Below are 57,671 nucleotides of genomic sequence, written 5' to 3' on the forward strand. Positions count from 1 at the left end.
CGTGCTGCGCTTGCCTGTGCTGTTGACGCGACGTTTATTGGGCGTGTTTAAAAGTCAGTAATGACTAAGTTAAATCATACCGCCATTGATTGAGATAATCTGCCCCGTGATATAAGCGGATTGAGTGGAAGCAAGAAAGCTAACCAGATCAGCCACTTCAGTCGGCGTGCCAGCGCGTTTCATGGGCACCATATTGGCGATAGTCTGCGCATCAAATACGGACTCACTCATAGCCGTATCAATAATTCCCGGGGCTACGGCATTAACAGTGATGCCCCTGCTGGCAACTTCCTGCGATAGCGATTTAGTGGCTGCATTCAACGCTCCCTTTGCAGCAGAATAATTAGTCTGGCCACGATTGCCAGTGATACTGGCGATGGAGGATATATTGATGATACGTCCCCAGCGACTGCGTATCATCGGCATCATCAGCGGCTGGGTGACGTTGAAAAATCCATTTACAGATACGTCGATGACGCGATGCCACTGATCTGGGCGCATACCGGGGAATACCGCATCATCATGAATGCCGGCATTGTTGACTAGAATCTGGATAGGCTCATCTTCCACCAGCGGGCCAAGTATAGCGCTCACAGCGGCGCTATCGGTGACATCAAATTGCAACGCCTCGGCACTGCCACCAGCCGCACAGATTTCTGCAACCAACTGCTGCGCCACTGCTATACCCTGGTTAGCGTGGATATAGACATGGCAGCCATCGGCGGCAAGGCGACGGCTAATGGCAGCACCTATGCCGCCGCTACCACCTGTGACTAAAGCTCTTTTCATGTGTTTTTTCCTAAGTTAACTGCCAATGCATCCGCATTCAATACCACGGCGGCGCGCCCTTCCAGCAAAAGTTTGTCGTCAGCGCGAACATTAAACTGATACAGAATATTGTTTTCGCTACTCATAATGCAACTGGCAGTTATCAGCAAATCCGCCTGAATGTCATCCAGTCGCGTCACTGCCATCGTTACTCCGCGCACACTGACCAGATAGCCCACACGCGGCCTAGCGATATTCTCAGGAGCCAGTAAGGCACCATGCACCGCCATGGCCTGTGCGGCGTATTCAATGCCGCAGGCGATTCCTAGCTGGCCGTGAGCGCGCAAAGGATTATCAATAGCATGATGACTGCTGGCGCGGCATACAATTTTTTCTTGATCCCAGGTTTCTACTTTGTCTAGCAGGCACATGCTACCTTGATGCGGAATATGGGCTGCAATCCATTTATGGTCTAGATGAGCATGATTCAGTCGGGCGTCATGAAACTCCTTATCTAGCATGGGCTGACCTCTATAGCCAAGCGTGTGTTATCAAGATAATCCAGCACCACTCGACGGTTTTTCTGCTGGGCGATTGCCTGCAACAAGGGTAAACCGCGCGCGACAGGAATCGCTATGCGCAAGCTTTCCAGTGCTGCATCCTGAAATTTGCAGGCATCGTCATGAGTGATGCTGACCTTGATCTGGGCGATGGTTTGCGGATTTTGTTGTGGTGCGAGTACCAGTGCGATACCAAGATTATCGGGGATAGATCGCAGGCTGAACATAGGTTCCGGGTACGGCGTATCACTCGCCATTAAAATGCAACGGCTACCCTCAACCACCACTTGTGTCATTGCATCCAGTAACCCTGCCCCAAAGCTGGCGTCAAAGGCACATAGTACCGACGAGCTAGCCATGGCGCCAGTGGCAATGCTCCAGTAACCAGCCGCCGCATTATGCACGGAATTATGAAAACGCGTAGGAGAAATTTGCCTGTCATCTGATGCCAGCATTTCACAGATAGTATGGCAATTAAGTCCATCACCGTTAGAAAACGAAAATACGCTGGGCAAACTTGCCGCCTCCAAGCCAGCGGCCGCAATCGCCTCCAGCGAGGTTGCCAGCGTCAGCTTGACAATATCACTGGCGCGTCTTCGTTCTGCCGCTGGTAACAACTCTGGGGTGGGTATCACGGTTTTTAATGATAAGTAAGGCTGCTCGCCAGTCAGTATCTCAAGCGTACTGGGCCAGTTAGTGAGCCCTGGACCTAATATGCCAATACCTTCGATATAGGCAGTCAGTTGGATTGTCATTGATTTGATTCCCCATCTGGTTGCTGACCAACTTGAGCCAAGCCAAAAATTAAACTGCAATTGGTGCCGCCGAATCCAAAAGAATTACTCATCACGCGTGCAAGCGCTTGGCTGCGATTTTCCAGTTGATAATTCAGTTCGAGTAGCGGGTCTACCTCATGCGTATTTAGGCCGCCCGGTATAAATCCATGTTGCAGAGCAAGTGCGCAAATCACCGTTTCAACCGCGCCTGCAGCACCCAAAGTATGGCCTGTGGCACCCTTGGTGGAACTGCACAGGATGTCGTGACCAAACACAGCTGTGACGCCTTTAGCCTCTGCTGCATCATTGCTTGGCGTGGCCGTACCGTGCAGGTTAATGTAATCAATATCGGTCGGGGCTAGACCAGCGCTATGCAGCGCCTCTTGCATCGCTATGCGCGCGCCTAGCCCCTCCGGATGGGGTGATGACATGTGATAGGCATCGCTGGACTCGCCGATGCCCAGCAACAGTACTGCACGTGTATTATCATTTGCGGATGGACGCTCAAGCAGTGCAAATGCTGCGGCCTCACCAATCGAGATGCCATCGCGCTCAACATCACAGGGGCGACAGGCTTGCGTAGAAAGCAAGCCTAGTGAAGCGAAACCGTAAAGCGTAGTCAGGCATAAGGTATCCACCCCACCGACTACTGCTGCATCTATCAATCCAGCTTCTATCATGCGTCGTGCCACACTAAATACCTTGGCGCTGGAGGAACATGCTGACGACACCACAACGGCAGGGCCGCTGAGAGCGAAATATTGACGTGTAAAATCTGTAACCGAGTAGGTGTTCTGCGTCTTGCTATAGTTTAAACCTGCAGGCAATGCGCCAGTCACTGGGTCACGCTCCCGGAAGGCTAGCTCGGTTTCCAGTATTCCCGAGGTGCTGGTGCCCAGGAAAACACCAACACGTTCGCGCCCATACCTTTCTGCCGCAGTATTGACGGCATCGGCAAAGCCATCCTGTTCCAACCCCAACTGCGCCAGACGATTGTTGCGGCAATTATAGTCAGCCATGCCGGCAGCCATTTTCACATCATCCACGCCTTCAACCTCACCAATAAAGGTTGGCAGGTTTACCGTTTCGAAGTCACAGGGCTTGAGCGCTTGCCGGCCGTGACGCAAGGCATCCAAGGTCTGTTGCAGGCCACGCCCGAGGCAGCTTGTGGCAGTGAAATGTGAAAGTAATAGCGGTTTCAAGGAAAAATTCTAGGCTTTCTGTGCATGATAATGATTTGGGCGCTATCTTTTATATATAGCCGCAAGTTAAATTATATATTGTAATCCGTATTCATAACGCTGCTTCCTGTAAGGTGACCAAATGCAGATTTGCCTTATTGGCAGCATCCAGCAAAGACGGCAGAACCTCTACAATAATAGGGATATTTTCTTTCGTAAGTGCAGCATTACCATCGTGCAGCAATAAAATAGCGCCGGGGCTTAGCCTGGATAATAGTTTGTTTTTGACTTTTTCTGCATCTTTCTCCTGGGTATCAAAACCGCGTACTGTCCAGCTGGTGAGGCGCAAGCCTAAATGACTCAGCACTGGTTGCAAAAACGGATTACGCAAACCAGCCGGGGCACGGAAAAACTTAGGGTAAATACCCGTGATGCTGAAAATAGTCTCCTGTGCGGCCTGAATCTCACGCGCAAAACCACCCATGCCTAGAAGTGAAAAGTAATGCCTATGATGTTGGCTATGGTTCTCTATCGAGTGACCACGACGTACAATTTCACGGCATAGCTCAGGGTGCTGCTGTACCCTGTCGCCTATACAAAAGAAAGTGGCTTTAGCATGAAAACGGTCTAGTAAATCCAGTACTTGCGGCGTCACCATGGGATCGGGGCCGTCATCTATGGTCAAAGCAATTTCATTGCGGTCGGCGGCAGCTGTTGGTAACCGTGTCCAGTTTGGACCCAGCCAGTTGCTACGTGGCCATAGGCCGACAGCTGAAATCAGCAGATGAGTGCTAATTAGTACAGCCAGCGCCCATGGCCAAAGGTCGGGTGCAACAATTAGACTGATTAATACCAGTACATGCAACATAACGGATAGCTTGATAAATAAAGTAGGACGCCAATGCGCTTGCTTGATGTCAGTCATGGCTGTTTTTACCGAATCGTTTATCAAGAAAGTGATGCCATAACTGCTGCCACACTGGCCAGACATGATCGCCGGGGATTTTATCGACGCGGGTTGCGGGCAATATCTGCGCTATCATCAAATGACTTTCCGCAAAGCGGTCATCCTCGCCGTAGCTTAAATGTACTTCAATCGGGCTCACTTCAGTCTCCGCAGCGTTAACATGCGTTTTAAGCCAATGCCAATTAAGACGCTCAATATCTTCATCGGGAATAGCATCCGGTGCCCATGCCTGAAGGCCGCCGGCGTAAGCTATTTCGCCCGTGGTCATGCGGTTGCCGGGATACGGAGCTAACAATAACAGCCCTGCCAGCTGCTCAGGATAACTGCCGGCATAGGCCATTGCCACGTAACCGCCAATTGAAATACCGGCGAGCCAGATGTTTTGATAGCCTGCCGCAATCGCGGGTTGTATCAGGGAACTATAAATTTCTGACAATGCACTTTGATCGGCGATATGGCTGAATGACAATTCCGCCATGATTAAATCGATGCCTAGCTGACGCTGGCGTACCGCCTGCACGAAGCCTTCTTTAATGAAGTCTTCCGGCTGCTGATAAGCGCCCGGCAGCAATATCACCAATGTATCGGCATATTGCCCAGGCTTTGCCAAATCAGTGAGATGGCGCATCAGGCTTTTCTCTCATAGTTAAAACTGCTACGTGCAAACACAGCTGAAAAAATCAGCGCGAGGATGACGCCTGGCGCCACAGTAACTCCCATGGCCTGCAATACCGGTACGCTAGAAAACGCCAACAAGCCAAATCCCAGTACCGTCGCCACATTGGCAAGTAACAGTGATGCATAAGTACGCGGCGGTATTTTTGGATTGCTCCCGTTATTATTCTGCGGCTGATTAAAGAATAGTGCGTAATTAGAACCGATGGCTACAATCAGCAGCAGGCCGATCAAATGCAAAATAATCAGTTGCTGCCCGAATAAAGCCAGCCCTGCCGTTACCGTCAGCACTGCTGCTGCCAACGGAGCAATGACCGCGATAACGCGTGTAGGCGAGCGCAACACATACAGTAGCAATATAACTATCGCCAGCAAGCCGGCCAGCGATAACATGATGGCTTCAGTCATGTAAGAGGAATACAAGCGGTTAGATTCGCTTTTCATATCCACAAATATTGCGTTGGGTACCTGCGCCTGATTCAAGACCGCTCGCACCTGGGCAGCATCGATATTGCCATTTTCAGGTGCAGTCAAAGGTATCAGTGCGCTCCAGCGCGATCCTTGCTGTAATAACATGGCGTCCACCGCCATCGCCATTGAGGTGTGTTCCAGATCGCTACGCTGTAGCAAGGGTTGGTTGCGGGCAGCTTCCACATCAATCAGGAATGGCGCAAATATATGAGCACGCACCGGCAAATCCCTGATGGCATTCTCCACCCTGGGCTTTAGTTCGGCGGCAGTTGGCAAACTGGCTTGCCGCGCACGCTGGGTGGCATGGCTGGGCAGGTAATGACTGGCACTGTCGAACGCGGTAAGCACACCCTTCTCGACCAATATCTGCAATGCTGCTGATACTTTTTCCGTAGCTACCAGCACCGCTTCCTGAGCGTCGCCGGATACGACGACCACATAACGTACATCAGGCGCACCCATGCCGGCGCGCAGCCTTGCATCTAGCGCCTGATCAGCAGCGGATACCGGGCTCAAGGCGGCAAGTTCATTGTTCCATAAGTGATCTTGATGCTGGTAAACAACCGCGCTGGATGCTAGCAGCAGCGCAACGGCTGGCCAGCGTAAACGTGGCGCCAACGCAGCATAGTGCGACAAGGTTAATCCGGTGTTAGTCACGTCACGTATTTGAAAGTTGGCTGGTAACAGATGCGGTAATACATAACGCGTCATGGCTGCCGCCGCGACCAGCCCTGCCATTGAGTAAAGTCCCAGTTGCGCCAAGCCGGGAAAGCCTGATAGCAGCAGTGAGGCAAAGCCGAATACAGATGTCAGCACGCCTAGCCTTACTGTCGGCCAAACACGCACAAGCCATGTTTTGCGACTTTGCTCGTTTTTGCCATCAGCTGAATGATCAGATTGCATGAATAGATAGATAGAATAATCCACCGCTTCACCTATCAGTGCGGTGCCAAAGCCCAGCGTAATGCCATGCACCACGCCAAAGCCCATACTAACAGAGGCAATACCCGCCAAGATGCCGGTAGCCACTGGCAGAAATCCTAACAGCAATGCACTTAGCGAGCGGTAAACTGCGAGCAGTAATAATGCAATTAGCAGCGTGCTGACGACAAAAATCAGGCGCACCTGACTTTTAATTGTGTCGCGCGACGCCACCGAAAATACGCCGGGGCCAGTCATGAGCAATTTGGTTTGGCTAGCCCTGTACATGGTTTCATTATCAAAAGCGGCTTGTATGGCCTGCATCGCCAGCTTTTGCGCATCGGTGTCGGAGCCTAAAGCTCGCGTTTGAATCAGCAACAACGCGGTTTTGCCATCGCGTGATGCCCATGCTCCATCGATCAATTGTGGGCGATTACCAGAATTCATTTGATCCAGCAATTGCAGCATTTCACCCGTTGCATCGTGCGGCAACAGTGACTTGAACAGCAAGCCGGCTGGTGAAGCCAGCTGATCTATGCTGTCGTTGATGGCAGTGTGTAGTCCATCTACACTGAAATGCGCTGGCGTAACCGCAGGGCTTAGCAGGTATCGATTATTAAACAGATAACTTTGGTCACGCTCGCTGGTAATCGGCTCACCATTATTGACGCTGACAAATGCCAGGTTAGTGCGCAACGTTTGGGCGATAGCTTTAGAAACTTCGGCATGTGTGGTTTGATCTGCACCCTCTATGCCCACAAGTATCAAGCGCGATGCTAGACCATCTTTAAGCTGATCCATCAATAATTGCTGTTCAACCGTGGGCGTGCGTGGCAGAAAAGCAGACAAATCGGCAGTAAAGTGGCTGCGGCTGATAATAGCCAGACAAGTTAAAACTAGCAGTAGCCAGACGGCAATGGCAGCGCGGCTGCGTTGTAATGCAGATAAATTCACGAGTTGGCAGGCTTCCGTAGTATCAGGGAGACACCCTTTATGGCACTGGCAATGGCGTAATAGTCATCAACGAACTATCACCATCGGCCTGTTTAATCTCTATGGTTCGCAGCACATTGCCTGAACCTGCAATATTTATCTTAGTGACCACTTTTTTCATTTTATCTTCTATTGGCAGCAAGACGAGGCCCCAGCTTTGTTCATCGCCATCCAAACTTAATTTATACGTACGTTCGAGCGATTTGCGGTCTCCTGCCAGCGTGCCTCGTATACTGTCTATAAACGCGGCTATCTCCGGGTAACTTTGCAATGACAATGCTCGCTTTTTACCGCGCTGCTCTAGAGTCAAGATGTCCTTATCCAGCAACATACTCTCGGTTTTGGGCTTCAATGTGCGTTTTTCTAGACGGTCTGGTGCGCTATAAAATAGTTCACCAGATGACTCCACAGGCTTGTCGAGGATAGCGATAGATTTTATCTCGACAAAGCTGGCATGTCCGGATCGTATAGCTGACAGCGATTGCATCAGTTGGTCTATATTCCAGGCAGAGTCATTCAAGCTACGCTCTGCATGGCTGATGGGTGACACCAGCAGCATACTAAGCAGTAACAGGTTTGGTATTGCAAAGCGTAAAAACTTGGCATGGATAGCTTCTGATTTATTCATCTTGGTTTTAATCATACTGGTTTTAATCATATGGTCTTATTCACCTTTTTCATTCAAGGATGCAGGCACTGATTGCCAGTAATCAAAAAAATTAAACCAGTTATACGGTGCAAGACGAGTATAGCGGTTCAGCAGCTCAGTGTAGCGTGCGATAGCGATTTCCACGGCCTGGTCGCGCTGACCTCTGGGGGTGTCAGAGAAGTCAGCCAGCGTCTCAAAATGTATCTGGTAACGGTTATCTCCCATATACAGCCCGACCATAAATACCACAGGGCGTCGCAACAATGCAGCCATGCGAAACGGCCCGGTTGGCAATGCAGCGGTTGCACCTAACAAATTAACCTGTGCCATAGGTTCATTACCCAGAGTGCGGTCTGACAGCATGCCGACCAGCATGCCATCCTCCAGCCGCTCCTGCACTTGCAGCATGGAATCAATCCGCCCCAACGGGATAATATCCATCGAAGCTTCTGGATTTATTGCGGCCAGCATGCTGTTGATTTTTTGCGCGTTGTCTTCATGCATCACCATGGCAACGCGCACACTTGGAAGCTGTCGTCCAATCGCGCGCATGACCTCGAAGCTACCAAGATGCGCGCCCATTAACAGCACACCTTTGCCTGCGTCTATCAACGGATGGATGTTTTCCTTACCGTGTATCTCTATATCAAACAAATCATAACGGCGGTTGATAAGATAAATACGGTCATGTATGGTGGATGCGAAACAGAAAAAATGCCGATACAGATCCAGCCATGTAGCCGGCCTTCCCAATACACGCGGCAGATAACCAAGCGAGGCGCGACGGCTATCGGGAGCAAATAATACAAAATAGAGTGCAATTAAGTGCAGTACTAAGCGGGCAATCCTCCGACCCAGTCGCAGCGATATCCAGCTCATTATGCGCAACATCAGCATATTGCTGCGCTCCTGAGTTTTTAGCCAGGGTGCGGATTTTTTGTCAGTACTTTCTATAGGCCCTGTCATGAAATCCTGTTGCTTGGGGCAAAGCTTCCTGTAACGATTTGGCGGCTGCCCTCCAGCACTTCAAACTTGATTGAGCCATTCGCCAGTTGCTCGTGCACAATAATGACAGACTCACCGGGCTTTAACGGGCTCAGAAATTTGACTGAGCTGATTTGCCATGCCGTTACAGTTAAGCCGCTGTCGGCGACTATGACATGAATAACCTCATCCAGCAGCACTACTCCAGGCACGATGGGCGCGTTTGGGAAATGCCCAGCGAATGCCGGATGATCTGCAGCTATGGAGAGTGATGTCTGTTTATTCATGTGATATTTTTCAGGTCAGCCTTGCCAATATCCTGACCAATCTGTCCTGCAATAAGCTTTTGCAGTGCATCGCGCGGCAACTTACCTGTACTGTTACGTGGCAGTGACTCTACAAACAGCAATGGTCTTGGTAGAAAAACTGGGTCTATGCGTAGGCGCAAAGCTGCCAATAAAGTTGAAGCCGTCAGGCCGGGAGCAACCACGCAGGCGCTTAGGCGTGTAACATGGTCATGTGAAACTTCATCTGGCATAAAAAATGCGCCATCGATAACCCCGTCAACCGAATTCAAATGATGATTCAGGTTGTCCAGTGAGCTGCGTTTGCCCGCGATATTAACCAGGTCCTGTGTGCGGCCATGTAACAGAAAGTGCTCATGGCCAACAGTTTCTATGATGTCATTGAGAGGTACCGGAGTTTCTACATGTCCTCCTTCAGCCCAAATGCGTTCTCCATGCTGCATCAAGCGTACATCAGGCAACAATTGCCATTCCACTGCTTGTGTCGTGCGTCGTGTCGCTATCTGCCCGGTTTCGGTACTGCCGTATATTTCCAGCAGAGGTACTTTGCAGTTTGCTTCAACCTTATGTGCCAGTGGCGTAGATAAGGGTGCGGTCGCTGAGAGTACCAGAGCCAATTCTGGCAACTTAAGTTCGGCTTCTAGTAACAATCGCAAATGTAATGGAGTCGATACCAGGATACGTGGTGAAGGCACCGTTTCCAGAGCACTGCAAATATCTGCAGGGTAAAATGGTTGTGCACTACTCAAAGCATGGCCGCTTTGCAGTGGCAGCAATACGGTTGATTCGAATCCATACATATGCTGCGGCGGTATGGTACCAACTATGCTGTAGTGTCCGCCATTCATCAGCCCTAAACGCTCTGCCTGAGCTTGTACATTCTGCACCAAGGGGCCCCAGCTTTTTGAATGCGGGATAGGTGCACCAGTAGAGCCTGAGGTAAATACAACTGCCACCAACTGTTGCGCGTCAATCTGCGGTATCGTCACGTTCGCAGCATTGCACTCTAGCGAGTGTTCGGGCATCGCCGCCGGGTATCGCAGCCGCGGTAAGGCAATATCACAATCACCATTGTCATGCAGGCAAAATACATCGGCAGAAAAAGCCTGTAATTGCCGCACCATTTCTGGCGTATGCGTGGGCGGTAGCAGACTAATCTTGTTACTGATAATGGCAGCAGCCAAGCCAACAGTAAAGTGATACCGGTCGCGGCATATGTTCAGCATATGCCTGCCGGCCGGTAATAAAGTAGCAAGGCATTCAGCGTCTGCAAGGAATTTTTCAACAGAAATAGCCATGCCCTTACGCCATGCGACTGTTTCACTGAGGGAAGTATGAGTGACTAGTGGCAGAGTTCGCATGCAGAGTTAAAACTAGACTAGGGTTTAATGTAAAAAATTAGGTTTAATGTAAAAACTTGGGCTTATTGCGTGCGTGCAGAATTATTTAGATAGGCACGCACCGCATCAAGAATATGACTGGTGGGCAAGTCAGTAAGTACGCGACGACGCACTATAAACTCGACAACAAACATCAGTGCTACAAGCGGCAGCGTAAGAAAATTCACAAAGAACGACCACGTTGCCAGTGGCGCCATAAAAAACAGTACGGTTGAAGCTATAATCATCATGGCGAAAAATACCACCCAAGCTACCGTTACTTTGTGAGCATAACGTTCATGTTCTGCTGGCAGTTCCCCGCCATTGATCATCTCGGCAAAATGCACACACAAGGGCTTTTGGTCTCGTTGCAAAGTCCAGCCAAAAGTCACCAATAAACCCGACATAAGTGTTATATCCAGCATCCAGAATATAAGCCCGGTGTGCTGCCTGACAAGTGACCACGCAAACCACGATACTATACAGAAAATCAGTAATGAACTGATGCCGACTAGACGAGATGTGGTTTTCAATGAGAAAGTAATGACTAGCAAGAACATCGGCAACAACGCCAATATTGCGCCTAGCATGCTTGACTGGCCTGACGTATTGACGTGATGTACCAATACGGCATAAGTCACAATCATCACTACGATGCTTAACCCACGTGCAATCCTCATGGTCTCAAGCATACTTTATCTCCATGTTACTTTGTTTTGTGGATAGCAACATAATCTGTCAAATTGCGCAGGGAGCTAAAAATTCGATGATTATCCTCACTATCTGCTTTGAGTTGCAAGCCGTAACGCTTGGAAATAACAAGGGCAACCTCAAGAATGTCAATTGAGTCAAGACCAAGGCCGTCGCCATAAAGTGGAGCATCCAGGTCAATTTCAGCTGCAGTGGTGTCCAGATTTAAGGAATTTACCATTAGTTCAGCAACTTCAAGCTGCAAGGTCGAATTATTTTCTAACATGATCGTCTTTTGTAAAATGAACTCATTCCGATTGAATGATTATTTGATTTGTCTAATTGCCCATTATAGTGGACTTCCTGGATTTTCGTAGACGAATTTTGGCTTCTGTGAATATCCAATTTGGACATCTTGAATAATATGCTATGAATAGCCATCTACAGCAATCCATACCAATGGAATGGATGACCACTTTCTACTTAAAGCTAAAGTGAGGGTGCGATAGTACGCCTTCCCACTTAATCTCCATGTCACAGCTTATTATTGCCAAAGTTCATTCATTGACATCGACCAATTAAAAACGGGAGCTAAAGCTCCCGTTAATATACCTATAATTAGCACCCCTAATTAAGCTTGATTATTTTTACGACGACGTGACATAAAACCAATTAGACCTAAACCAGCCAACATCATTGCGTAGGTCTCAGGCTCTGGCACTGGCGTAACCCCGTACCAAGCATTACCTTGCGCGCCCTGACCTGCCCCTTGGATACGCAATGCAAAACTACCATATTGACCAGACGTCACTTGACTGAAATCAAATCCATTGGATGTCCAGCTCACTGTTTCACCACTTGACAACACATTACCACCAGAATCAAAACCAAAACCAAAATCAAATGCACCCACAGGCTGATTAGAATTTGTCGTGTTAATGGAAGTAATGCCCCCAGTAACGCCACTGATTGTTGGAATAGAGCCTGGAGTACCAAGGTAGCTAACCGCCAAGTCCGTTGCATTCGCATTTGGACCAAAACCAAATGACACCAAGTTACCTAACGACAAAGTAAACAGGTTTGAAGTGTCATCAATGGTTAACGTTGCAAAGCTTGATGATGGCGTAATACCCGGCCCGTTAAAAGGCGCACCACCAAAATCATAAGTATGAACAGCAGCAGAAGCGGTAGTTGCAAACACTAAACCAACAGCCACTATCAAAATAGATAATTTATTCATGACACTACTCCTTAAAATTTTTTATACATTCATAATATATACTAAGCTGTATTTTTATCAATGGCCCACTTGGGTGGTAGCTACACAGACTGGAATAGTTAGCTTAAATTAGCTGGGTTACACATAGCGTGTATTTAATTCTGCATGCCTTATTGATACACCAGTGCATCGCATGGTGTTTTGCAGTCTTTAAGCCGCGCGACCTCGGCATTTTCGACGATATCCCAAATTCTCCAAGAATATTGGTACTCTATGGATGGAGAGTCAGGCTTACGGTTACCCTCAGCAACCAATATCACAGCAAAGCCATTTTCAGGTTGCAGGCTATGGAGGTCAGCAATCCAGCGATCAAAAAGATGTGATCCTTGAAACTGGTCATTAGTGAGCTTCACTTTAGTTTGCCATCCTTTTACAGTAAGCGTATCCCAGCTTAGCGTGTAAAATTCATCATGGCTTTCTTCGTCTGATTCATGCAGCAAACGAAGCCTATCTCCACCCGAAGGGCCAAAGATTTCTTTAAGGGAAATAAACTCGCGGTTCATAAATAGTTGTGAATAATATTAAAAGTAAAGGTCGATGCCTAATGAGTTGATATTTAAATTTAATGTAGCCTCATACTGAACTGGGCGATTAAATCTACTGAAATGCAGATGTTCGGTTTTTTTCTTACCAACCATCTTTGGATAATACATTGCCCTGACTCCTGTTGACTTAAAGCAGTTTTGCTCTGAGAGATTGTGACAAGCCAAGTTTTTCTTTTCAAAAATAACAATATGGCTATCCTAAAGATTAGGTGATGCTACGTCTATGGCCCATTAGCACTAACAGAGCTGTAGCGGATTAAATATCCTGCCATGAAATTTAAATTCAACCGATTAAATAGCAACCGCTTATAGACAAAGAATTAGCTACAGCGCATTATTGCGCTATGTAATCAACCCATTTAAAACATATTGGAGAATATTATGCCCAATCACACTTATAAACTGATCGAACTAGTAGGGTCTTCAGTCATTGGCACTGATGATGCAATCAAAAATGCGATTGCTAAGGCTTCTCTAACCGTTAAGCACATGAGCTGGTTTGAATTAGTTGAAACTCGTGGGCATATCGTAGATGGCAAGGTTGCCCATTACCAGGTCACGATTAAAGTCGGGTTTAGAATAGAAGACTAGGCTGAATGACTTAATGGCTAGTGGTTGACCGTTAAACACCTGCTTAAAAACACCTTGAACCAAGTCGAAAATTTACAATCAGACATCACTAATATTAGTTAAATTATAAAGGCATGAATGATGAGACTTCATTTCCTAATCAAGGTGACATTCTTTATAGGCATTAGTCAAACTGCATTGGCTGAGCCCTCGCCAGAGCTTATATACAACCTTAAAGGCACCATCGTTAAGGTTCATACAGTGACTAGTACTGGCAGGCAAGGTAGCGGTTCTGGCGTAGTTGTGGCTGAAAACTTAGTTGCAACCAATTGCCATGTTTTGGCTGATTCTGCTGGCAGTAATATTACAGCGATGGGTGAAACCTATTCCCCTGTTGGCGTTAGAGCAGACTGGAAGCATGACGTGTGTATTTTACGTTTTGAATTCTTACCGCTAAAACCTGCAGCATTCGGTGACAGCAATCATCTTACTTATGAAACATCGACTTTTTCGGTAGGCTTTCCTGGCGGCGCCCCTAAGCCACTGACCACAACAGGTAAAATTAAAGCGCTCTATCCCATGGATGATAGTTATGTGATTCGCACTTCGGCTTCATTTCAAATGGGTGCAAGTGGCAGCCCGCTTTTTGATGACCAAGGTAAGTTAATTGGCATGAATACCTTTAAAAGTCCTGGTGCAAATGGTTATTTTTACAATGTGCCCGCCAAATGGATTAAAGCGGCAATGAACTTGCCAGAAACAGATAAAGTAATACAGACTGACACACCGTTTTGGGATGCCACACTGGAAAAACGGCCATATTGGATGCAAGTAGTGTTGCCCATGCAAGCCGGCAAGTGGCAGGATTTATTGACAGTAGCCTCAGCATGGCAACGGGAAGCGCCTAACGACCCGGAAGCGATTTATTATCTTGCACTCGCCCAAAACAACCTGGGGGAAGTGGAACAGGCTAAAACAAAATTTGAGCGAGTATTAGTACTTAACCCCCATCATACTTCAAGCATTTTGGCGCTGGCCCAAATTGCTAAAGTACAAGGTGCGCAAACAGCACTGAAAGATTTTAGCCGGATGCTGAGTGTGCTGGATGAAAGCTCACTTGATCTGCTCAACCCAACAACCAAGTAAATAAAAGATAATGCAGTAGTTTTTACTGCGTTTTGGCAGCCTGAATAACATTTATTACCAACTCATTTAACTGGCCTGCTGGCATAGCACCACTTACTCGACCAAGCTCTTTACCCATCCAAAAATAGGCTAGCGTAGGGATTGATCTGATGTTGTATTTAGCACCCAACAACTGCTCAGTTTCAGTATCTACTTTGGCATAAATCACTTGGTTGGCAAACTTTGCTGCGCTTGCTTTAAATGTAGGTGCAAACATTTTGCAGGGTCCGCACCATGGCGCCCAAAAATCGATAATCACCGGCAAAATACTTTGCGACAGAACCTCATTTATGTTCGTTTGATTCAGCACTATGGGCTCAGTTAACAAGCTTTTACGGCAGGCGCCACAGATTGGATTCTCTCCCACCTTATTGATAGGAAACCGATTTTCTTTTCCGCAATGCGGGCACTTAATTTGCATAATTAGATTTTAATATCTTTTTCGGCAACCAACCAGTAATCCATTGGTGAACGACTGAAGCCATCAGCCTCTGCCCTAAGATATGCTTCACGCTCAATTAATCGATGCAACTCTAATTGATAAGCTACCGGCATTACAGGTGGGGCTACCAGAGTAACATTCTCCTTGTTTTTAGTGTCCATGATGTGCTCTTTCAATTCATTATAAAAAAACCAAATGTTATTGGCAAACACCACAAAAATCCATTCGTGCAGCCACTTATAAGCGCTGGCCCTTATCAATTAGATTGCTATTACTCACTGTGGGGGGGGGGGTGCGTTGTGGTCGCCTAGCTACTTTGCAGGAAGCTGTGGCAGCGCACTGATTGCTGTTATTCGGCAGTATGTTGAGCAACAACAAACACCGCATTGAACGGCTTCGCCGTTCGCGCCTACATCCCCGCCCAGAAGGATGAGGTTTTACGCGTTAATTGATAAACATTTTAGCGGGACTGGATTAAGCCATATACAATGAGAAATATCATGCGCACAGTCAATATGCTTAAAGTCAAGCTCAGCCTTTCACAGTTGAGGGAATCTATTGAGCAAGGTGAAAGAACGTGAAATCATCATTGCAAAACAGGCAGACCAGACGCTAAATTGGTGCATATCGAATCAATAAATACCGAACCATGAATGGGCGTTGCTAGAAGCGCTTTTTATGTTCCGGTTAATATGGATAACTGCAATCACGAGATTGTTCGATTATCTCTTGGGGGGGCACAACTTGAACGGCGATTTCATGATAAAAATACTAATTTCACTAATATAATATGTCCCTTACGCAGAATTACACACGTGCCGATGTCATTCGCTGGCTTGGTAGCCATGAAGTGCAAAAAGGCATGGCTTATCTGAATGCGGTCAGTCATTTAGTAGTGACAGGTGAGGCTATTTCGGCGCAGGTGAAAGGTACTACACGCCAGCCGTATCAAGTCAATATTGATTTTCTTCAAAATACAGATGGAAAGCTGCGCATTGATGCGAACTGCACTTGCCCTGTTGGTTACGAGTGCAAACATACCGCCGCTGTTTTGCTAAAGACACTAGTAAGCAGTCGTGCTGAGCTACGTCATGCTGAACCCACAAAAATCCTAAGCCCACAAGTCAACCCTGCTGTTTTGGAATGGTTGGATAATTTTCGGCGGTCGGTCTCAAGCACTTCTAAGCAGAAAGCATCAACCACGCCAGCCAAGCGCGCCGAGCAACTATTTTATGTGCTCAAACAAAACCTCTACAATAACGAATACGGCATTTCCATCATGAAAGGGCGTGCTGATATTAATGGAAGGCCGCACGCCAGTGCACAAGGCTGGGACAATGTTGAACGCACGATAATACATCCACCTAAATTTGCGGATGAAGAAGACATTGCAGTTTTGCGTTCACTTTGGTCGATGCGCAGCAAAGATCGATACACCGATATTTTTCCTCTCAAAGGTCGCTTAGGAGAAGATGCACTGAAGTCTCTGCTTGCTGCGGGTAAGCTGTTTTTTGCAACGCGGCTAGAGAATCGTTACGAATATGTGATTTCAGGCCGGCTTTTGCAGGGCGAAGAGCGCCTAGGCAGATTAGAGTGGCAGCCTGGTAATAATGGCGAGATTATTCCAAAGGTGCTTGCGACACCCCATGCAACTACCTTTCTGGCCTTGGACGAAGTGTGGTATATCGATGCAAAGACTGAGGAAGTTGGGATACTCAACATCCCTTGCTCAGCAGAAGAAATCACCCGTCTGATGACCCTGCCACCGCTATGTGCCGAGGATGTCGCGGTAGTGGCGAACGTCTTACGTGAACTCGCGCCCAACCTGTCTTTACCGGATAACGTAACTACTTTACGTACCATCACAACCGCGCCTGTACCCACACTTAACCTTGCTACTTCGCCACGCATATGGTCGGCCCAGTTTCGTGGTTATCCTTACGGCAATATTGAAATTGACTATGCCGTCGCAACATTTAACTACGAAGAGTTTAGCTTTCCAGCTGGAAGTACTACCGAGTTTGTTACCACGCCTGATGGCGAAGTGATACTTATCAAACGGCAAGCTAAAGTGGAAGCGAATTTACTTAAATCGCTAGAATTATTTGGTTTACAAAAAATTCCCCCGCATATGCTTTATAGCCTACCGCAAGCTAGATGGTGGTACGCACTGCATAATGAACATGTCTGGGCTGAGTTTATGCAAATCACCATCCCCAAGCTACGTGAAAAAGGTTGGAACATTGTTATTCCACCTAATTTCCGTCATCTAGTATTAGAAATCAGCACTTGGGATGCTGACATCAGTGAAGACGAAAATGGCTGGTTTAGCCTTGATATGGGCATTATGGTTGATGGTAATCGTTTACCACTGGCGCCCTTACTTTACGAACTATTTCAGCGCGAACCGCGCTGGCTGGATATTAAACAACTCCTACAAATAGACGATACTGAAAAAATTACGCTACTACTGCCCGATAGCACGCGCATATCAGCCCCTGCTGAGCGCATTAAAATGCTGGCACTCACCCTAATTGACTTGTTCGATCGTCGTCCTGAGGGTGAATTGCGTTTTTCTAAACTGGATGCGCCTAGACTTGCTGAACTTTCCAATATGGAGCGATGGCAATTCAAAGGTGCAGAAGCGGTTCGCCAACTTGCAGATAAGCTTAAACGTCAAACAGGGATTGAAGCCATTACGCCGCCCATTGGGCTCACCTTGCAACTACGCCCTTACCAACTTGAAGGTCTCGCTTGGCTGCAATATCTGCGCGAGCAAGATCTGGCTGGCATACTTGCTGACGACATGGGGCTAGGTAAAACCGCCCAGGCCTTAGCACATATTCTGCTAGAAAAAGAAGCAGGTCGCCTAAACCGCCCTGCCCTCATCGTGATGCCAACCTCACTCATATTTAACTGGAAGCATGAAGCCGCACGCTTTACACCTGATCTTAAAGTATTATCGCTACATGGCAAAGATCGCGCTGAAAACTTCCCGCATATTCTTGAGTATGATGTGGTGCTCACCACTTATCCGCTGCTATGGCGCGATGAAGAAAGCATTGCTGCACACGAATTCCACTTACTGATTTTAGATGAAGCACAAGTGGTTAAAAATGCTGCCAGTAAATCTGCCCAAACGGTGCGTAAGCTTAACGCTCGCCACCGACTATGCTTAACAGGCACGCCGCTAGAAAATCATTTAGGCGAATTATGGGCACAGTTTGATTTTCTGTTACCTGGTTTTTTAGGCGATAGCAAAACCTTCAGCAAAATATGGCGCACTTCCATAGAAAAACACGGTGACACACAACGCCGCGATTTGCTGGCGCGACGTATCAAGCCCTTTATTTTGCGTAGGCGCAAAGAAGATGTTGCCAAAGAACTGCCACTCAAAACCATTATCGTGCGCAGCGTGGAGCTAGAAGGCGGTCAGCGCGACTTATACGAAGCGGTACGCACCGCCATGAATACACGAGTGCGCGAAGAAATTGCCAGTAAAGGCTTTGCCCGCAGCCATATTGTCATTCTCGATGCCCTACTCAAATTACGCCAAGTCTGTTGCGATCCGCGTTTACTGAAAAACGAAGCTTCCAAGCGCGTTAAAGAGCGCGCCAAGCTGGATATGCTCATGGAAATGCTGCCAGAACTGGTGGACGAAGGTCGTCGCATACTGGTATTTTCACAATTTACTTCTATGCTAGATTTAATAGAAACTGAGTTGGTTCAGCAAAAACTAGGCTACGTGCTACTCACAGGCAATACCCAAGACAGAGAAAGCGTAGTCCGCCGCTTTCAAGCAGGCGAAGTGCCTATCTTCCTCATTAGCTTAAAAGCAGGCGGGGTAGGCTTAAACCTCACCGCCGCCGACACCGTCATTCATTACGACCCGTGGTGGAACCCTGCCGCAGAAAATCAAGCTACTGACCGCGCGCACCGAATCGGGCAGAAGAATAATGTGTTCGTGTATAAGTTAGTGGTTGCGGGCAGTATTGAAGAAAAAATACTCGCCCTGCAAGAGAAAAAAGCAGACCTCGCCGCTGGTGTGCTTTCTGAAGATGCAAATGGCTTGGCTAAGTTTGGTACAGATGACTTGGCGGCTTTGCTTGCGCCATTACCTAGTTAAAAACAACGATTTTAAGTTAATCTCAGACATAATCACGCGACTTTTAACATAAAATCTACGTGAACGGTATCATATCCAAAGGCTATTTTACCCATTTCGGTTTTATCTAACACCCCTGCTTTTAATAGCATTTGCACTGGAATGCACTGAAATTAACACACTGCCTTTATATTACGATGTACACGTCTGGCAATTTCACGTTAGGCTAACGGTTCACTGCCTGTAAGCACCTTTAGTATCGCCATATGGTTAGGAGCCAATACTTTCCACAGCAAATCAAGGCTGGCAAAGCCAATATACGCGCCTTTAGCCAACCGCTCACCATTCCTAGCCGGAAGTGGTCTTTCACTCCCTAGTGAATGCGCCCTACCGGGCGCACAAAAAAAACGGGAGCATCTGCTCCCGTTTTATCTCTATCAAACTAACTAAAAAGTTAGACTCAACCGTTTTTGCGACGACGTGCAACAAAACCCATTAAACCAAGACCAGCAAGCATCATTGCGTAAGTTTCAGGTTCTGGTACTGTTAAAACAGCATGGTTATCAGTTTCAAAGGCATTTCTAGTGGAAATGAATCTCACACTATCAAAGAAATCAACTGGGCTATTTGCTGCAAAGTTCCAAAAACTTCCAACGCTACGATCGCCATTTGCTGCCACGCTTGCAATACCCGCCAATGTAACTCCATTAAATGACTGAACGAGGCTTGCTCCATTATAAAATTCGACGCTATTAAAAGCATCAGGAGAACCACCGTAATAACCAAAGTAACTTGATAACCCAGCAAATGCAACTACGCCTGGTGTTGAAGTGGACGGCCCCACTGAGAAATAATTTGTATTATCGCTTGGCGGCGATGCATAAAAACCATTGTTAGTCCCATTTACAACTCCACCACCCGTATAGCCTGTTGGGTTTATCAATGAAGCGTTAAAGTCTGTCGTTACAGCACCAAGAAAAATTGATTTCTCACCATAGGTTCCAGAAGGGTTGCCATCTCCACCAATTGTAACTGTTAATGCAGCTGATGCTGATGAAGCAGCGAACAATGCCATCACCGCTAAGGCTGTACTCAATTTACTAAATTTATTCATAACAATCTCCTCTGCCCTTACATTAACTTCCCAACTTACTTAAAGGAGATTATCAAGCTATGCAATAAAATTATCAATCACCCATTCGGGTGAAAGAAAACTGCCATACTGTATAACGTAAAACACTATCTAAGTTTATTTAACTCATTTTATCTATATTCCAAATTTATAAAATAATTTTTAGTGTATTGATGCACGGTACCCGACGATAACGCATCCTGAATTGGCCACCACTTGAACTCTACGTGCTGCCCATCCGCAGTTGGTAGCGCAAAATTGCTTGGCACATCAATTCTGTACGCCATAACCACATAATGTGTTGAGATGCCTATATCGCCAGCAAAACAATCCTGATAAAAATGTTCATATGTGCCATAAAAAGTTGGTTTTAGCCCACCGCATAAAATATGTGTTGCTAGATCCAGTTCACTAGTTATGATTCGTGAAAGCGCAGTTTGTATTGGCTCATTCTTGAGTATTCGTCCTCCAGGAACAAACCAAAATCCCTGAGCAGGACGGTTGTTCCGCAAACCCAACAATACTTCATGACCGCCTCTCATCACAATCAGGTCAATTGACACCAGCGGTGTAACGGCAACAATTTTTTTAAAAGTCTGTGTATCAAGCATTGCAGAACATTAGATGCTTCTCGCACTAATTAAAATCAAATAGATGATCAACATGTAAGACTCCTAGCATATGCACACATGAAAAATAAAACCTTCAATTTTTCATAAAGATGTATGTTAATTACTTAGTCCTGAAATTTCTTTATACCAAGTAACTGCGCGGTAATTGCCAATATAAAAATGGAATTGGTAACCAGATAGCGCCTCCATAAGCGTTTGGGATCAGAAGCCAAGCGATGAAACCACTCCAGCCCAGCATTTTGCATCCATAGCGGTGCGCGTTTGGTTGTACCCGCATGGTAATTAAAGGCCGCACCAACACCAATCATCACGGCATTGATTTTGCCACGATGCTGAAACATCCACCGTTCCTGGCGAGGACAACCCAAGCCGATAAATACTACATTAGCTTCGGAAGCATTCAGACGTTCAACAACCTCATCATCTTCTACCGCAGTTAATTCACGAAATGGCGGTGAATACATGCCGACAATCTGCAATTCTGGAAAGGTCGTTCTTAATTTAATCTCAAGAAGTGAAAGTACCGCATCTGTACTGCCATAAAAGAAAACCTTATGGCCTACCTTTTCGGCTTTATCACAATACTTCCACATCAGGTCAGGGCCATTTATCCGTTGTTGTTCAGAAAAGCCCAGTTTGCGCAATGTCCAGGTCACTGGCATACCATCAGAAGTAGCCATATCGGCTTCATTTAAATCATGGCGGTGATCATCTTCTAGCAAGGCAGTTACAACAGAATGGACATTGCAAAGGGTGACATACCTTGATTCTCGGTTTCTTGCCCAATCGCAAATGGTATTAATAGCATCTTCCCAAGATAAAGCATCTATATGACTACCAAGGATATTGGCACCATTCCGAACATTAATTGTCATTGCAAAACTTTATATTATTAGTTAATTGAATAATACTCCAACCTACTAGTATTTACAAAAAAACGATATTATCATTTGCTGCCAGCCCTGAAGCCAATAAAACTTAAAGTTCAGCGCGATTTGCAGTAATAGCCTCTTTATAAATCTCAAACAGCATTGCATAATTGCGTTCAGGGGTGTATCTGGATTCATATTCTGCGCGAGCTGACTTGCCCATTTTTACCATTTCATCAGGATGCGCCTCAGCCCAATTCAATTTTTCAGCTAAATCCTGCGCATTTCCAGATTCAAAAAGCAAACCAGTTCTACCGTCCTCTATAATTTCCGCCAGCGCGCCTATGCGGCTTGCAATCACAGGCAAACCGCAAGCAAATGCTTCCACAATAGTCCTTGGAAAGTTTTCATACCAAATACTTGGCAAAACAAGATAAGAAGATTGTCGCATCTTGGCTAGAATTGTATCCAAAGACTGAAAGCCAAGATAATCAGTGCCGAAAGAAAACTGCGCAAACGACTCAAGCTCTCCTCCACCTATGATCTTAACTGGGTTTATTGGCAGCAATTTAACCGCTTCAGCCAAGACATCTAGCCCTTTTTCCTTTGATAAACGCCCAACAAACAAACCACCCTGTCGCGCTTCCCAATCTGGAGTATTAAGGTTATCAATAAAATTCGGTTTTACACTAAACTTATCTTTAGGCAGTCCACCCGCTATAAATTTGTTTCGGCAAAAATCATTTAATGCAATATAGCGAGTCACTTTGTTGCGATAGCTGCCAAGCCCTCGATGTAATGTAATCATGCCTGCAAGCACTATTGATGCGGCTGTGGAATTACGATAGCACTTATGCACTACACCGCGCCATGGCAAATGCCCGAAACAATCTTCACACACCTGACCATCACGCATGAACAAAGCACTCAAGCATAAAAAGCGAAAATTATGCAAAGTTTGCACTATGGGAATACCAGCTTTTGCCGCTACCCAATAAATAGCGGGGGAAACGAGCGGGAATGTATTGTGCACATGAATCACATCCGGGCGAAACTCGGCAATTCTAACTTCAACATCTTTAGTAGTTTGAGTTGACCACAATGTCTGCCCAGCCACAGCTAACATAGAAGATGAAGCGACATCATTGTTATGCCTAAAATAAGGTTCAACTTCGTGACCATACGACCTGAGTAGCGCGATTTCAGCATCCACTACAGAGTCTTCACCTCCACGATGTTGGTAGGCGTTGTGAGCAATTAAGATGCGCATAATTAAATTGACTCAGTTTCGTTCAATGTAAATCAAGATGAGGCGATTCAGTTTTAACAACCAGTTCACATGAGCCATCACGGGAGCTATGATCAAAATCTATAATGCCTGTGCTGGTGTTAACCAAACGTTGGCGAGTTTCGAATTTGGTACTGAGTAAACTATATTTATTCTCAGTCATGTTCAATCCGCCCAAATCTGCGAGTGTATTAAAAATGGTCAAATCTGTACTCAAGGGACTTTTCGTATTTTGGCCTATAGCACTCTCTAGCTGAGGCCGACTAGCACTAAGTTCTGGCGAAACCCAAATTAATCCAGCTGTGTGAAAATTCGTATCTGTATCGTTACCATGCCCTAGTATTTTGCAACCATTTTCATACAAGCCTTCCCCATGGTCGGATACATATACCATGGCCGACGGCTTCCTGGTGTGCTCTAGCTGTTTAATTAACTCATTCAAAAAATAGTCAGTATAAAGAATAGAGTTATCGTAGCCATTCACCAAAGTATTTCGCTGACTTGGATTGTACTTACCAGAAGCACCATCAATTTGATCCGGCTTAAAAATTCGAAATTCTGGCGGGTAGCGCAAATGGTAATCCCAGTGACTACCTTTACTATGGATTACTATGAACTTCTTAGGTGATTTATCATTAATTACTTTATCAATATCTGGCAACATCTCCCCATCAAAAACAGCATCTACATCACCCCGAACAGCAAAATTAAAACTCTTTCGTTGACCTGCCTCCCCTATATGTAACGCCATTTCTTTTAGACCATCCTGATTTGCCACCCAATAAGTAGAAAAACCAGCATCATTAAAAGCAGCGAGTAGTGATTTTTCTGGAAAAATGCCATTATAGGTAGCAGGCTTGCGGGTTATGAATAATGGAGTTGAGTATGTGGTCAGTGTCCATGGTGTAATGAGGTTAGTCATAAAATGAACATCTGATCTATTACCTAGTTTAGGTGTGGTATTTCTGGCATAGCCATTCATTCCCCAGTGATCTGGCCTCGCACTTTCTCCAATCACAAGCACCAGCGTCAGATCTAGAACTGAGCTTGATGCACCAAAATGGTGATGTTGAACTAACTGCTTATTCTTAAGACCTTCAATATGACTTTTTGCGTATGATAATACTCTGTACCCTATTCCTACAGGAAATGAGTTAGCCAAAGTAAATTGACGCAAGGGCAGTGGTGCCCCAGGTTGATATCTAGACACCTGCCAGCAAGTTATAATAATTACAAATAGCGTTAAGCCAATAACTTGAAATCTCCTAGGCACAAGTAAAACGGGCCGCAAGTCTCGAATCATCCAAATTGAAGAACCCGCCATCACCAGCAGCGACACAAATAAAATTAGCCATAGTCCAGAAAGAAACTGCTTTGATTCTTGCCACGAAGTTTCAGTCAGCAATGCAACAACAAATTTAGTAGAGGGGTATCCATAGGTATAAATGAAATAACATTCAGCAGGAACAATCAATAGAAATGGGATGGTTAACATCACCAATACGCGAACATTCGAGACAATTACAGTCAACATTACCCAAAGCATTATGGACTGCAATACAATCCAGAATGAAAACCAAAAATCCCTGCCCACTAATAACAGCAATATGTTTGGCAACATGACCAAAGCCGTCAGAAAAAAATATCGCGTGTACGCTTGTTTATCTAAAATATTTTTAAGCTTATTTTGTACCATCCACACCCTTAACACTTAACTTATCGCACAACCTCAATTACTAAGGACAATCCACCTGAACTGGTTTGCCGACCAAGTCTTTCATCAATTCAGATAGCTCCCATTGTTGACCAAGCCTATCGAGACGTGCAATCCAAGCTGAATCTACTGGTCGAGTAATGACATTAGAATTTTTATCTTGAGAAACCAGATTTTGCCAAGCATTGAGCGCAAGATCTGTCGGGCGCACCCGGTTTGGCCACCAACCAAGCGAAAAGCCTGTTTCGTGCCTTGTGCCAATCAATACATTCCAATCTGACTGATTATCGCGAATATCTGAAGGTAAAATCACTGCCCCACCTTTGTTCCAAGCAATAACGTTACCACATAATGTATTGCTCTTAGGGAGTAAATCCAGCTTACCTGAACCATCCCGTCTCCCTTCGTCTACAACTGCAATTCCTTCCAAGCCATTACCAACCACAATGTTACGAGATACGCGATTGTTTGAACTATGTGGCAGATATATACCTCTTTGCGCATTTAAAGCAACAATATTGCCATCAATATTACCCCCGTAGCTAGCTTCATAATGAATACCAAAACCCTTGTTACGTAAAATCACATTAGATTTAATTACATTGTTACTCGGCCCCCAGTCAAACCACAAACCATCCCCAAGGTTATCTTCCACGCGATTGCCAATCACCCTTGAATCACTAATTCCTTTATCGCCCACAAACTTAGCCCCACCAGCTTCCCACCATTTATTAAAGCCACGCGTGTTATTTTCATATATACGGTTATTCTCAATGTTGATGAACGATCCTCTTGCGGCTAAACCAGTTTGACCACATCGCCCCATGCTGCTATTGGTAAGCGTGATGTTTTCGCCTCTAAGCCCAATACACCCCGCATCCATATCACTCACATCAATATGCTCAATCCGTATATTTTTGCCTCTCAACATAACGGCCTCACCACGGCTTAAAGTTGAAGTTGTAGAATGCTGAAAAACGATATTTTTTAGCAAAATATTCTCAAGGTTATTACCATCTACCAAAAACCTTAAAACACTCACTTCCACGACCTGACCAGTCATAGATTGACAATTGCAGCGAATATATAGTCGCTTGGCGCGGATGTCATAAAAAAAACTATCCTCTGGCATGCTGGTGGAGTCACCGTTCACTCTACCCGGCCAGATGCCACCTTGACTTGCATGTAATTTAGCTAATTCGTGGTTTGATAAAGTAGGAAATCCTCTGAAAATTGTGCCGCCTATCTGTTTAAGTGCAACGCCATTGATATACACCTGTTGAGGTTCAGTTTCCAAGGGCAGAGTGAAAAAGCCTTTCTGAGTTGCATCTAATTGCCAACCAGAGACAATTTTAGATCCCTTTATAATCACACGTTCATCGCCATCAGTTTGGCCTTCAATCACCGTCTGCATTTCTGCCGACCAGTCTCTAGTAGGAAATAAAATAGGCTCCCGATAAACGCCAGGCGCAATCGATAGATGATCACCTGCTTGCATCTTTTTCATAGCGGCACCGATTGTTTTGAATGGTGCTGTGGCCAAGCCAATCGCCGCATCATTAGACTTAGCATGCCTAGGATTGACAAATCGATCAGCCGCTTGCGCCATAGGTGCAGCTAGAACAAGCAATATTAGTGCCGTTAAAGAACTAACATTAATTTTTTTCAGCATCATAAATTCACCTTTTGGATATTACTATCTGCATTTCCTGATACTCTTAGTGCAGCAATTAACACACCAACTGGCGCCCAAAATGCCCATGCATTATTGGGTGAATTCAGTATAGGATTAAATGCACACACCACAACACCTGAAAAGGTTAAACAAAAAAGCGCATGCAGATACGGCACTAAACTGGCATCGAGTTGCTTCTCTGGATTTAGAGACAACAAATACCAACGTCTAATCAAAAGTGCAAACACTGAGGCCCAAAGCAGAAAACCGATTAACCCGCCATTGGCTAGAATGTCTAATGGATCACTATGCGTCGGCAAGACTTGTGTACTTGTTGCAACAGTAAAAAGTTCAAATTTTTCTGTTGCGGCACGTGTATAGCCATTACCCCAAATTGGGGAACTTAAAAATTTATTCCATGCAATTTCATAAGTATGCAGCCGATATTCCGGGTTACCTGTCGGCAAGGTAGACTTCACATATAAATAAACTAAACCAATCACTGTGGATGATATAGTCGAAACAAGTGCCACTCTAATCCAAAACATCCATCTCACAAAGCCATCTTTAATGGTCTTAGCATAGCCTATGCCACCCACAATAAAGAAAAACAAAAACAACAATAGTGCAATCATATAAGCGGTATTTTTGTGCCCAGCAAATGCTGCAATGGCGATAAAAAACACAACAGCAAGTTTAGCTAATTTTGATTTGGCAAGAAAATACAATATTGCCACCCCTGCTAAGGCTAAATGTTCTCTTGAATGAAATACTGCCATGCTTCCATACTTAACGAACTGCATTGAAATAGAGATAAGTGCCCAAAAAAGATAAATAAATATAATACCTTTAATTAATTTAACGGGATTAGCAGACCCTCGAACAAACCAAGCCATCAATGGAGCAGTCATGGCATAGAGTCCCAAAGCAAGAAAGCTATTTTCTATCCCGCTCGCAAATCGCGCATATAAACTACCTATTGTTACAAAAATTGCGAACACCCAAATAATAAAACTCAATTTTTTATTGCCTGATGACTCTTTAACCATATTTATATAGGGTTTATTTTTAAACAGTACACCTCCAACAAATGCAAGTATAAAAGCTGGAGTAATAGCAATAATCGGGAAATGTTTAATGCCCGCACCCCTATAATCCAACCGCCAGTCAAATGGATCGATAGCCCAATAAATGGCAAGCCAGATACCAAACAGAAAAAAATAATCTGTCATCATGAGTTTTAGCTCATATTTTTTTATAGGCTGACTATCCATTCATCCATCTCCATTCATGTTCATAATAATGCTAGTTGCATAGGCATTAAATTTTCAATCAGGCTGAAGCAAATAAGAAAAGATATTAAAAAAAATTGCATATTAAACTCCACGTCCTAATAGCACCCAATATTTTCGTTGTAAAATCAGATTGAAATAAGCCGATAATATTGGATTATTTGCATCATATTGCTTGTCTGAATCCACATAAAATAGCATCAAGTCTACTAGGTATATTAGCAATAGCTGCCTGACTACGTTAGAGGTCCAATTGACTTCTGGAAAGGTTCTTTGCAGGTATACCAAGGCAGGCGAAATAAGAGATAAAGCATAAGCTGGAGTTAGTGTATCAGTCCGCCACCGTGATAACGCACGCTGAATAAGATGAAAATGAAAAAAGTCATAAAGTGGGTTTGCACCCTCTGCGGCGTATTCCCAATCAAAAACAAATATACCAGAAGCGCTACATCTGATATTCCAGGGAGAAAAATCTCGATGCGCTAATACCGTCGGAAGCCTAACCTCCCCTATTTCAGATATAACTTCTTCTGATACTGAATGCAGTTCAGCATGCGCCGCCGCGCCAAGCACGATTGAGAGTCTTTCAAGTGCTGATTTGGTAAACTTTAATTCTAAAGAATCCGCGTAACTCACCCATTGTACAGTTGCATGACCGAGATCATATAGAAATTGCTCATGCTGAATATTTAAACTTGCAGATGTTTTCAAGAAAGGTGCGACAGAAGTGGTAAAAAATGATCGGCCTGCCAGTGTTACACCACCACTTAACCTAAGCGGCACCATGCCATTTAGCGCAGCAATAGATGATAAACGTTGCAGGCATGCTGATTCTGCTTCTACCATTGCATCAGCTGCATTACCCACCGCCACCTTGGCGTAAAAAGCGGGTGAGCCATTTTCTTGAATCGCAATTAAAGACATTTTTTGATAAGGTCCTACTGAACCTTGCCGCATGGCAAATACTAAATGTTCTGAATTGCCCACAACTGACTCTGCAATAGTTTCAGTCAAAGCCACGGCATCTTTAATCGCACTCCATTCTTCACCAAATCCTTTGCTAACTTTACGTCCTACCCCCATGCAATTTGCCAGTGAAATTGCGTAACGCTGCCACCGGTTAGATAAGAAAAAATTTAGCGCATACTGTTGCGTAGCATAAGCAGCTACTGGAATAAACAAGGTTCTTTTTTGCCCAAATGCCTTCCAGCGAACATCGTTATTTTGAGTTTGTACGCTAGCATTTTGTGCTTCACGATAATGTGATTGTTCTTTCAAAGCCACTTTCTCAGCGCCCATTATGCTTGGCATGGGTAGCGTGTGCATCAAGCCAAGGTAAGAATCGCTCAGGCACGCTGGCACCGTAACCACCAGCCAAAGCCTTACTGACAGCGCGTATTACACGAGCAAGCACATACTGCATGGGCCGAACAAAACCAATATGCGCAAGACGACTCCCACGCGTGCGTATTTTAAGGTCTTCTAGCCTGCCTGCTGGTTTCATGCTTCTGGTTTTTTGTTCTGGGTAAAAACGCATGCATGATAGATATTGCGGAATATGAGCAATTTCAGTTTTTTCAGAAAAACGCGCCCAAAGGTCACTGTCCATTGCCAGATTAAAACTATCATCAAGCCCGCCTACCTCTTCATAAAGCCGCTTACGCCAAAACATTGAAGGTTGCGGAATGTAGTTGTGATCATGCAAAAACACAAACTGGTTAAAGTTCATTTCACGCTTGGCACGCAATGGTTTACCATCAGCATCTATCCAAAGTGCATCGCCATACAAGGCATCGACGTCTGGATTATTGAGAAAAAACTCACCGACCGCCTGCAATGCTCCTGGTAATAACAAGTCATCTGAACACAACCAGCCTTGAATCTCGCCTTGCGCATTTGCAAAACCTTTCTTTAAGGCATCAGTCTGCCCTGCATCTTTTTCTGACACCCAATAGCTTAATGATGATGAGTATTTTGCAATAATGTTGGCGCTTTCATCCTGTGAACCGCCATCTACTACAATATAATCAAGTGACGAATAGTTCTGATCGAGCACTGACCTCATAGTCGCGTCAATAAAGCGTTCTTGTTGATAAGAACAGGTTACCAACGAAATAACTGGCAAAGTACTAGTCATTAATGCATTTTCCTTATTACAATCAAATGATGATCTTTGAACAAACCCAAGGAGTAAATAGAAGGGTTACGACTACCATCGCCTTCTAAGCCGCGCATTGCACTATAAAGTTTGGGGGATAAAGCATACGTACATTGACCAAATAACTTAATCAGGCTTCGCTTAAACCCGATGTCTGCATAACAGAAATTAGTGACCTCGACTACTTCTCCACCCAGCTTATGAGTCAAATTTTTTATAAATTTCTGACTTGGGAAAGACACATGCTCGGCATTAGTTACATACCAGAAGCGTGATTTGAATATATGACGCCATGCAAAACTGCTTGGATTTCCTGTAGAAATAATAAGGAAACCATTTGGGTTAAGTAGTTGAAATGCTTTATTGAAGAAATCTACAGGATCAAGCAAATGTTCAACGACGTCAATTGACACAATGCAGTCAAATTTCATTTCTGGTGCTATATCATTGATAGTCGCCCCCAACACATGAATACCCTTGTCACCAGCCCTTACTGCGGCAGCCTGTGAAGCCTTCGGGCTTCGTACCTTGACAGGCGAAACCTTGTCACCAGCCCTTACTGCGGCAGCCTGTGAAGGTTCCACACCAAATTTATCATAACTGGGTGAAAATGCTGCCAGAAACTGCCCTGCATAACATCCAACATCAAGAATCTTGCCTGATTCAAGCACATGGCTGATTGCTGAATGTACAAGAATCTGGTCTTTACGTAAGGCATCATCTTCCCAGATGTCAGAATTAACAGACTCGTAAAGCGCTAAGTAATCGCTTTCAGAAAGGACTGGATAACGGAACATGGAATCACAATCACTGCAATGCCACAACTGGCCGCCGGAGATTGGAAAATCCGTAATACGGCCAGCAAACATATCGCTAACTGCAATGCCGCCAAGAGAATCACATGAAGCATGTCCACAGAATCGGTATAAAGGTTTAAAATTGCTAGTAACAGCCTCTATTTTGTCTTTTTGAGTAACCTCTAACATGCTTCTACCTGTTTAAGATTTTTATTAAAACGTCATGTACGATCATAAATTTCAGAGTATTGTCTAGCTATTATTTCCCATGACAACCAGTCTTCAGGATCTTGATAATTATCAGCAACATACTCCGTATCCATACGCCGCATCGCAACCGACAATTCTTCAGGAGTTGGATTAAAAACATATCCCCAACCACGATTCTCCATATTTGAAATAATATTTGCCTGATGACTTATCAATAATGGTTTTTTAAGAGCCAGCGCTTCTCGAATCGGCCTTGGGGGGCCATCATACCTTGTCGGATAAACAAATGCCTTACATTCCTTTATTAGCGAAAACTTTTCTTCCATCGAAACTTCGCCAAGGAAATGTACCATACCAGATATATTCAACTCTTGAATACGTTGATGAATCAATTCATGACTGCCTTGCCAAGACTTACCAGCAATCACCAGTGCGCTAGCTCCTCCATTGGCAAGATAATGTGCATAACCATCAAGCAGAACATCTATCCCTTTATGAAAATACCCTAATCGCCCAAAAAAAAGAAAGTACTCACCTTTAGGCCTTAACTTTGAGGTGTTTATTTCACTGGGGATATCTTCATAATAAATGCCTAATGGCGCTTCCATGATTGGGGCATTCGGAGTAATGGCACGGATTGATTTCACTTCACTTTCAGAAAAAGCGTGAACAATTACTGCATTGGAAAGCATCCACTTACCTACTGTATTGATAAAAAATGATTTCTTTTTACCACTTACAGTCAGTGCGCGAGATTCCAGTTGGCCTAAAGGCGACAATATATAAGGCTTGCCTGACATCCTAATTATTTGCATTAAAAGCGGATATAGCGGAAAGAAAAATCCAAAAACATGAACAACATCAACCTCTCTTAGGGCCGCCCTAAGGGGTTTGATTAATGCCAGCTCATCAAAGCCAAGTCGACCTTGAATGGCAGGGTCTTGAGATGGCGGACAGGTTGTTATTTGATGATGTGTATGCTGAGTGAGTTCTGTATAAAGTCTATTGATATCTCTAACATAACCATCATGACCAAAAAGGTGCGGATACAATAAACAAACACGCATAAATTAATTCCTAACCTTACTAAAATACCATTAAAATGAATTGAAACTTGCTTTAAAAATTTACAGGCTAATTGTTTTTTTATATATATTTCTACGATAGAATAAATACAGGTGAGATACAGACTGCCCTAATATAAGCGCTAATATGACTGCACTACCACCAATCAAATATACTCCTAGCACCCCTGTACCAATAGCTACCAGTGCCATGATTAGACTAGCACGAGCGATATCTGCTGTTCTATGCGTCGCACGGCATGCAAAAAACTCCAAACGATAAAAATGACTTAGCCATATATATACTGCTTGAAGAAATACAAATAATGCATAAGGGCGATATGTATCGCCATATATTAAACCTAACAGTGGCTCAGCAAAAAAATAAAGCCCTACAACCACAACTCCAAACAGCACTCCTCCAATCCACGCCAGCCGTGAAAGGAAATGATACATCTCTGGCAAGCCACCTTTTTTCAAATGTGTTACTGCACGGACTGGAATTACATTTTCCATCCACTGAAATAATACATTTACAGGCGCAACTAGATTAATGCTTGCACGCAAAGCACCTACAATCTGCGGCCCGAGTACCCCACCACCAAACAAAGCTAAACCCTGACTGCCAGCCCATTGCAATTGCCATGCAACAAAAAAATCACGGCTACCACGCCAATGGGTTTTTATAACGAGCAAGGCTTGCTTGAAGCTTGGTACAATGTTTTGAATAGTTATAATCAATAATGCAGACAGAAAGAAAACTACTGCCATTGATAAAAGTGCGCTTGACGGGGTTAGTGCATTTTTATAATATAGAATTGCCAGGCTCGCTAACTGCCCTCCATAAGCAAGCAAATCCAGCAAGAAAACCCGGCCAGTTTGGTGTAATGCATAAAGCGCGCGTCTCAGCCAGTCTTGAAGTTGAAAACCAATAATCGCCAGTAAAAGTGGACCAGCATTTGCGCCTAAATGTAGTGAGGCTACCATCACACCCAATAAATAAGTCACTATAGCAATACCAACCACACTTAACATAATCAAAATCAGCGCATACCCAAAAAACCCTGACAGCAACTCTTGTCGCTTAGTTTCATCAGTTTCATGAGGTATTGCTGTCATCATGGGAGAGATTACCAGTGATGATTGAAATGTATTAGCGTAAAAAAGAAATGTTGTCGCTATAATATATACGCCGAAAACCTCAACGCCAAATGTACGGGCTAATATAACGCCTATGACAAAATTAACTCCACTAACCAACACCTGATCAGCCAAGGCAACCCAATGAGATGGGATTTTTTTGATAATTTGATTAAGAAACAACATCAACTTACTTAATCAAGATTTTTCTAATATCTGATTGACACCAACAACCACATTGCCGTCGGCAATGTCCTTTGTGACAACAGCGTTGGCACCTATAGTGACATTATTACCAATTCTCACTGGGCCGAGAATTTTTGCACCTGCACCTACATAGCAATTATCCCCAAGAATTGGCGCCCCCACAGGATCGATTAAACTTTTTCCACCCATTGTGACTTGTTGCATCACGATAGTATTATCACCAATAACAGTCTCACTATGAATAACGATGCCATATGGATGAGGAAATACGATTCCTCGTGGAATACTACAGAACACGTCACTACCAAGCACAACACAAATCAACCGATGTAAACGAGGGTAAGTTTTTCTTCTTTTTGTAGCCCAAATAAGCAACTTAGCAGCGGCTGGATTTTCTATATTCATTAGTACTATCCTAAACAATCTACGTGAGCTTAATCTTACAAATCTGTGACGTTCGCTCAATTTTCAATTTCAAGAAAGCGGGTGGGGCAATTATAAAGCTTGGGACTGATTATTAGGTATATTTAGGCGGGCAAATAAGTAAAGCGATCAAATAATTAAAGGTACCAATAAATTCCAAATTTAATCCCTAATCGATGAAGACCGTTTTTAACAAAATACCGTAGGTTTCCTAATAATGAACTATGTTGTTTACCATCAGTACCACCAACTCCTTCGTATCTTGGTAGTTCTTCAAATTGTCCCCATTTATGGCCATCTGAAATTGCTCGGCAAACACGTCTGAGCATGGCATGCTCTATGTAGGCACCTTGCTTATCATTCACCTCTTTGCCAAGACCAAGTAGATAAGCATCAAACAGTTCTAATTTAATAATAAAAAAACGTGCGTCTACAAAATCCAAGGGGCTTCGAAATGAAATTGCCCAGTCACTACCTTTGTTAATCGTCTGCTCAAGTAGATGCCTTGCGTTGCTTACAAAGAGCCTGCCTGTCGATTTAAGTATGTAATCGTATCCGGAAATTAAGTTGTTATGGAAACATTCGTCAAACATTTCCGCTTCCCCAGCGCCCTTGCCTGAATTTGCAACTAGGCTTTTATCACCATTGAACTGAAATACTCGAATTCTGTTTCCAGCATTCATCAACACTATCCAGTCTCTCAGTGATTTCAGATCGTATCCAGAGTTTTCACAAAACAGGATATCTACTGGAAGCGATTTAAATTCTTGCCACCAGCGCTCAAGTGCCTTCAAATAGTCATTTAACCTAGCCTCTGGATTAGCACGTACCACATCCACCATCGGCGAAACTGTGGCGGTTAGTATAATTAGAGTTCGCTTTGTGGTTTCCATTGACACCTCAGGACTGAAAAAATGGTTATGTTACTTATTGTTAATCGGCAAATTTGGAGAAATAGACTTTAATTTCCCCCATAGTAGATACAATAAAATTGTTCCAGCAATAACCTGGTTAAAAATCATTCCAAATAGTACTCCGTAAAGACCAAGCGCATTGACCAAAGGCACACTTAAAGCTAATGAAATAAAGGCTGTAGTCATTGATGTCCAAAAAAATGGATGGGTAAATTCGATTGCACCTAATCCCACCTGCAGGGGCAATGTTAATGATGTTAACAAATACGACAGTGCAAGCCATTTAAAAATGTAACCATAGCCAGTAAATTGCTGACCATAAACTAAGCTGAGCCAGAATTCAGGAGCCACCGCAAGTATAACAACGACAGGAAAAGTAAATAGAAAACATACCCAGGCAGATTTTTTTAAATATCTAATAAGATTGTTCCTACCACCATGATGAAAGCGGCTTGCAGCTTGTCTTGGAAGTACATTGTTTAAAGCAAGAAATACAACCTGTGTGACTGCAAACAAATTCTGCGCCGCTCGCAAATACCCAACACTTGCTGCACCTAATACTGCAGCAGCAGTGATTAGCAATGTGTTACCTGTTGTCCAGGCCAGTGCTGCAGATCCTACCAACCATTTTGAAAACTGCCAGTGTCGTTCAGCAATATCTTTAAGTCCTTTAATTCCAAAAGAAATGCTTCCAAAAAAAGGGATTGCAGCAATAATCCCAAGTAATGAAGTAACTCCGCATACCCAAAGAGCAACTGTCACATCGAACTTAAACAGTTTAAAAAGTATAAGAATAGTCACCACTTGACCACAGTAACTTACTAGATCACTTATAAAGGCTGCAAATGGCTTACCGATAGTAAAAAAATAACGTCTTAAGAAGTCTTGTACCTGAAAAAATATTGCCGCTAACGGTAGTGCATAAATAAACCTGTCGACAGCCAAATCTGGCTTAAAAACGCCACCAACTTTTATCCCAATTAGCAAAATAATAAAAAATATCACCGCCAGAATTGCTTGCAAAACAAATACAGAACCATAATATTTAGGACTATCCTCATCTGATTGTTTTGGCCCAATATTCATCATTGGAGAAGTAATGATTGCAACCTGAACCGAGTTGCTCAGCAAAACAAAGACCCAGGCCATTGAAAATAGCCCAAATTGCTCTGGCCCAAGAAAACGTGCTAACAAAAGTCCGGTTAGAAAGTTCATTCCACTGACCAATGCTTGATCAGCGAAAGCCCAGCCGAAGGTGTTTAACCGACTTTTAAACATTTGGTATTAAAGACATATTTGTTTAAATTTATTTGATTAAAATATTAGCCTAAGTAAATTTTAGGCATTATTATTTGTGAAAGCCTGTTCAATTGGCATATACACTCTTTCCACAGTGGCATCCCATGATGATGCTATGGCCTTAGCCTTCGCCCCAACCCGAAATTGCTGCATTAATTCAGGTGAGCTTGCAAAATCGGTTAAAGCATCTGCCAGCCTTTTAACAGTAACCTCCTGCATTACATCTCTCGCTTCAATTGCGCGCCCACACGTGTCATCCACCATCACGCCTGGGCCGCCTAAGTTTAAACACAACACAGGCAAGCTTTGTGCAAATGACTCTAACACTACATTGCCGCTTGAATCATGCAAACTGGGGAATAACAATACATCGTGTTCACGATATTTCTCAAATAAGTCAGCTTGGTTTAATTGCCCTGTAAATGTTACTTTGTCAGCTATGCCAAGCGCGCTTGATTGTGCTTGAAAATATTTTAAAAGCGGGCCGTTGCCTACAATCGTAAAAGTAGCATCAATACCTTTTTGCTGCGCTTGTACTATTGCCATCAGGGCCAAGTGAACGCCTTTCCAACTGATTAACCTACCCGCATATAAACACCTAACTTTACCTTTAATTGGCGCATGTGAGTTTTTGCTTATGCGCTCTGGAGCAATGCCTATTTCAAGGGAGACCAAACTTTTTAGTCCCATCTTAGCAACCCAGGCCGCGGTTTCTGGGGTTTTGCTTACCACGACCGTTGACTGCTTTAAACACTTGCGAAGTGCTGGGTTTAATATAGATAACTCGTTGACTATAAAGCGCAAGTATTCGCTTATTCTTGCCTTGAAGCCTGGCATTCCTCGCACCAAGTCCCACGGCGCAGATTCACCACCGCCCACAGGGCCAAAAATACAGGGAATACCTAATTTGTACATTTGGGTGGGTTGCCGCCAAACACCAAAAGTTAAATGTTGCGTTACATCAAACTGGTGCGTTACATGTGCATCGCGAGCAACTTGCAAAATGCCTCTTTGCCATAACGAATAGTATAGATGTACGCCTAGTCCGTTTTTCTTCCAGCGCATTATCCAGTTTGGTGTGTCGTAATATAAAAAATGTAGATTTGAAGTGTACGGCTCACCTAATCTCGCTAGTTCTAACTCGATAGATGCTTGATTATTCATGCGGGTAATCACCCAAACTTGATGTCCACGGCGCACCAGTGCCAATGACCAGTTCCAGCCCACGCCTGGCTCTGAACCTTTGTTTGGCTCGCAAGCATAGGCTGAAAGTAGTATTTTCATTACTACGCCCTTTGCCTTAGGAGAATGGCAGTGCGTTTAGCTAATGCGGTTAATATTGGGCTAATGGCGTTGCAATAAGTTTGCTCTAGCGAGCCGCCAGTATTTACCAAATGTGCATTAGGTAAACTTTTTGCCAATGAGCGATAACGGCTGGTGAGCATTTCTGCCGAGGCTAAATCCAACTCCCCTTTGCGGCTTACCAGCAGTGCAGCGGGAGCATCCAGCACTAGCCAAATATCTGGCTTTGGCACCAGTTTTACAAATAACTTTGCAAGCCAAAAACCTTCTGGCAGGCGATAGCGTTTCGGGTCTACTAGCATGTCATAAAAGTGACGATCAAAAATAATAAGCGTAGAACGTGTTTTTGCCGGGTAAATAATACGTAAATAGCCTGACCAGTAATCCAGCGTAAAAAGTATCATTTTAGCAAAACTGGCTAGCCAACTACGTGGCGGGGATGCATGAGGGTCAGTCACCATGCCACCAACCCCTTGTTGACCAAAATGCGGCCTCAGGTGGAATCGCTTTACTTTTCGAAAAGCGGGGGCGAGTTCACGCTCTAAATGTTCTATTACAGTAGTTTTTCCGCTGCCATCAGGCCCTAATATGGCTATAACCAACCCTGTTGGTTGCAAAACACGGCGTATACGACGAAATAGCTCGCTTACATGATTAGTTAAACGGTCAAAAGTTGACTCTCTGGTTAAGCTACTTGCAAGCATGGCTTGCAGTTCGTTACGCTGGTTTGCAAACCATGCTAAATCTAAACCTGCTATGGCTTTAGAAATCACTTCTAACTTTTCTGCTGGTATTAGCCTTGTAAGCACTATGCGGCAGCCTACAGGGTCTTCTTGCAGCAATGCTGCCAGCCTTTCAAGATGGCGCAACTCAACCAACCTCTTATCTATGCGTTTCACAAAATAGTACTCAAACTCAACCGCAGCAGCTGGCACCCAAAACCCTGCGGGCGTTTGACGACGCGAACTCAGCACGAATTCACTGCGTAACCATAACCGACCCTGCCGACGATAACTTGCAGCGGCATCCGGGTGTAGGTAAGCAATACGATCACCTACCTGATTGGCTAAAATATAGTAACTGGCAGAGGTTTCATGCTGAAGCACCTGAATAAGGCGTGCGCCTGGTATATTTTGCGGGTTGAGGAAAAGCGAAGATAAGCGCGAAAAATCGGCATCAGACACCATAAAATCCACATCGGAATCAATAGTATTTGGATAGCCTTGGTAGCCAGATAAAATCACATAGCGTAACCCTTGATTCTCCAGAGTTTTGCAAAAGTCATTAAACATCTGCTTACGTGTTGCTAGAACCGCTTGTGTTTTCTTGGGTTCAGTAACAACACTCATTAATAACTTACCATAAATATTTTTGAACTCATCTTCATTTTTTTCTTTTATTTTTATATTCCCAATACTTCTGACTTTAAACTACGCCAAAACACTTTTGATATCAGAATTTTTTATATTTAGTGATATCAATCTTAATGTGCCACACTTTACTTTAGCAACCATTTTGATAGTCATGCCAGACACTGCTGGCAAGTCGGAAGACAGCCTTACAGCTTCCCTGTTAGTTTAATTTTTGTTGTGGGTGTCACTGCATTTAGCAATTCGTTGATGAAAATATTTTGTAGTTGATACGCTTCATTACGGTCACTAGAAAGTGAAGATACTCTTACTAACATCCCATCTGGTACATTTCCAGTGAGGCCGTACTTGAGTTGTGCTATTTTTCTGCTTATACCAGGTAAAGTGGCTTTATCGCCAATCGTAATCCAATAGGTTATAGGCTCAACCCTGGCACCCTGCGTTGCTTCAAGTCGCCTAACTGCAATCTTACTTGGCGGTACCGTCAGAAATTCATCAGAAATCTTTTTTAATTCAAAACCTTGCGCCACATAACAATACTCTGGCCTATGAACTTGCATTTCATCACTACCCTGATTGCCTCCATAGGACATGGATAACATGACTCTTTGCCCAGAGGAATTTACATAAGTTCTGGATAAAATCTGGCTATACAGCTTATCAAGTTGCTGTTTCACATCCGGGCTAACTTGAACTGGGATGATTGTTTTGTCTTCTTGCCAATCTCCAAACTGTTTAGGAATCATTGTTTCCAGATTTACCTTAGGTCCATCATCTGCAATTCTGTGCGTGGGCCGCAATATAAGTGCCAAATAGGCCGCCAACAACATTACCAACAGGAGAATAAAGTTTCTATGCAAAGGTTTCATATATTACGGCCTACCCGCTACGCCAAGCTGGCCTTTTCGAATTTTGTCAATGTAATGCAATGCAGAATCAACACTCATAATCAATGAGAGTGCAACAATGAACAGCACCATGCCAGCAAAAGCATGTACAAAGCCCTGCCCTGCTGCATCGCCAAAATAGTAGGTCACCAGTGTGAGCACAATCACACGAATTACATTGGCAGCAAAAGAAATTGGCACGATAAGTATGGCTAGCGTGATATTGCGAAACAGCGAATCATGCTTAACCAAGTTAAGGTAGAGCAGCCCTAAAGCTTCAAGCGAAATGAGCGTATGCATGCCAGCACAAGCATCGGCCACTAATAATTGATATTGGCCAATTTGTAAAATCACACCTGTACGTGCAATAGGGTAACCAAACCAGTACAAAACATGCTCGGCAACAAAAGAAACGGCCATTTTCATTGGCATCGTCACCGCTGAAATAAATACACCAGGCAATGGAATCATGAACAGAATAAAAAACAGCGGAAACCACATTAACTTAAGCACTGACATACCGCGTGTAATTAACAGAATTCCTGCAAAAATAAAAATCTGAGAACTTATTTCAAGGATGGGAATATCTTGCGAGCGCCCGACCACATAAAACAACAAACCAAAAAAGAGGCTTATACCGCCCAGCACAGGCCAGGTTATGGCCGCTGGATTTGGGCGCAAATGCTCACGGTTTTGCCAAAAGAGAAACAATATCACCATCAGTACAATCGGGCCGTGTTGCTGATCTTCGACATTCCATAAGCCCGCATTGAGCCCGTAATAGGTTGGCACGTAAAGTACAATGAGACCAACGATAACTGGCCACCATTCGCACAACCAATCAGGCAAATTTTTATAATAATGAGCTAGAGAATTGGTCACGTCTGCCACTAATAATCGTTAATAACTGCACCAACCACACGCGCACCTGTCACGGTAATTTGATTCCGGACTTCAGTAAGATCTGCAAGGCGTGTGTGATTGAGTCGCGAAACTAGAAGTGCGCCGCCGCAGCGCGCAACAGTAACCTGCGCATCTGCCGTAGCAGTAGCTGGAGAAGTGTCCACAAGAACTACATCATATTGACTGGAGGCTTGATCTATAAAATAGGTAAAGCTAGCACGATTAAGCAACTCTTGCGGGTTTGGAGGTGTAGTACCTGCCCCAAGCACCGAGAGGTTTTCGAAAAACTCTACCTTATTGATCACATCCATACCTGCACGGCCAGCAATAATATCGGAAAGTCCGCGACTTTCTTTTAGATTAAATATCTTGTGCTGGCGCGGATCTCGCATATTTGCATCAACCAAAAGTGTACGTTCACCTAACTGTGAAAACATGATGGCTAAGTTAGCAGTAAGATAGCTGACACCTTCTCCTGCGTTGGCACTGACAATAGCCAGCGATTTATTGTCTTCATTAAACCAGCGCATCATGAGCTGGCTGCGTAATGCGCGCAAAGCCTCGACTTGCTGACTGAATGGCTGATAGGCCGCCACAAGATCGTCACTATAATTACCCTGCCCAGCCTGCAGGTAAGGGTAGTTAAACTGCAGGGCGAGCACCTGGTGTATATCTGCATCACTAATCAGCCCAAGCTTTAGTGCCGCATCGCCAAATAATAAGCCGTGTTCTTGCTGGGCTTGCAGGATTTTGTCTGTGTCTTCAGCTGAAATTTTGCCAAGCTGAAGCAGTAATCTGCCGATTTTACCTGCGCGCGCTGAGTTAGTGCCGATTACAGTATTTAAAGTAGGAACATTATTATTTTGCATAATTACTCTTCCTCAAACTGCTTTGAGGAGTCGACGTGACGAATGAGAAAGAAGTCTTCCGCTTTTTTTGGAAGGTTTATTTCCTATGATGGCGAATACTGGTACTTCAAGCAATTCGCTGATGTCGTCACGACTACGCACACGTCTATCCAGCATTTCCGCAAGCAGCGCAAAAAGGAAGCCCAAGATAGTGCCAATGAAGATGGACAGCAGTACATTAAGTAGAACTTTTGGTCTTGCGGGGCCCCGTGGTGGAATGGCCGGATTTAACACCGCAACATCGGTTTGATTGGCATTACCTTCAATAGTGGCTTGCGTGAATCGCTGACTAGAAGCATCCATGGCACGCTGGGCATTTTCTACATCACGTTGCAGCACTGATAGTTCATCCCTTAAGAGGTTTAGCTTAAGCACACGAGTCTTTTGTTCAGCCAAGGCTGCTCTAAGTTCAGCCTCTCTTTGCTGGTATATACGTGCACTACCACCAATACTACTACTTACATTACGTGTTTCCTGCTGCAATAAGCCCCTAAGTTTATTCAGTTCTGCTTTTGAAGCTTGATATTGCGGGTGACTTAAGCCAACACGCTGAGATAACTCAGAAAGCTTGGATTCCGCACGTGAAATCTCGACCTTTAAATTCTGTACTATTGGATTGGCCGCGACATCTGGCGATGATTGCGCATTGTCACTAGCGCTGCGTTGGCGTGAAGTAGATTCATAAGCCAGCGTCTGCGCCACTACCAACTGTGAAGACAACTCATTGAGACGGGAGTTTTCTACATCCAGATTACCCACTATATTGGTCAGCCCTTTTTCCTGCTGATATTTTGATATTTTAGCCTGTGCCGTTTCTAGGTTTGCACGCAGCGTTCTGGTCTGTTCACCCAAAAAATTTGCCGCCTTTTGTGCAGGCTCGACTTTAAGCTGCACACTGGTTTGCACATAGGCATTAGCAAAGGCATTGGCTACACTGGCCGCAAAATCTGGATCTGCACCGTCGAAAGAAATTTCAAGCACGCTACTTTCACGCGATGGCTTTACTTCAAGTCCTTTTAGCAGTCGATCGGCAAACCATGCATGAATATCGCCCTTGCCTTCTGTTGCCTCCTGAAACTGCGCTTGAGCGATAGGACTTTCGGTGAATTTAAGCTGATCAACAACCTTAATAGCAACATTGCGGCTGGTGATAATATCAATCTGTGTGGCCATGTAGCCCGGCATTAACTGAGCTGGCAGAACAACACCAGTCACAGGATCCATACCCTTATAATTAAGCACCAATGAGGTCGTTGCTGTATAAGATTTAGGTAGCAACATATTGATAGCGAGTGTAGTAAACACTATCAGGCAAAATGTGATTAATATAATCCAGAAACGAGCTTTCAGGATGAGTAAAAACTGAGTGAAATTCATATACGTTCCTAAAACAGACTTTCTTGTATGTAAATTACATCATCCTGCAATACAGGGTCGGTCAGTGCAGGTTTTACCACTACGGTTTCACCTTTATCGTTGCGGCGATTTAATTTTATGTTGCGTTGCGTACCGCGCAATGTAGTACCGCCCCCTTGAGCGAGCGCCTGCATGACTGTCATGCCTCGTACTATTCGATAAGAGCCTGGACGTTGTACTTCACCATAAATATAGAACATAGGCGCATTGGCTACATAGATGCTATCACCGCTGGTCAATTCAATATTGGCGCTGTTATCACCTGTACGAAACAAGCTATCCACATCTACATCAAAGCGGTTGATTTTGCCATCTCGTACGGTAGTCACTGTGACAGTATCTGAGCCTGTAGGAGTGATGCCACCTGCAACACTGAGAAAATCCGACACGGTGCGGACTCCTCCAACAACAGCATATTTACCAGGGCGAAGCACCTGACCCATTACCGAAATATCACGCGAATGAACGAAAACGACCTCTCCACCTGAGAGAATAATACTTTTTAAACCATCTGCTTTGCCGACAATCTTTTGTAAATCGTACTCTGTCTTGCCAGAAGCATTGGTAACAGTGACCAAATCAGAGCCATCTGGCGTCACACCACCAACAAGCGCGAGCAAGTCTGCAAGATTTGTTGTACGTTCCAATGGATAGCGTCCAGGTTTAAAGACACTGCCAAGCACAGAAACCAGTTTACTTTGGAATTGCGTGACTAAGAGGTTAACCTGCGGATTCTTAATGTACCCGCCTTTTTCCAGCATACCTGCGATTCTCTTTTCGGCAGAAAACGTAGAAATGCCACCAATCTTAACCTGCCCAATCAATGGAAAGCTAATCGAATCAGCCTCTGAAATCCGTGTTTCAAGCGTTAGGTCAGGATTGTTAAACACAGTAATCCTAACAACATCACCAGCACCTAAAATATAGTTAGGCTCTTGTGCTGAAGCTGTAGGTAACCAAGCACCCATTACCAAAGCCATCATACAAAGTAGAACGTGTTTCATTGAGTCACCTAACATATTTACTATTCGAGCATATTAGCAGAAAAGGCATTCGTCATACGTTACCAACTGCCTCCTGATTTGCTTATAGTCCAGATAAACCCTTTTCAATATGGCTCTCTACCTTACCATCACCTGCTGGTTTCGCAGCTTCACCCGGCTTAGCAGGCTTTGCTAAAGCTGGATCTGCAGGTGTAATTGGTTTGGTAGTTTGCTGAGCTGCACTAGCATCAGCATTAGGCTCAAATTTTTTGTTAATATATTCAATCTTTGCGGCGCTGCGTGTACGCGTCATTTCAACTTCTGCGGCTTGTTTGCGCTTTTGTCCAGTTAGTATCCGTTCAATCAGTGGTTTTGCATCCTTCTCGGAAATTGGCACTTCTTTAATCTCAATCAACCGGCCAGCCACTGTACGACCGCTGGAATTGATAAAAATAAGATCGCCAACAACCATTTTACTGAGCTTATCCAACAGCTCTGGCGGCAGAGTTTCAGCCGCATGCGCCGCCTTTGTTCGGGCAGATTTGATTTGATTTGCATCCAACCATTGAGTAACATCATCCAGCGTTTTGGCTGAATCACTCAAAGACTCAAGTTCTTTAGTTTTACTTGCATCAACTGCGAAAACCACCTCTTCCATCACATAAATCTTGCGGTTCGCAAAAATATCGGTGTGCTTGGCATGGTAATCGGCAATCTCTGCCTCTGTAGGCTTAGCCAGTGAAGATGCCTTCTCTTCAAGATAGGCTTGAGCAAGAATTTGCAACTTGGCATTTTCAATTGCTTGCATTACGCGAGGATTGCGATCCAACTTGGTTTTAAGTGCTTCCTGCACAAGGATCTGACGATCTACCAGTTTCTGCGTAATCTGTTTTCCAGCTGCCTCCTGCTGATTAGGTTGCACATTCGCCCGCTGAAGCTCATTGTTAAGTTGGTGCACAGTAATTTCATCCCCGTTGACACGTACGATAGTCTGACTCGCTTTTTCTTCAGCGTCTTTTTTTCCACAAGAAGTCATTAGCCCTAGAATAATGAGCATCAATACAAACTTGCCTACACGACCGAATGGTGTGGCGGCTAAAAATTTAGTTTCGTAATACATTTTGCGTATCCCTTTAAAAACTTAAAAACCAGTCCTGAAGATATATATCAACACTGAATATGCATATCGCCTGATAATTTCATACTCCATAACGGCACAAGCATTACTATAAACAGCCTCACAAGACCGTATGAATATATTAACACTCTCCGCTATCCATTAAAAAATGAATTGTTTCAGAATTGTTTGTAAATTTAATACTAGAAACAATTCAGACCTAAACGATATTTTATGACGATAGGCCAAAGCCGTAAACTTACCAATAATTCCAATGCCCTGTATATAGCACCCAAACCCCAAGTACACCGTTGGTCACTGCATGTGCAATCACCGGAGCCCACAGATTTTGTGTGCGTATATAAAGCAAACCGTATACAAGTCCAGCAACCAACCCGGCAAACCAGTAGCTATGCTCACTGGCAAATAAGATTGATGAGATAAAAAGCGCTTTTGTACTAATATTGACTGGCGATAGTGCAGAAAAATCGGCGCGGTCTATCCACCGCATAATGAACGAGCGCCAAAATAACTCCTCCATCACTGGCACAACCAAAGCCCCCCCGGCAAGCCGAAAAGCAACCATCAGGTAATTCAATTCGCCATCCGCTGTGCGTGGGTCGAAGCCTGATGCTGCGCCAATTATCATCCAAGGCTGATCAAGATTGATCCAGAGCAGAAAGACCAGCAAGCCCATTAAGACCGATACTAAAATAGTATTCAATGATAGTGACGGTGGCCACTTTAATTCTATATAGTGCTTACGCAAATAAAGCAACAACAACGCTGTACCGCCAGCCCTTATGATATATATCCATCGCACATCCATACCAAAATCTGCCAATAAGCCTGACAATGCCATAATTGCAATATAAAAAATAAACGGTGCTACACGCACCAATACCGACTTATTGATGTGCATACGGCGCTGCTAACGGTTCACCAACAAATAAGCCCTGGGCTGGCCAGGCAACGCTCTTCCAGTAGGCTTCAACTGCGGTTGCGCCATTGACATACCACTTGAGCATTACCGCTGGATTCGGAAATTTCTGCCAGTAATTACAGGGCTCAGAAACAGTACCATAACTCGCTGTAGCGCCAGCATCCAGCCAGCGCAGTATGCTCATCTGGCCTTTGCCATATAAATCCCCACCTACAGAAGTTAAATGGTCTGCAAGAGCGCCTGGCAGAAAATTAAGTGAGTCCAGTTCATCAACCCAGGCTAAGCCGGTCTGATAGATCATCACATCACGAGCTCCAATCAATTTGTCAGATTTTAAGTTCAATACAGCCATACCGCTACTTGGAATACTAAGCCCAGTTGGCGGAAAAAATTGTGCGCGGCTGTTTCGGGCAGCATCTGAAGTAGATAGATAATAGGCAGTAGAACGGAATACACCAGCATCGCTTTGCACACCACGGTCAATGAGTGCCTTTGCGTTTGAAACAGAATCTGTGGGCAACAGCATCGCCAGACGAATGCCATAATCATCAAACGGTTTTTTGGAGGCTGAATTGAAATAAGGGCTAGGTTTACCTGGTGCACAAGTATTTTTGCACTGCTCAGCATCGTAGCCAAAGGTGAGCGCAGAGGTAATAGAGTTACACTCTACGGCATAGGGAGCAGTCCATGCCAGTAAGATCACCTGCTCATCAGAATTAAGTTGCGCTTCTATTTCCCATTTCAAACGGGTAAATTCGCTGAGCGACAATTTGCGTGGCGCATCTGGAATCCTGACATGCACGATATTTTTTGTAGGAATGCCGCGTGAAACACGGTAGTACTCCCCGACCTTGACGCTATTAGCGTCCGCATCATTAATGACTAACGCAACATTTTCTGGGCCAAGTACACTTTTTTTGGAAGATGGACCATTATCAAACCCTGCCGCTATTACGTTACTAAGTAACAACGTAAAGAGTAGTGCAAGAAACCCTGTTTTTTTAGTCAAGTTTTAACGACTCAATTCAAATAAGCTCTAAACTAGCCTGTTATTAGGATTGATTTCGCTCAGAAAAAAAGGTTCGCGTTAAGTCCGGCCGTCGTATCTGTAAAATCGAATCCCGCTAAATTGGAGCTGCGACTGCTTCGCGCCAAATTAGCACCAATAGTGACGCTGCGCAAAGGTGTCCAGTCGACACCTAAACTAATCGACTTACTCGTATCAACCCTACCATTGTTGATAGATATGCCCACTTCACCAAGGAATGTCCGCTCAGAGGCACTTGCTGTCGCTCGCATTGAGATTTTGTCACTCAGTGCATAAACTGGCGATATGCTCAATGTGTTATTGCGCGTATAACTGCTGTAATCAGTCTGAAAACTCGAGAGATCACTCGAGGCTGACGCAGTTATACTTAACTTCCCAGCTGGCATCCAACGATAGTCAACCCGACCTACCACACCTGAGTAATCCCGCTGAGAAAAATTATCGTGATTACGCGTAACATAAGCAGCTCGCGCATTAACCTGTGATTTTCCAGAAATCAACCAGCTAAGCTTAGCTTCAGCTTCAGATTCATCAAACTTGGTATCAAATAGAGTGGCGGTATTAATAGTACGATCTTCGTAGTTACCACGGCGCTCATGTCCCATGAGCGTGATTGAACTACCTGAACGGAAATCATATTTCACGCCAGCATCCAGCGCATTCATGGTAAAACTGTCCTCAGCCTGAAAAGTCTTGCTATTGCTTTGAGTGGAACGAGTAGCACCACCGAGCAGATGCCAAATACCATGTGGAGAAAAATCAGCTTCAAAATGCTGATTTTCGCTGACACGTACGTTTTGAAGGGTCACTACGCTTAAATTACGGTAATCCTCAAAGGTGGTCAATTGCTGTTTACGATCAGCAGAAAGCGTTCCTGAAAGATAAGGCGTAAGTTTCCACAGCCAGGCACCTTTATAATCTTTGGCATCAAAATCGAGCACATCGTATTTCTGATAACGATAGGCTGTCAGGGTGAAATCAGCCTTAAATCGCTGCATTGAATACTGCTTATCCAATCGAACTCCAGCATAAGCCGTAGTGATATTGTCACTTCGCTCCATTGTAGATTCACGAAACAGGTTGTTATCATGCACCCGCGAGATGCCTGCAATAAAATTTATCGGGTCATTCTCATCGGCATGAGCCATTGGAAATATTAGGAATGTCGGCAGGCATAAAGAAAGCAACATGAAGGCCTTCATCCATGACGGCTTGCTGAAGTCAATTATTTTGAATTTATTTAGTGAGTTATGCATATTTTAGAGTCCGGTTATTGGGCGACAAAGTCAGGACAAAGCGACTGCATCCATAGCAATCTTTAACCTTGCAATACTTTGTAGTGATATGACTTGGATCCATTTAAATTAAAACTCTCAAACAATTTAACCCGCCTATTGACTTAAAAACATCATTTTAATGCTCTATAATACTTAGCTTCGAATTAAGTATTTTAACTAAATTACATTATTTTCAATATCCTACGACATATTCTTAAACTAATCAATCACTAATTCACTCTAACTGTGCACTTTAAAGCAGCGAATCATAGATGAATGGCATGGAGAAGCTACAGAGCTGGTTTAAAAATCAGTCTTAATGATCAATAACAATATATAACCAAGCAAACACATGAAAGCACTTGCTGTTTATTCAAACTTTCTAACCAACCTTATCGCTAACAACTGTATATTCATATACATAAATGATAAAATTTAAACTTGATGAATACAGATTGTAGGGTTTACTTTAAAGCTACTTACAAATCATGTAAGTGTACAATGTCATTTAGGGAAACCAACAATCAAACACCCTCCTGAACAACAGTCAGAATGCCTAGACAATGAAGTTTATTCTGAACAAATAGCTGAGGCTTTACTCTTGGCAGGTAGATAGAATTAAACGACTGGGCGAGTTAAACGAAAACCAATGCTTTAAATGACTTAGTTATTAAAATCAATATTTATATGATTAAAAATAATTCATATCGTATTTTTTAAGATTCCTAAAGCATTTGTTCATGTACAGGCTATTTCAAGATACAAAAAGGCAATTCAAAATTAATGAATAAGCATCACCCCACCCCGCCCATCCGCAAGGATACAAGCATCGCAATTACGCGCGACAACATTCTTTACAATACTGAATCACTGCTGGAACCCAGTGTTATTATGTTCTCATTATGGGGAGTGGCATTTTGGCATGAGGGCAGCCTTACGGCACCCTATTTAATACTATCGGTGATTTTGTTTTACATTACGTTTCCATGCAGTTCTAAAATCCACATGGCTTACTGGAGAGTCATCAGAAATATTATCCTTTCATGGTTACTTCTATCAGGTTTAGTACTAGGTTTTGGTGCCATTACTGGCTACATCAAGCTGTTCTCACCTGAAGAGATAAAATTCTGGCTTTGGTTAACGCCTACCTGTCAACTTTTGGCGGTATTTGCACTACGTGCAAGCGCCACTCTGATATTAAAGCTGCAAGGCCCACAAAAAAGAGCAATTATTGCCGGAATGAATGAACAAGGGATTGCGCTTGCGGAAAGTCTCGTTCGTAATATTTATACAACCACCTCCTGCCTAGGTTTTTTTGATGATCGAGATCCAGAGCGCTTGATCAATAAAAATGGCTTTCCAATATTGGGGAAGCTCGCTGATATAACCGAGTACGTTAAGCAACATAATATCAATATGATCTATTTGTCACTACCTATGGTTAGCCAGCCTCGAATTATCAAGTTACTCGATGAGTTACGAGATACCACAGCATCAATTTATATTCTTCCTGATATATTTTTAACCGACTTGATTCAAGGCCGTATGGGGCAGGTAGATGGCATACCTGTAATGGCCATTTGTGAGTCCCCTTTTACCGGTATTGATAGCTTATTTAAGCGTCTCACAGATATATTGATTTCACTCTTTGTGTTAATCCTTCTCTCCCCTCTTTTACTGGCCATCAGCATCGGTATTAAACTCACTTCACCAGGTCAGGTTTTATTCAAACAGCGCCGTTACGGACTTGACGGCAAGGAAATCAATGTTTACAAGTTTCGGACCATGACTGTGTGCGATGATGGTAGCGATGTTGTGCAAGCCACAAAAGATGATTCGCGGATTACACCATTAGGCGCATTCTTACGTAAAACATCTCTTGATGAGTTACCGCAGTTCTTCAACGTATTACAAGGCAATATGAGCATCGTCGGTCCACGCCCGCACGCCGTGGCGCATAATGAAATGTACCGTAAGCTGATTAAAGGCTATATGATTCGCCACATGGTAAAACCTGGTATCACAGGATGGGCTCAGGTAAATGGGTTACGTGGCGAAACTGAGACGCTGGATAAAATGCAAGCTCGAATCGAACACGACATAGACTATCTGCGTTACTGGAGTTTAAGGCAGGATATTTATATCATTTTCAGAACAATATGGGTCATCATCAAAGGCCAGGATGGCGCATATTAATCAGCATTATCTGAAGCTAGTTGCAGGCTGCTGCTTTTTTTTGATGTTGGCTGGGCTTTTCATCGGTGGCCACCAATCAGGTTCTGGAAGTCTGTTTCCACCACCATGGGATAAATTAGTGCATTTTATATTCTATGGTGCATTAACTGTATTCGCCTCAATTGCATTTACTAAGATACCGCTACCTTTACTTGGGCTGTTAATAGTTGGTATAGGTGGTGCAGATGAAATACACCAATTTTTTGTTCCAGGGCGGTACCCAGGACTAGATGACCTTTTAGCCGACGCTGCCGGATGTGTCCTGGCTCTAATTTTTAGCACTTGGTTATGCAGTAAACTCAATTTACGTTGACTTTTCAACACCAGTTAATGAACACAGTTTTCCTGATTTAATAGACAAAAGTGTCAATATTTAGACAACTTAATTATTTGTTAAAATTAAAATAATTTAACCTATTGATTAATAACAATAAATTTTATACGCCTTGTTGGCATTTAATTTGCAACAGTATTTGCAACAGTAATATTAAGTTGTATTTTAAAATTAAATGGGGTGTGCTGAAATGACAGTGCCAGTAGAGAAACATAATTGGAATGCGTTGATTGAAGTGATTCAGCGTTCATATAAAATTAAAAAACATGTTGATTTTTTTAGATGGCAGCAAGACCACCTATCTAACGTTTTTCCACATGATGTGTTAATTGCTGTATGGGGTGATTTTAATAAGGGCATTCTTAACTATGATGTCTGCTCAAAAATTCCAGGAATTCGTACGGAGTCTTTACGAGAATCACCAGGGCAAATTAATAACTTGATGATTGATCTTTACCAAAGATGGCTGGTTAATAACGAACGCTGGTATCGTATCAATAATTTCGTTGTTGATCAGCATACTGACGATTTACCAATATTTTTAAACAACAAACAGTCATTAATAAACTCACTATTAGTCTACGGGTTACGTGATATTCGTGGAAACAATGATTGCTTGTATATATTTTTAGATCAAAAAAGCGAGTTTCCTATTGTATCTTCAGTATTAGGTATGTTGATGCCACATCTGGATGCGGCTTTAAGACGAGTTGAAAGTCTGGAATGCGAAATAGATGATGAGCTGTCCGATTATCATGTGCAAGGCCTAAGTGACAGAGAGCATGAAATAGTGCACTGGGTAAGGTTGGGCAAGACTAATATTGAAATTAGTATCATTCTTGGCATTAGCCCTAATACGGTGAAAAATCACTTAAAACGAATATTCAGTAAACTTGATGTATCATCCCGTGCTCAGGCAGTTGCTACTTATGTGCCGCCTAAGTTAAATTAAGTCATCATGATAGATAAGCACTTTAATACGTACTAACAGAAAAGCTAAATGGCATACAGACAAACAAATTCAAGAACTATTCTGCAAAGACGCAGCAGTCTAAGCAACCTTGTTCAGCAACTGCTTGATGGCGGAGCTGTGATTGGGATTACATGGGGACTTGTCACATATTATACGGGTGGCTTTTATTCTGCCTATGTAAACATGATGTTTTTGATGCTTGGTATCATGGCATTAACCTATGACAGATTTGCAATCTATAGAAGCAATGCTACCTATATAGACAAAGCCTTTAACCTGTTAAAAGCATGGTCACTTACTTTTCTGGTGCTGGTGGTATTGGCGTTTTTGACAAAACAAAGTGATATATATTCCAGAAGTTTAATTGGTAAGATATTCATCTCTGGATATTTTGCGCAATTAATGCTGCATTACATGTTCAGGATTATTTACCAAAAGGTCATTTTACACTCACAGCAAAATGAAAAAGTGCTGATTGTTGGCCAAAGTAAACTGGCTTATTACCTGCAGCACAAGATATCAAGCAATCCATGGATCGGTGAACAGGTTATTGGTTTCATTAGACTGCCTGGTGATGAAAAACAGACCTCTGGAAGAAAAGCCCCCGGAAGAAAAAGCGACCCGATTGTATTGGGAAATATTGAACATTTATCTGCCCTGATTGACCAATACGAAATTAGTATGATTTACGTTGTTACACCACTTCAGTCCTCTAAGGCTTTAGAGGATATTTATACCAATACATTAGATAAACATGTCGCCATTCACTGGATACCAGATATTTTTTCACTGCGCTTAGTCAATCATAGCGTTAAGGAAATATCTGGAATTCCTGTGATTACCCTCTCGGAAACACCGCTTATTGGCATGCGTATGCTTCTAAAGTCTTTAGAAGATAAATTACTATCGGCATTGATATTGATCGCTATTTTGCCAATACTGCTTGTTGTTGCCATTGCAGTTAAACTAGACAGTCCAGGCCCGGTATTTTTTAGACAAAATCGAGCTGGCTGGAGTGGGAAATCATTCAAGATATGGAAATTTCGCAGCATGTACGTACATCAAGAAGAAGCTGGGAAATTGAAGCAGGCCCAGAAAAACGATTCAAGAATTACGCGTGTGGGTGCTTTTATCCGAAAAACCAGCCTTGATGAACTGCCGCAAATATTCAATGTGCTGACTGGAGATATGTCTCTAGTTGGACCACGACCACATGCACTTCAACACGACAAAGAGTATTCACAGCGAATCTTTGACTATTTTGCAAGACACCACATTAAACCTGGTATCACTGGCCTTGCACAGGTGCGGGGATTAAGGGGTGAAACTACAGAAATCGGTCAAATGGTTCAGCGTGTTGAGGCGGATATTGAATACATCAACAACTGGTCTATATGGTTAGACATTACAATTTTATTCCGTACCGTTTTTGCTTTCACAGGCAAAGGGGCTTACTAGCTTAGTATGCAGCATATGAGAATATTCACAACATTTAGTACAGCCAAAAATGGGAATTCGTTAAACTGATTTTTCATTAACGGGCTGTACTTTATATTTTAAAACTGTAAATTTAAATCCGTAAACTTGAATCCGTCAATATTAAAATCTATTAAACCGTTGTTACGCGATGTACTTGCCAATGGATTGTTGTTATCAGAAATCAGCAACCCAGGCAAAAGGGCTAAGGGTAAGCTAACTATAGCGACCTTTCATCGTGTATTACCTGAAAACCTGCGTCAGCAATACCCCTACCCTGGCATATGTGTAACCCCTGAGGAGTTGCGCTGGTTTTGCAGTTTTTTTGCACATTACTTTTCAGTTGGTTCCATTACCAATCTAAATCAACGCTGGCAGAGCGGCGAGCAACCTAATAAACCGTTTCTGGCCATTACATTTGATGATGGACAACTGGATAATCTTCAATATGGCTTACCCGTGCTGGATGAGTTTGATTTTAAAGCAACATTTTATATTCCAGCCTCGAATATTGATGAGGCAAGCATTCTCTGGCACGACAGAATTGGCTATTGCACACTTGCTGCCAGAAATAATGGTGAAAAATCCATGCGTAAGACCCTTGAACTAGCGCAGTCTTTTGGTATTCCAGCCAATCCAACCAGTGCATTTGAAAATCACATCATCCAGCATTCAAAGCGCATATCACCTGAAAAACGCAAGCTGTTCATAGAGGCGCTAGAAAGCTTGCTGCAAACATCATATCCTGAATGGGGAAGACTGATGACCTGGGACGAGATTCGTCTGATGCATCAACAAGGACATGAAATCGGCTCTCACTCGATGACTCATGCATTGATGCCACAGTGTAATGATCAGGATTTGAAATTTGAGACTGCCGAATCAAAACGCCGGCTGGAAACAGAACTCAATACTGAAATCACTTCATTTTGCTATCCGAATGGTGATTGCGATGCACGCTCTGTGGAGGCCGTTCTCCAAGCCGGCTACCAAAATGCAGTTACCACGCAATGGGGTAAAAACCAACTCAATCAGCCGCATTTTCAGCTTAATCGTTGTGATGTGAACACGTTCAACAACTGGAATCGCAAACAACAGCTTTCTACGGCCCGCTTTGCTTTACGTTTAAGCGGCTTACAGCCTGGACTTTAGTGGTCGCCATTTTCACCATCACTAAAACCATACTCATCATGTATACACAGCCTTAAGATTCAGAAAGATAACCATAGTGAAGCTAGCCTATTTTTGCAGTGAATATCCATCACGTTCACATACCTTTATTCGGCGCGAAATCAATGAGATTCGCCGTCGTGGCGCATCTATTGATGTTTATGCGCTACGCCGACCCAAATATGAAAATCTCATTTCCGAACTGGATCATCAGGAGTTTCAACAAACCATCAGCATTTTGCCTGTCAAACCCTGGCAATTGCTTTTTATTCACGGGAAAATGTTTTTCCAAAGACCGCTTATATATCTGCATACGCTTAAAACTGCGCTAGGCCATCATCTTCCTGGAGTTAAAAATACCCTATGGTCTTTATTTCAATTCGCAGAAGGCATCTTGCTAGCTCACCATCTACAGCAAAAACCTGTTCAGCATTTACACATTCATTTTGCCAATGCAGGTGCAAATGTCGGCATGATTGCGTGTACTTATTTACAGCTTAGCTGGTCCATGACCCTGCACGGAACTTCCTGCTTTGATTATCCCTGGGGGCCGCTACTTGGCTCAAAACTTGAGAAATGCACATTTGCCAATTGTATTTCATACTTCGGTTTATCTCAGGCATTTCGCACAGTTGGCCCGCAGCATTGGCATAAACTGTTTGTATCACGCTGCGGCATCGAACTGGATGCGGTCAATCTCGCCAAGTCTAACTTAGCTGATTACCAAAAAGACCACTCGATCATTCGCATCATTTCAGTTGGCAGGCTGCATGTCGAAAAAGGCTACCCAGTGATGATTAGTGCATTTGCGGATGCCTTGAAAGTCTTACCAGATATGGAACTGGTTCTGCTAGGCGATGGCCCCTACCGAAAGGAACTGGAAGCTTATGTCAAAGAAAAAGGCATTGCGGATAAAGTGATTTTCCGCGGAGCGGTGCCAGAGCAAACCGTGCTTGATGAAATGGTGCATGCCGACATTTTTGCACTTTCTTCATTTATGGAAGGTATTCCTATGGTACTGATGGAAGCCATGATTCTTGAGGTTCCAGTAATAGCACCACGTCTGGCGGGCATACCTGAATTAGTCATCGATAGAGAAAACGGACTGCTATTTGATCCTGCGAATTCATCACAAATGGCAGAACATATTGTCGAACTAGCACAGGACAAGGAAAAGCGTAGCCGCTACGGCAGTGCTGGTAAGCAAAAAGTACTGGCTGAGTTCACCATTGAAAAAGGTGTGGAAAAGTTATGGCAACGCTTCCTTGAGTTAGAAAAAATTAAGGGCTAGTTGTTTGCAAAACCTCTAATTTAATGACTCTACAAGACAATCGTAACTACAAACCTACTTAATACCCTTGAGGATTATTGGATTGCCAACGCCATGCATCTCGGCACATAGCACTGATATCAAGTTTGGCCTGCCAACCCAATAGTGATTCCGCTAGACTAGGATCTGCATAGCAAGTAGCCGAATCTCCAGGCCTGCGTTCTACAATACGATACGGTACAGCCTTACCACTTGCATGTTCAAACGCACGTATCAACTCTAGCACGCTGCATCCCTTACCAGTCCCTAAATTAACCGTCATCAAACCAGAATGACGCTCTAAAGCTTGCAAAGCTGCTAGGTGACCACGTGCCAAATCAACCACGTGGATATAATCTCGGACGCCTGTACCATCTTGTGTCGGGTAATCGGAACCAAATACACTCAATTCTGCAAGCCTACCAACAGCCACCTGCGATATGTAAGGCATCAAGTTATTTGGAATACCATTAGGGTCTTCGCCTATCATGCCGCTCTCGTGTGCGCCAACAGGGTTAAAATAACGTAGGACGGCAATCTTCCATTCACTATCGGAAGCTGAAATATCCTGAAAAACTTGCTCCACCATGAGTTTGGATCGGCCGTAAGGATTGATAGGTCCTAAAGGAAAATCTTCACGGATTTGATTATCCCCTGGCGTGTCATACACTGTCGCTGAAGAGCTAAATACAATGCGCTTAACTCCAAATTCTGCCATCACCTCAGCAAGGACGACACTTCCAGAAACGTTATTATCGTAATAAATAAGGGGATTTCTGACCGATTCACCTACTGATTTATATCCAGCAAAATGAATGACCGAAGTAATCTTATGCTGCAAAAATAATTCCCGCAGACAACTGCGGTCACGGACATCACCTTGAATAAATACAAGTGAACGTCCTGTAAGCTTTTCTACGCGCTTGAGAGATTCCATTTTGCTATTACTGAAGTTGTCCAGCACAACAACATCGAAGTCTGCATTCAACAGCTCAAGACAGGTATGGGAACCAATATAACCAGCTCCGCCAGTAACCAGTATGCTCATAGCAAGATTTCCCAAACCTTATATTAAAAGTTATTCAAAAGCATTGATAATTTTTTATGCAAGTACACCAAATTTGGCTCTGTCCTTAAGAAGCTCAACAACCACTTCTGCACCGATTTTTTCTTCTCCGCTAGAAAATCCATACACCATTGCCATATCACATAATATATTGATGCTTCTAGGAACGCCTTTACTTTCTTCCGCAATCAGCTCAATAGCACGTGCAGTGAAAAGAGGTTTTTCGCAACCCGCTACGCTCAGACGATGCTGAATGTATTTAGCAACTTCAAAAGGCTGCAAAGCTGGAATAAAAAAATCAACGGCGACACGCTGCATAAACTGCTGCAAATCAGGTCTGCGAAGCAGTTCTCTTAATTCAGGTTGCCCAACCAGAATCACTTGCAACAACTGATCCTTATCGGCATTGATGTTAGAAAGCATGCGCAGAGACTCAAGTGCACCAGGACTCAAGTTCTGGGCTTCATCAACGATCAGCACCACTCTTTGACCAGCAACATAGCTGGAAATCAAAAACTTTTGAAAAGCATCAAAAAGCTCAATTTCTGACATACCTGCATAGGGTTGTTCAAAAGCCAGCATAATCCAGCCTAACAAATCATCCACTTTCTGATGTGTGTTGTAAACAATACCAATCTTAATATCAGATCCAATATTATTAAGTAAATGGCGAACCAAGGTCGTTTTTCCGCAAC

General features: G+C 43.8%; 55 protein-coding genes and 1 pseudogene (2 of these 56 cut by a window edge). 11 read left to right on the plus strand and 45 right to left on the minus strand.

Annotated features, from left to right (window positions below; genetic code table 11):
• On the plus strand, nt 1-61 hold the final stretch of the coding sequence (locus tag Q8J82_RS08325) for a glycosyltransferase family 2 protein (protein WP_305252832.1). The gene continues 713 nt to the left of window position 1, outside the view; 61 of the gene's 774 nt are visible here — the last part of the coding sequence; its start codon lies off the left edge, out of view; the stop codon is at nt 59-61.
• An 8-nt stretch (nt 62-69) separates the two neighbouring features.
• Here the strand turns inward: Q8J82_RS08325 and fabG are convergent, their stop codons facing one another.
• The 15 genes from fabG to Q8J82_RS08400 all read right to left on the minus strand — a co-directional run bounded on the left by fabG (nt 70) and on the right by Q8J82_RS08400 (nt 13,101).
• Nucleotides 70-789 carry a 3-oxoacyl-ACP reductase FabG gene (gene fabG, locus Q8J82_RS08330; protein WP_305326196.1) on the minus strand — a complete coding sequence of 240 codons (720 nt, stop codon included), beginning with the start codon at nt 787-789 and terminating at the stop codon, nt 70-72.
• Nucleotides 786-1,289 carry a 3-hydroxylacyl-ACP dehydratase gene (locus Q8J82_RS08335; protein ID WP_305328111.1) on the minus strand — a complete coding sequence of 168 codons (504 nt, stop codon included), beginning with the start codon at nt 1,287-1,289 and terminating at the stop codon, nt 786-788. The genes fabG and Q8J82_RS08335 overlap by 4 nt, the downstream gene beginning before the upstream one ends.
• Nucleotides 1,283-2,083 (minus strand): beta-ketoacyl synthase chain length factor, encoded by an 801-nt coding sequence (locus Q8J82_RS08340; RefSeq protein WP_305328112.1) that lies wholly within the window; start codon nt 2,081-2,083, stop codon nt 1,283-1,285. Before Q8J82_RS08340 ends, Q8J82_RS08335 begins: the two co-directional genes overlap by 7 nt.
• Nucleotides 2,080-3,306 carry a beta-ketoacyl-[acyl-carrier-protein] synthase family protein gene (locus Q8J82_RS08345; RefSeq protein WP_305328113.1) on the minus strand — a complete coding sequence of 409 codons (1,227 nt, stop codon included), beginning with the start codon at nt 3,304-3,306 and terminating at the stop codon, nt 2,080-2,082. Before Q8J82_RS08345 ends, Q8J82_RS08340 begins: the two co-directional genes overlap by 4 nt.
• A 91-nt stretch (nt 3,307-3,397) precedes the next feature.
• A complete protein-coding gene (locus Q8J82_RS08350; RefSeq protein WP_305328114.1) occupies nt 3,398-4,237 on the minus strand; it encodes a polysaccharide deacetylase family protein in 840 nt (279 codons plus the stop codon).
• Nucleotides 4,203-4,880: an alpha/beta fold hydrolase gene (locus tag Q8J82_RS08355; protein ID WP_305328115.1), complete on the minus strand. Its 678-nt coding sequence runs from the start codon at nt 4,878-4,880 to the stop codon at nt 4,203-4,205. The genes Q8J82_RS08350 and Q8J82_RS08355 overlap by 35 nt, the downstream gene beginning before the upstream one ends.
• Entirely contained in the window at nt 4,880-7,273 is a 2,394-nt protein-coding gene (locus tag Q8J82_RS08360; RefSeq protein ID WP_305328116.1) for an MMPL family transporter, read from the minus strand. Before Q8J82_RS08360 ends, Q8J82_RS08355 begins: the two co-directional genes overlap by 1 nt.
• A gap of 37 nt (nt 7,274-7,310) precedes the next feature.
• Complete coding sequence (locus tag Q8J82_RS08365; RefSeq protein WP_305328117.1) at nt 7,311-7,970, minus strand: LolA-related protein; 660 nt, start codon at nt 7,968-7,970, stop codon at nt 7,311-7,313.
• 6 nt (nt 7,971-7,976) lie between these two features.
• Nucleotides 7,977-8,927: an acyl-CoA synthetase gene (locus tag Q8J82_RS08370; RefSeq protein WP_305328118.1), complete on the minus strand. Its 951-nt coding sequence runs from the start codon at nt 8,925-8,927 to the stop codon at nt 7,977-7,979.
• Entirely contained in the window at nt 8,924-9,232 is a 309-nt protein-coding gene (locus tag Q8J82_RS08375) for a hypothetical protein (protein ID WP_305326190.1), read from the minus strand. The genes Q8J82_RS08370 and Q8J82_RS08375 overlap by 4 nt, the downstream gene beginning before the upstream one ends.
• On the minus strand, nt 9,229-10,548 hold the full coding sequence (locus tag Q8J82_RS08380) for an AMP-binding protein (RefSeq protein ID WP_305326189.1): 1,320 nt from the start codon (nt 10,546-10,548) through the stop codon (nt 9,229-9,231). Before Q8J82_RS08380 ends, Q8J82_RS08375 begins: the two co-directional genes overlap by 4 nt.
• A 125-nt stretch (nt 10,549-10,673) precedes the next feature.
• Nucleotides 10,674-11,321, minus strand: a complete 648-nt coding sequence (locus tag Q8J82_RS08385; protein WP_305328119.1) for a hypothetical protein — start codon at nt 11,319-11,321, stop codon at nt 10,674-10,676.
• Nucleotides 11,322-11,335: 14 nt separating this feature from the next.
• Nucleotides 11,336-11,605: a phosphopantetheine-binding protein gene (locus tag Q8J82_RS08390; protein WP_304890060.1), complete on the minus strand. Its 270-nt coding sequence runs from the start codon at nt 11,603-11,605 to the stop codon at nt 11,336-11,338.
• A 345-nt stretch (nt 11,606-11,950) separates the two neighbouring features.
• Nucleotides 11,951-12,559 (minus strand): FxDxF family PEP-CTERM protein, encoded by a 609-nt coding sequence (locus Q8J82_RS08395; protein ID WP_305328120.1) that lies wholly within the window; start codon nt 12,557-12,559, stop codon nt 11,951-11,953.
• Between the two features lie 149 nt (nt 12,560-12,708).
• Nucleotides 12,709-13,101, minus strand: a complete 393-nt coding sequence (locus tag Q8J82_RS08400; RefSeq protein ID WP_304890062.1) for a hypothetical protein — start codon at nt 13,099-13,101, stop codon at nt 12,709-12,711.
• 420 nt (nt 13,102-13,521) lie between these two features.
• Between Q8J82_RS08400 and Q8J82_RS08405 the strand changes: the two genes are divergently transcribed.
• Nucleotides 13,522-13,734 (plus strand): dodecin, encoded by a 213-nt coding sequence (locus Q8J82_RS08405; protein ID WP_370653512.1) that lies wholly within the window; start codon nt 13,522-13,524, stop codon nt 13,732-13,734.
• A 117-nt stretch (nt 13,735-13,851) separates the two neighbouring features.
• Complete coding sequence (locus tag Q8J82_RS08410) at nt 13,852-14,859, plus strand: serine protease (protein ID WP_305328121.1); 1,008 nt, start codon at nt 13,852-13,854, stop codon at nt 14,857-14,859.
• 22 nt (nt 14,860-14,881) lie between these two features.
• Here the strand turns inward: Q8J82_RS08410 and trxC are convergent, their stop codons facing one another.
• On the minus strand, nt 14,882-15,319 hold the full coding sequence (gene trxC / locus Q8J82_RS08415) for a thioredoxin TrxC (protein WP_304890065.1): 438 nt from the start codon (nt 15,317-15,319) through the stop codon (nt 14,882-14,884).
• 2 nt (nt 15,320-15,321) lie between these two features.
• A complete protein-coding gene (locus Q8J82_RS08420; RefSeq protein ID WP_304890066.1) occupies nt 15,322-15,501 on the minus strand; it encodes a DUF2934 domain-containing protein in 180 nt (59 codons plus the stop codon).
• Between the two features lie 130 nt (nt 15,502-15,631).
• Between Q8J82_RS08420 and Q8J82_RS08425 the strand changes: the two are divergent.
• Both Q8J82_RS08425 and Q8J82_RS08430 read left to right on the plus strand, forming a co-directional pair.
• Nucleotides 15,632-15,730, plus strand: a pseudogene (locus tag Q8J82_RS08425) (transposase); the annotation flags it as partial.
• A 400-nt stretch (nt 15,731-16,130) separates the two neighbouring features.
• The gene (locus Q8J82_RS08430; RefSeq protein WP_305328122.1) at nt 16,131-19,466 is read left to right on the plus strand and encodes an SNF2-related protein; all 3,336 of its coding nucleotides are present in this window, start codon (nt 16,131-16,133) and stop codon (nt 19,464-19,466) included.
• A gap of 439 nt (nt 19,467-19,905) precedes the next feature.
• On the opposite strand, the gene Q8J82_RS08435 is transcribed toward Q8J82_RS08430, so the two are convergent.
• From Q8J82_RS08435 to epsL, 26 genes are all read right to left on the minus strand, one after another.
• Nucleotides 19,906-20,559 carry a PEP-CTERM sorting domain-containing protein gene (locus tag Q8J82_RS08435; protein WP_304908977.1) on the minus strand — a complete coding sequence of 218 codons (654 nt, stop codon included), beginning with the start codon at nt 20,557-20,559 and terminating at the stop codon, nt 19,906-19,908.
• Nucleotides 20,560-20,708: 149 nt separating this feature from the next.
• A complete protein-coding gene (locus tag Q8J82_RS08440) occupies nt 20,709-21,188 on the minus strand; it encodes a GDP-mannose mannosyl hydrolase (RefSeq protein ID WP_304891832.1) in 480 nt (159 codons plus the stop codon).
• A 125-nt stretch (nt 21,189-21,313) separates the two neighbouring features.
• Nucleotides 21,314-22,084 (minus strand): WecB/TagA/CpsF family glycosyltransferase, encoded by a 771-nt coding sequence (locus Q8J82_RS08445; RefSeq protein WP_304891831.1) that lies wholly within the window; start codon nt 22,082-22,084, stop codon nt 21,314-21,316.
• Between the two features lie 103 nt (nt 22,085-22,187).
• The gene (locus Q8J82_RS08450) at nt 22,188-23,348 is read right to left on the minus strand and encodes a glycosyltransferase (protein ID WP_305252815.1); all 1,161 of its coding nucleotides are present in this window, start codon (nt 23,346-23,348) and stop codon (nt 22,188-22,190) included.
• 22 nt (nt 23,349-23,370) lie between these two features.
• Nucleotides 23,371-25,062: a phosphoethanolamine transferase gene (locus Q8J82_RS08455; protein ID WP_305252813.1), complete on the minus strand. Its 1,692-nt coding sequence runs from the start codon at nt 25,060-25,062 to the stop codon at nt 23,371-23,373.
• A 40-nt stretch (nt 25,063-25,102) separates the two neighbouring features.
• Complete coding sequence (locus Q8J82_RS08460) at nt 25,103-26,755, minus strand: right-handed parallel beta-helix repeat-containing protein (RefSeq protein WP_305252811.1); 1,653 nt, start codon at nt 26,753-26,755, stop codon at nt 25,103-25,105.
• On the minus strand, nt 26,752-28,029 hold the full coding sequence (locus tag Q8J82_RS08465; RefSeq protein ID WP_305252810.1) for an O-antigen ligase: 1,278 nt from the start codon (nt 28,027-28,029) through the stop codon (nt 26,752-26,754). Before Q8J82_RS08465 ends, Q8J82_RS08460 begins: the two co-directional genes overlap by 4 nt.
• Nucleotides 28,030-28,131: 102 nt before the next feature.
• Nucleotides 28,132-29,358: a phosphotransferase gene (locus Q8J82_RS08470; protein ID WP_305252808.1), complete on the minus strand. Its 1,227-nt coding sequence runs from the start codon at nt 29,356-29,358 to the stop codon at nt 28,132-28,134.
• A complete protein-coding gene (locus Q8J82_RS08475) occupies nt 29,336-30,184 on the minus strand; it encodes a glycosyltransferase family 2 protein (protein ID WP_305327487.1) in 849 nt (282 codons plus the stop codon). The genes Q8J82_RS08470 and Q8J82_RS08475 overlap by 23 nt, the downstream gene beginning before the upstream one ends.
• Entirely contained in the window at nt 30,184-31,191 is a 1,008-nt protein-coding gene (locus Q8J82_RS08480; RefSeq protein WP_305328123.1) for a bifunctional 2-polyprenyl-6-hydroxyphenol methylase/3-demethylubiquinol 3-O-methyltransferase UbiG, read from the minus strand. The genes Q8J82_RS08475 and Q8J82_RS08480 overlap by 1 nt, the downstream gene beginning before the upstream one ends.
• 32 nt (nt 31,192-31,223) lie before the next feature.
• Complete coding sequence (locus tag Q8J82_RS08485) at nt 31,224-32,279, minus strand: glycosyltransferase (protein ID WP_305328124.1); 1,056 nt, start codon at nt 32,277-32,279, stop codon at nt 31,224-31,226.
• A gap of 60 nt (nt 32,280-32,339) precedes the next feature.
• Nucleotides 32,340-33,602: a lipopolysaccharide biosynthesis protein gene (locus tag Q8J82_RS08490; RefSeq protein WP_305328125.1), complete on the minus strand. Its 1,263-nt coding sequence runs from the start codon at nt 33,600-33,602 to the stop codon at nt 32,340-32,342.
• Between the two features lie 12 nt (nt 33,603-33,614).
• Nucleotides 33,615-34,028, minus strand: coding sequence for a serine acetyltransferase (locus Q8J82_RS08495; protein ID WP_305328126.1), 414 nt, complete (start codon nt 34,026-34,028; stop codon nt 33,615-33,617).
• Nucleotides 34,029-34,183: 155 nt separating this feature from the next.
• Nucleotides 34,184-34,939: a hypothetical protein gene (locus Q8J82_RS08500; RefSeq protein WP_305328127.1), complete on the minus strand. Its 756-nt coding sequence runs from the start codon at nt 34,937-34,939 to the stop codon at nt 34,184-34,186.
• 30 nt (nt 34,940-34,969) lie between these two features.
• Nucleotides 34,970-36,238: a lipopolysaccharide biosynthesis protein gene (locus tag Q8J82_RS08505; protein ID WP_305328128.1), complete on the minus strand. Its 1,269-nt coding sequence runs from the start codon at nt 36,236-36,238 to the stop codon at nt 34,970-34,972.
• 60 nt (nt 36,239-36,298) lie between these two features.
• Nucleotides 36,299-37,543 (minus strand): glycosyltransferase family 4 protein, encoded by a 1,245-nt coding sequence (locus tag Q8J82_RS08510; RefSeq protein ID WP_305328129.1) that lies wholly within the window; start codon nt 37,541-37,543, stop codon nt 36,299-36,301.
• Between the two features lie 2 nt (nt 37,544-37,545).
• Nucleotides 37,546-38,910 carry a hypothetical protein gene (locus Q8J82_RS08515; RefSeq protein WP_305327482.1) on the minus strand — a complete coding sequence of 455 codons (1,365 nt, stop codon included), beginning with the start codon at nt 38,908-38,910 and terminating at the stop codon, nt 37,546-37,548.
• Between the two features lie 209 nt (nt 38,911-39,119).
• Nucleotides 39,120-39,800, minus strand: coding sequence for an exosortase-associated protein EpsI, B-type (gene epsI, locus Q8J82_RS08520; protein ID WP_305328130.1), 681 nt, complete (start codon nt 39,798-39,800; stop codon nt 39,120-39,122).
• Between the two features lie 3 nt (nt 39,801-39,803).
• Nucleotides 39,804-40,700: an exosortase B gene (gene xrtB / locus Q8J82_RS08525; RefSeq protein ID WP_304908962.1), complete on the minus strand. Its 897-nt coding sequence runs from the start codon at nt 40,698-40,700 to the stop codon at nt 39,804-39,806.
• A gap of 8 nt (nt 40,701-40,708) precedes the next feature.
• On the minus strand, nt 40,709-41,590 hold the full coding sequence (epsG, locus tag Q8J82_RS08530; protein WP_304908961.1) for a chain length determinant protein tyrosine kinase EpsG: 882 nt from the start codon (nt 41,588-41,590) through the stop codon (nt 40,709-40,711).
• A gap of 12 nt (nt 41,591-41,602) precedes the next feature.
• Nucleotides 41,603-43,006, minus strand: a complete 1,404-nt coding sequence (epsF, locus tag Q8J82_RS08535; RefSeq protein WP_304908960.1) for a chain length determinant protein EpsF — start codon at nt 43,004-43,006, stop codon at nt 41,603-41,605.
• Between the two features lie 8 nt (nt 43,007-43,014).
• Nucleotides 43,015-44,049: an SLBB domain-containing protein gene (locus Q8J82_RS08540; RefSeq protein WP_305328131.1), complete on the minus strand. Its 1,035-nt coding sequence runs from the start codon at nt 44,047-44,049 to the stop codon at nt 43,015-43,017.
• A gap of 82 nt (nt 44,050-44,131) precedes the next feature.
• On the minus strand, nt 44,132-45,148 hold the full coding sequence (locus tag Q8J82_RS08545; RefSeq protein ID WP_305327280.1) for an EpsD family peptidyl-prolyl cis-trans isomerase: 1,017 nt from the start codon (nt 45,146-45,148) through the stop codon (nt 44,132-44,134).
• Nucleotides 45,149-45,404: 256 nt separating this feature from the next.
• On the minus strand, nt 45,405-46,067 hold the full coding sequence (locus tag Q8J82_RS08550; RefSeq protein WP_305327281.1) for a CAAX prenyl protease-related protein: 663 nt from the start codon (nt 46,065-46,067) through the stop codon (nt 45,405-45,407).
• On the minus strand, nt 46,054-47,097 hold the full coding sequence (locus Q8J82_RS08555) for a TIGR03790 family protein (protein WP_305327282.1): 1,044 nt from the start codon (nt 47,095-47,097) through the stop codon (nt 46,054-46,056). Before Q8J82_RS08555 ends, Q8J82_RS08550 begins: the two co-directional genes overlap by 14 nt.
• Before the next feature lie 59 nt (nt 47,098-47,156).
• The gene (gene epsL / locus Q8J82_RS08560; protein ID WP_305327283.1) at nt 47,157-48,326 is read right to left on the minus strand and encodes an XrtB/PEP-CTERM-associated polysaccharide biosynthesis outer membrane protein EpsL; all 1,170 of its coding nucleotides are present in this window, start codon (nt 48,324-48,326) and stop codon (nt 47,157-47,159) included.
• Between the two features lie 870 nt (nt 48,327-49,196).
• On the opposite strand from epsL, the gene Q8J82_RS08565 reads away from it, so the two are divergent.
• The 6 genes from Q8J82_RS08565 (at nt 49,197) to Q8J82_RS08590 (ending at nt 55,892) form a co-directional block, all read left to right on the plus strand.
• Nucleotides 49,197-50,609: an undecaprenyl-phosphate glucose phosphotransferase gene (locus tag Q8J82_RS08565; RefSeq protein WP_305328132.1), complete on the plus strand. Its 1,413-nt coding sequence runs from the start codon at nt 49,197-49,199 to the stop codon at nt 50,607-50,609.
• Nucleotides 50,596-50,961 (plus strand): VanZ family protein, encoded by a 366-nt coding sequence (locus tag Q8J82_RS08570; protein WP_305328133.1) that lies wholly within the window; start codon nt 50,596-50,598, stop codon nt 50,959-50,961. The genes Q8J82_RS08565 and Q8J82_RS08570 overlap by 14 nt, the downstream gene beginning before the upstream one ends.
• Before the next feature lie 211 nt (nt 50,962-51,172).
• Nucleotides 51,173-51,934, plus strand: coding sequence for an XrtB/PEP-CTERM-associated transcriptional regulator EpsA (epsA, locus tag Q8J82_RS08575; RefSeq protein WP_304891985.1), 762 nt, complete (start codon nt 51,173-51,175; stop codon nt 51,932-51,934).
• 48 nt (nt 51,935-51,982) lie between these two features.
• Nucleotides 51,983-53,413 carry an undecaprenyl-phosphate glucose phosphotransferase gene (locus Q8J82_RS08580; protein WP_305328134.1) on the plus strand — a complete coding sequence of 477 codons (1,431 nt, stop codon included), beginning with the start codon at nt 51,983-51,985 and terminating at the stop codon, nt 53,411-53,413.
• A gap of 126 nt (nt 53,414-53,539) precedes the next feature.
• Complete coding sequence (locus tag Q8J82_RS08585) at nt 53,540-54,583, plus strand: polysaccharide deacetylase family protein (RefSeq protein WP_304909549.1); 1,044 nt, start codon at nt 53,540-53,542, stop codon at nt 54,581-54,583.
• Nucleotides 54,584-54,659: 76 nt separating this feature from the next.
• Nucleotides 54,660-55,892, plus strand: coding sequence for a glycosyltransferase family 4 protein (locus Q8J82_RS08590; RefSeq protein ID WP_304909550.1), 1,233 nt, complete (start codon nt 54,660-54,662; stop codon nt 55,890-55,892).
• A 58-nt stretch (nt 55,893-55,950) separates the two neighbouring features.
• Here the strand turns inward: Q8J82_RS08590 and galE are convergent, their stop codons facing one another.
• Nucleotides 55,951-56,958: a UDP-glucose 4-epimerase GalE gene (gene galE / locus Q8J82_RS08595; protein WP_304909551.1), complete on the minus strand. Its 1,008-nt coding sequence runs from the start codon at nt 56,956-56,958 to the stop codon at nt 55,951-55,953.
• A gap of 54 nt (nt 56,959-57,012) precedes the next feature.
• Nucleotides 57,013-57,671, minus strand: the 3' portion of a protein-coding gene (locus Q8J82_RS08600) for an ExeA family protein (protein WP_304909552.1). It continues 157 nt past the right edge of the window; the window shows 659 of its 816 coding nt (coding positions 158-816); its start codon lies off the right edge, out of view — the gene reads right to left on this strand; it ends in the stop codon at nt 57,013-57,015.

The sequence above is a fragment of the Methylotenera sp. genome (assembly GCF_030684185.1).
Lineage (GTDB): Bacteria > Pseudomonadota > Gammaproteobacteria > Burkholderiales > Methylophilaceae > Methylotenera.

What these genes read in the sequence shown, in the direction of transcription:
- Q8J82_RS08490 (WP_305328125.1), bottom strand. Translation starts at nt 33,602, where the DNA reads ATGTTGTTTCTTAATCAAATTATCAAAAAAATCCCATCTCATTGGGTT.
- Q8J82_RS08440 (WP_304891832.1), bottom strand. Translation starts at nt 21,188, where the DNA reads ATGCTTGATACACAGACTTTTAAAAAAATTGTTGCCGTTACACCGCTG.
- epsA (WP_304891985.1), top strand. Translation starts at nt 51,173, where the DNA reads ATGACAGTGCCAGTAGAGAAACATAATTGGAATGCGTTGATTGAAGTG.
- Q8J82_RS08370 (WP_305328118.1), bottom strand. Translation starts at nt 8,927, where the DNA reads ATGACAGGGCCTATAGAAAGTACTGACAAAAAATCCGCACCCTGGCTA.
- Q8J82_RS08445 (WP_304891831.1), bottom strand. Translation starts at nt 22,084, where the DNA reads ATGACAATTAATGTTCGGAATGGTGCCAATATCCTTGGTAGTCATATA.
- Q8J82_RS08410 (WP_305328121.1), top strand. Translation starts at nt 13,852, where the DNA reads ATGATGAGACTTCATTTCCTAATCAAGGTGACATTCTTTATAGGCATT.
- Q8J82_RS08355 (WP_305328115.1), bottom strand. Translation starts at nt 4,880, where the DNA reads ATGCGCCATCTCACTGATTTGGCAAAGCCTGGGCAATATGCCGATACA.
- Q8J82_RS08375 (WP_305326190.1), bottom strand. Translation starts at nt 9,232, where the DNA reads ATGAATAAACAGACATCACTCTCCATAGCTGCAGATCATCCGGCATTC.
- Q8J82_RS08580 (WP_305328134.1), top strand. Translation starts at nt 51,983, where the DNA reads ATGGCATACAGACAAACAAATTCAAGAACTATTCTGCAAAGACGCAGC.
- Q8J82_RS08365 (WP_305328117.1), bottom strand. Translation starts at nt 7,970, where the DNA reads ATGATTAAAACCAGTATGATTAAAACCAAGATGAATAAATCAGAAGCT.
- Q8J82_RS08400 (WP_304890062.1), bottom strand. Translation starts at nt 13,101, where the DNA reads ATGAACCGCGAGTTTATTTCCCTTAAAGAAATCTTTGGCCCTTCGGGT.
- Q8J82_RS08335 (WP_305328111.1), bottom strand. Translation starts at nt 1,289, where the DNA reads ATGCTAGATAAGGAGTTTCATGACGCCCGACTGAATCATGCTCATCTA.
- Q8J82_RS08480 (WP_305328123.1), bottom strand. Translation starts at nt 31,191, where the DNA reads ATGTTAGAGGTTACTCAAAAAGACAAAATAGAGGCTGTTACTAGCAAT.
- Q8J82_RS08380 (WP_305326189.1), bottom strand. Translation starts at nt 10,548, where the DNA reads ATGGCTATTTCTGTTGAAAAATTCCTTGCAGACGCTGAATGCCTTGCT.
- Q8J82_RS08395 (WP_305328120.1), bottom strand. Translation starts at nt 12,559, where the DNA reads ATGAATAAATTATCTATTTTGATAGTGGCTGTTGGTTTAGTGTTTGCA.
- Q8J82_RS08540 (WP_305328131.1), bottom strand. Translation starts at nt 44,049, where the DNA reads ATGAAACACGTTCTACTTTGTATGATGGCTTTGGTAATGGGTGCTTGG.
- Q8J82_RS08430 (WP_305328122.1), top strand. Translation starts at nt 16,131, where the DNA reads ATGTCCCTTACGCAGAATTACACACGTGCCGATGTCATTCGCTGGCTT.
- Q8J82_RS08450 (WP_305252815.1), bottom strand. Translation starts at nt 23,348, where the DNA reads ATGCGCATCTTAATTGCTCACAACGCCTACCAACATCGTGGAGGTGAA.
- Q8J82_RS08340 (WP_305328112.1), bottom strand. Translation starts at nt 2,083, where the DNA reads ATGACAATCCAACTGACTGCCTATATCGAAGGTATTGGCATATTAGGT.
- galE (WP_304909551.1), bottom strand. Translation starts at nt 56,958, where the DNA reads ATGAGCATACTGGTTACTGGCGGAGCTGGTTATATTGGTTCCCATACC.
- Q8J82_RS08570 (WP_305328133.1), top strand. Translation starts at nt 50,596, where the DNA reads ATGGCGCATATTAATCAGCATTATCTGAAGCTAGTTGCAGGCTGCTGC.
- Q8J82_RS08385 (WP_305328119.1), bottom strand. Translation starts at nt 11,321, where the DNA reads ATGCTTGAGACCATGAGGATTGCACGTGGGTTAAGCATCGTAGTGATG.
- Q8J82_RS08470 (WP_305252808.1), bottom strand. Translation starts at nt 29,358, where the DNA reads ATGCCAAGCATAATGGGCGCTGAGAAAGTGGCTTTGAAAGAACAATCA.
- Q8J82_RS08515 (WP_305327482.1), bottom strand. Translation starts at nt 38,910, where the DNA reads ATGAGTGTTGTTACTGAACCCAAGAAAACACAAGCGGTTCTAGCAACA.
- fabG (WP_305326196.1), bottom strand. Translation starts at nt 789, where the DNA reads ATGAAAAGAGCTTTAGTCACAGGTGGTAGCGGCGGCATAGGTGCTGCC.
- Q8J82_RS08545 (WP_305327280.1), bottom strand. Translation starts at nt 45,148, where the DNA reads ATGTATTACGAAACTAAATTTTTAGCCGCCACACCATTCGGTCGTGTA.
- Q8J82_RS08495 (WP_305328126.1), bottom strand. Translation starts at nt 34,028, where the DNA reads ATGAATATAGAAAATCCAGCCGCTGCTAAGTTGCTTATTTGGGCTACA.
- Q8J82_RS08505 (WP_305328128.1), bottom strand. Translation starts at nt 36,238, where the DNA reads ATGTTTAAAAGTCGGTTAAACACCTTCGGCTGGGCTTTCGCTGATCAA.
- Q8J82_RS08485 (WP_305328124.1), bottom strand. Translation starts at nt 32,279, where the DNA reads ATGCGTGTTTGTTTATTGTATCCGCACCTTTTTGGTCATGATGGTTAT.
- Q8J82_RS08565 (WP_305328132.1), top strand. Translation starts at nt 49,197, where the DNA reads ATGAATAAGCATCACCCCACCCCGCCCATCCGCAAGGATACAAGCATC.
- Q8J82_RS08500 (WP_305328127.1), bottom strand. Translation starts at nt 34,939, where the DNA reads ATGGAAACCACAAAGCGAACTCTAATTATACTAACCGCCACAGTTTCG.
- Q8J82_RS08475 (WP_305327487.1), bottom strand. Translation starts at nt 30,184, where the DNA reads ATGACTAGTACTTTGCCAGTTATTTCGTTGGTAACCTGTTCTTATCAA.
- Q8J82_RS08435 (WP_304908977.1), bottom strand. Translation starts at nt 20,559, where the DNA reads ATGAATAAATTTAGTAAATTGAGTACAGCCTTAGCGGTGATGGCATTG.
- Q8J82_RS08460 (WP_305252811.1), bottom strand. Translation starts at nt 26,755, where the DNA reads ATGATGCTGAAAAAAATTAATGTTAGTTCTTTAACGGCACTAATATTG.
- Q8J82_RS08550 (WP_305327281.1), bottom strand. Translation starts at nt 46,067, where the DNA reads ATGCACATCAATAAGTCGGTATTGGTGCGTGTAGCACCGTTTATTTTT.
- Q8J82_RS08420 (WP_304890066.1), bottom strand. Translation starts at nt 15,501, where the DNA reads ATGGACACTAAAAACAAGGAGAATGTTACTCTGGTAGCCCCACCTGTA.
- Q8J82_RS08510 (WP_305328129.1), bottom strand. Translation starts at nt 37,543, where the DNA reads ATGAAAATACTACTTTCAGCCTATGCTTGCGAGCCAAACAAAGGTTCA.
- epsG (WP_304908961.1), bottom strand. Translation starts at nt 41,590, where the DNA reads ATGCAAAATAATAATGTTCCTACTTTAAATACTGTAATCGGCACTAAC.
- Q8J82_RS08455 (WP_305252813.1), bottom strand. Translation starts at nt 25,062, where the DNA reads ATGGTACAAAATAAGCTTAAAAATATTTTAGATAAACAAGCGTACACG.
- epsF (WP_304908960.1), bottom strand. Translation starts at nt 43,006, where the DNA reads ATGAATTTCACTCAGTTTTTACTCATCCTGAAAGCTCGTTTCTGGATT.
- trxC (WP_304890065.1), bottom strand. Translation starts at nt 15,319, where the DNA reads ATGCAAATTAAGTGCCCGCATTGCGGAAAAGAAAATCGGTTTCCTATC.
- epsI (WP_305328130.1), bottom strand. Translation starts at nt 39,800, where the DNA reads ATGAAACCTTTGCATAGAAACTTTATTCTCCTGTTGGTAATGTTGTTG.
- Q8J82_RS08390 (WP_304890060.1), bottom strand. Translation starts at nt 11,605, where the DNA reads ATGTTAGAAAATAATTCGACCTTGCAGCTTGAAGTTGCTGAACTAATG.
- Q8J82_RS08465 (WP_305252810.1), bottom strand. Translation starts at nt 28,029, where the DNA reads ATGGATAGTCAGCCTATAAAAAAATATGAGCTAAAACTCATGATGACA.
- epsL (WP_305327283.1), bottom strand. Translation starts at nt 48,326, where the DNA reads ATGTTGCTTTCTTTATGCCTGCCGACATTCCTAATATTTCCAATGGCT.